This is a genomic window from Haloarcula sp. Atlit-47R (assembly GCF_003665985.1).
GTDB classification, from domain to species: Archaea; Halobacteriota; Halobacteria; order Halobacteriales; family Haloarculaceae; genus Haloarcula; species Haloarcula taiwanensis.
This window is the reverse complement of record NZ_QPLQ01000003.1, coordinates 401297-456175: the sequence shown is the minus strand read 5'-3', so window position 1 is coordinate 456175 and position 54879 is coordinate 401297. Positions and strand designations below refer to the sequence as shown.

Sequence of the window (54879 nt, the reverse complement as noted above, 5' to 3'; positions counted from 1 at the left end):
ATATCAACACAGCGGTAGATCTGCCGTCCATGTCCGAAGCTGCCCACACGCAACCGACTGCCGACGTTCTTTCCGGACTCGACAGCGAGTCTGCCGGGCTATCGGCGTCGGAAGCCCGCTCTCGGCGCGACAGACACGGCGAGAACGAAATCACGCAGGGCAGCAAACGGACACCACTCGATATCGCTGTTGCACAGTTCGATAGCGGCCTTATCTGGGTTCTCGTTGCGGCCGCGATACTGTCCGTGTGGGCGGGACACGCTGTCGACGCAGTCCTGATAGCCGTGATTGTAGTCGGGAACGGTCTGTTCGGCTTCGTCCAGGACTACCGTGCAGAGGGAACGCTCGAATCCTTGCGAGAACTGACCGCTCCAACCGCGACAGTCAGGCGCGACGGCAAATCTGTCGAGGTCGACGCGACCGAACTCGTCCCGGGTGACGTTATCGAACTGGAGAGCGGTGACGTCGTTCCAGCCGACGGTCGGCTGATTGACTGTCAGTCCTTGGAAGTAGACGAAGCAGCGCTCACTGGTGAGAGCACGCCGGTCGCGAAGGGAACTGAGCCGGTCGGAACCGATACACCGCTTGCGGAGCGCGAACCGATGGTGTACAAGGGGACGAACGTCACGCGAGGTTCGGCTGTCGCCGTCATCACGACAACCGGGATGAACACTGAGGTCGGGTCCATCGCCCGCAAGCTCGCGGGCACGGAGGAAACCGACACACCACTCCAGACTGAACTCGACGCACTCGGGCGGACACTCGGTATCGGTGTGATAGCCCTTGCTGCGCTCGTGGTTCCACTTCTCGTTCTCCAGGGGACTGAACTGGTGCAGGCGGCACTCACCGCGATATCGCTCGCGGTGGCTGCGGTTCCGGAAGGCCTTCCAGCGGTGGTGACGCTAACGCTGGCCCTCGGTGTCCGGAAAATGGCCGACGAGAACGCGCTCGTGCGGCGCTTGCCCGCCGTCGAGGCGCTGGGCTCCGTCGATGTCATCTGTACGGACAAGACCGGAACGCTGACTGAGGGACGGATGTCAGTTAGTCGGATCTGGGTCAACAACGCCGTTGTCGACACTGACGAGATAGACGGGGAATCCTTGCCGGACCGCGTTGCCAAAGTGCTGCGTGCAGGGACACTGTGTAGCGATGCGACTCTTGAGGAGGGCGACCCGACGGAGCAGGCCATCGTCATGGCGGCTGATGAGTCCGGCATCAACGTCGAACGTCTCCGTGAAGCGAACCCGAGAACAGACGAGATACCGTTCTCCTCGGAGCGCAAGTGGATGGGCACTGTGCACGATGACACGGTCTACGTCAAAGGCGCACCCGAAGTCATCCTCTCGAAGTGCGCCCGTGTCCTCACCGACACTGGACCGGCGGACCTAACGGCCGACAGCGCCGAGCAGATCAGGGGGCAAGTCAGAGCGTTCGCTGACGACGCGCTCAGGGTGCTCGCCGTGGCGTACTCAGCGGACGCCGACGTGGTCGAACGCGATGACACAACCGGGCGGGCCGACGATATCAGCGACGACCTGATCTTCGCCGGGCTGATCGGCATGATCGACCCGGCCCGTGGAGAGGTCGCCGACGCGATTGCGGCGACTGAGCGTGCCGGCGTCGGCGTGAAGATGGTGACCGGGGACAACGTCCGGACCGCCGCGGCCATCGCCGGCAAACTCGGGATCGGCGAGCGCGTGATGGACGGCCGCGACGTCGAGGATTGCTCCGAGGCAGCGCTCCGTGAGCGTGTCGAGTCTGTGGACGTGTTCGCACGCACGTCTCCGGAGCACAAAGTACGGATTCTGCAAGCGTTACAGGCGAACGGTCACACCGTCGCAATGACTGGCGACGGGGTCAACGACGCACCGGCGCTGAAAAACGCCGATATCGGCGTCGCAATGGGCGTCCGCGGAACTGACGTGGCCAAACAGGCCAGCGATGTTATCCTGCTGGACGATAACTACGCGACAATCGAGCGGGCAATCGAGCGCGGACGGGCGATCTTCGACAACGTCTGGAAGTTCGTCGGGTACCTGCTGAGTGCCAATGTGGCAGAAGTGGCTATCGTCTTTCTCGCCTCGCTCTTTGGCTACCTCGTCTTGCCGGCGGTGCAGTTGCTGTGGATTAATCTCCTGACTGACGGACTGCCAGCGCTCGCGCTCGGGGCCGACCCGAAGAGCGATGACGTGATGCAGCGGCCGCCCAGAGACCCGGACCGGGGCATCATCGACCGCGAGATGCTCGCACTCATCGGGGGCACAGGAGTCATTTCGACAGCCGTAATGCTCGGGCTGCTACTGGTCACGCTTGCAGGCGCACCCGCAGTCACGCCTTACGCGATGACGATGGTGTTCACCGGGTTCGTCTTCCTCGAATTCGAGAAACTGCACGTGATTCGCTGGCTCCGGGAGACACCGCAACTGTCGAACCGGTGGCTGGCCTCCGCCGTTTGTGGGTCGGTACTCCTGCAGCTCGCCGTCCTGTACACTCCTCTCAACACCTACTTCGGGACGGTCCCGCTCGGCTTCGCCGACTGGGGGTTGATCGGTGGGGCTCTCTTGCTCGCCTTGCCGCTGTACCTCGCTGTCGCCAGCGGCGTGAAGCGTCTGTAACGCTCTGAGCCGTGGCCCCTAGAGGTGTCCGTTGAGCACCTTCGCGGCGACCAGCACCGGGTCCCAGACGGGGCTGAACGGCGGCGCGTACGCCAGGTCAAGTCGTTCCAGTTCGTCGACAGTCATATCAGCCTCGATGGCCGTCGCGAGCGTGTCGATACGTATCGCCGCACGGTCTTCGCCGACGATTGCACCGCCCAGCAGGCGACCGCTCTTCCGGTCTGCGACCAATGTCACGTCGGTGTCGTCGCCGCCGGGGTAGTACCCTGACCGGGAGCCGGCGGTGACTGTTTTCGATACCGGGTCGAACCCGGCAGCGCTGGCCTCTTCGTGGTCGAGGAGGCCGACGCGCCCGCATTCGAGGTCGAACGCCTTCACGACGGCTGTCCCGGCGATATCGCCGACGAGGGAGGGGTCACCAGCGACGGTCTGCCCGATTGCGCGACCGGCCCGGTTCGCAGTCAGTCCGAGCGGAACCCAGTCGGGCGCATCGGTCACGGCGTGGCGGTCCTCGGCGCAGTCCCCGGCGGCGTAGACGCCATCGACGTTCGTCGCCCCGTACTCATCGACCGCTATCGCCCCGGAACCACCCAGTTCAACCGGTGTGTCTGTGACGAGTGCGATGTTCGGCCGGATGCCGATACCGACCAGTGCGAGGCCCATATCGGTGGTGCCGCTGTCGTAAGCGACTGACGCAACACGCCCGTTTTCGTCGCCGACGAGTTCGTCTACAGCGGTGTTCAGATGCAGCGTCACGCCCTGCTCCCGGAGGTGGTCGGCAACGCGCTCGCCCACTGCTTCCCCGAACGGCGGCAGGAGGTGGCCCGACCGCTGGAAGAGGTGCGTCTCCACGTCGTGGGCGCGGAACGCCTCGGCCATCTCCACGCCGACGTAGCCGCCGCCGACGATGGCGACGCGCTCGGGTGGCTCCCAGTCGGTATACTTTTTGACGAGCGCCGTATCGACGTATTCGATACTCGTGTCGACGGCGTCGTCGTCAGGTCCGGACAGCGCGGCGCGGACTGCGGCGGCCGAGTCCAGCCCGTGCATCGTGAACGCGCCGTCGAGGTCCGCCCCTGCGATCGGTCCAGTCACGGCGTGTGCACCTGTCGCGACGAGCAGGTCGCCGTATGGCTGGTCGAACGTCTCGCCGTCGTGCGCGACGGTGACCGTCTCGGCATCGGTATCGACGCTGACGACCTCGTGGTTCCGGCGAAGGTCGATACCTCGTTCGGCCGCCTGCTCGGGCGACAGCGAGAGGAGGTCAGTCAGCCGCTCGACAGTTCCCTTCACGTAGTACGGCGTCCCGCAGTGGGCGTAGGACACCCACTCACCCTTCTCGAAGACAATCACGCCACGGTCCGGTGCCTCACGGGCGAACTTGCTCGCGGCGCTTAGCCCGGCTGCGTCGCCACCGATGACTACGAACGGGTCTGTCATACAGTCCGTTGCGTCGCTGCAGTACTTAGTGTTGAGTGAGAAATGGGTAACTGCAGAGACCACTGTGAATACTTGTGTCCGGAGCGGATTCGAATTGGCTGTCCGGTGGTTCCCGTGAAAGACACGGACGGCCTTCGATTCAGCCGCGCTGTGGGTCGATACAGCGCGATTGGACCTCTGCTGTCGGAATTAGAAGGTGATGACCTCGTAGTCGTCGTCGACGAGTGAGCGGATGCTCGGGTGGCCGTCGTGGTCGTCCAGCGTGACAAGCCCGGCGTCGTCGACGGCGTCTTCGACGCCGAACGCGCCGGAACAGTAGTCACAGACTGCAACGTCATCCTTGAGACTCTGATACAGTTCGTGGTAGTCGCTGTCCTCGTCTTCGAGTTCCGGGATCCACTGTGTTCCGGCCCCGTCGAAGATGAGTTCGAGGTCGTCTTCATCGTTCTGTGCGAACTCCGCTGCGGCTTCGAGGCCGTTTGCGAGCCGGCCGAGGTTTTCGTGTCCCTCCGTCCCTGCGAGGATGATGATGGCTGCTTTTGTCATTACGTGGCGTAATAGCGGACCCGACAATATATTACGAGTGGGTGCGTGCACCGGGGTTGAACTCGCACCAAGTATTTATAAACCAAGATCAGTCGGACAGTGAGTGAGCTGAGCCCACAGAGGGCAACCGCGTGCTGGCGGATGGCGGGCGACTCGGCTTCTCAGACTCGTCGTCGACGGTGGTCGGCCTCACGTGCTCGACTCAGTCGTCGCGATACTTTCCTTATTCGACGGTGTAGAAATGCGATTCTATTCAGTGTAGGACTCGATAAGCGCTCGGAGGTCAGCTTCGCCTTTGACGCCGACGATCTCTTCGACCTGCTCACCGTCGGCGAACAGGATGAGTGTTGGGACGCCCCGGACACCATACGACTGAGCGAGTTGCTGGTTGGCGTCGACATCAACCTTGGCTACGGTCGCATCGGTTTCCGCGGCTAGCGTCTTGACTACCGGTTCGAGCATCTGGCACGGGCCGCACCAGTCGGCATAAAAATCCACGAGGACGACATTGTGCTTGCCGATGACATCGTTGAGTTGGTCCGCTCCGTCAATGTGAAGCGGTTCGTTCGTCGCGGCCATCTCGGTGTCGGACGGAGTATCGGTTGTCATCGATATATCATAGGCGTTTGCGATAAATAAGTGTTTGCACAGAAAGCACAATACTATGAATTATTGAATGCCGGACAGACACCGTAAAAATATACGTCGCCACAGGTACAAATCGACGCGGCGCGGGAGCCAGGGTACGATAGAGGGGCGTCGTTAGCTTTCGACAGTAGGGGCCGTGGACTCAGCCTGTTCGTACTTGTTTTCGAACTCCTGAATCAGTTGCCCCATCTTTGCGTACCAGTCGTTGAGCATCCGCTGCATCTCGTCTGCGATCTGTGACGGGTCTGTCGGCGAGTAGACGTGGTAGTAGCCGCCTTGATCGTAGTTGATCTGGTCTTTCTCGATGAAGCCCGTCTGGAGGAGCCGCTGGACGGCGCGATACGCGGTCGAGCGCTCTCGGTCGACTGCTTCGGCGAGCTCGTCGACGGTCAGCGGTTCGTCAGCCTCGACGAGCGCTCGAAAGCACTCTTTATCGAGTTCCTTGAGGCCGTGGAAACATTCCAATAGCCCCTCGCACTGCATGTCCTGTCGGAGTTGTTCAGACATCGAATCTGGCATTGTTATCACGTCTTCGTAGCCGCTACGCGGTTAAAAGACTTGTGTACAGTTCGCACAAATGCACGCAAAAGCTGCTAGCTAACGAGTGGGTGGGAGCACAGTCATACAAGTGACACGACTTTTACCGTCAAGGCAGTCTTCCCCGTCGCGGTGTCGTGCCAGTTTCACTCCCCGGCCTCGACACACCCGGTGCTGCTTACTCAACCGCTCATGTCGTCTTTGTGGCGGAGAACGATTGAGTCGTACCCGTGGCTGAACCTTTGATACCACTGTATTTGTGGTATTGCTGCCCACTTTTCACACGACCGGTTCTTCCTGAGAGCGTTGGCGCGGGATTCCAAGGACAGACCCAGCGCGGTAGCTCGGTAGCACTCGCTCACGGCGCAGTTTCCGTGCCACTCTACATCTACATCACTCCTGAGTGGCTGGACGATACCTATATTCAGCCCACAGATGACAGTCACACCCTCAATATGTAGCGACCGATTCGTCTGATTCAAGATCTGCGAGAACGGCTCACGCCGCTGACGTGCACCCGAAGAGATTTTGTTCTGTAGCCACAATACAATACACGAATGACGCTCCCAATCGACCCGAGTCAGATCGACCCTGAAGACATCGGTGAACAACAGGCGACGCTCGAAATGAGCCACGAGGACGCTATCGAACACGTCCGGGACGTGTTTACCGACGCTGGATTCGGGGTCCCCGTCGAATTCTCGCCGTCTGAGATGCTCAACGAGAAGATTGACGCGGACCGTGACCCATACTACGTGCTGGGTGCCTGCAATCCCGAGGTCGCTGACCGTGCTCTCGACGCGACGGACAACAAACTCGGCGCACTCATGGCCTGCAACGTCGTCATCTGGGAGGAAGAACCCGAACAACAGCGCGTCTATCACGTTTCGATTATGCGTATTGCTCGCCTCGTTGGAATGGCCCCCCACAACGAGGAGATGGCAGACATCGTGGCTGACACCGGCGAAATCGTTGACGAGGCGTTCCAGAACCTCTAACATGGGGTATCACACGTTCGACGCCGACCGGGCCGACAAGCTCGAAGACGCACAGCAACGGTACCGATTTCTCTCCGCGGAAGAGCTCCGCTGGGCGTTGTCGACCAATCGGGACGACACGGTCGCGGACCTCGGGAGTGGGACTGGTTTCTACACCGACGATGTTGCATCGGCCGTTGACCACGTGTACGCCGTGGATATCCAGGAGGCGATGCACGACTACTACCGGGAGAAAGGTGTCCCCGACAACGTCGATCTTGTGACGAGCGCGGTCGATGACCTCCCGTTCGATACTGCCGGCCTTGATGGGGCGTTCTCGACGATGACGTACCACGAGTTCGCTAGCGACGGGGCGCTAAACGAGGTTGCACGAGTGCTCAAATCTGGCGGAACGTTCGCTGTCGCCGATTGGGCGGCTTCCGGCAGTGGTCACAGTGGGCCGCCCGTCGATGAACGATTTTCGGCTGACGAGGCGACGGACGCGCTCCGACAGCACGAGTTCACGGTTGAGTTCGCAGCTGTGCGGCCGGAGACATTTCTGCTCGTCGCGAGTGCTGAATAACGGGCCAGCCCTGACACCCGAACTCCCCCGGTTTCTTCTTTCCTCTGAGAGCCTGTCCGGGAACAGTACTGGCCGACCTGTTGCGCTCGAACGTCTGGCCGTCAACTGGCGAACAGCCGGCGCTCTGCCCGTTCATGATCGGCGGCCAGTACGTCTACGAGGGGGGCAAACGGAGCCATCTCGTCCAGCCCCCGGTCCGCGCTTTCCTCGACTGCGGCCGTCATCACCGGCTGTAGCTCGTTCAGGATTCGCTGGGCATCCGTGTGACCCAGCGAGAGGAGTCGCTGGGCCGCGCCCAGCAGCCCGGTGACGAAGCCGTGACAGCACAGCAGGCAGGCCTCGCGGACGGCGACGCCGGCCAGTCCCGTCGCAACGCCGAGCACGACGGCGTAGTTCCCGGGCGCGTCGTCGGCGTCGACGCGCTCCGCGTAGCGGTCCAGCATGGCCTCGTCGCGCAGTTCCGTCTGGAGTGAGAGCAGTCGGTCGCCGGACTGCTGTGCGCTCTCGCGGAACTCCGCGGCCAGCGTCACGGCCGAAAGCCGCCGGTCGGCCCGGCAGACCTCATCGAGGTCACCGCCGCTGGCGGCAGCGTGTGCGGCCCGTAACGCGACGAGTTCGGCGGGGCCGACCTGCCGGCGGAGGTACGTCGACAGGAGCGCTTCGAGGTCGGTCGCGTCCTCGACCCGGTCGTCTTGAATGAACTGTTCCAGCCCGTAGGAGACAGTGTAGGTCCCGACCGGCAAGAACGAATCCGCCAGCCGGAACGATTCGAGCGTTGCAGCGTCGGTCATCGCTCGCCCCCGTCGATAGTGCGGACGCCGTGGTCGTGGGCGTGGCCGCCGTGACTGTGGCCTCCGTGGCCCTCGTCGCCGTGGGTGTGGTCGACCCCGTCGTCGTCGAACGTCGTCGGCGGCACGTGCTCGTACCGCGTCGGCACGTCCCCGGGGAGCAGGTCGGCGACCGCGGCTTCCATCCGCGACTTCGACTCGGTCACCGGGAACAGGGCCTCCTCGCCGCGGACCGCGAGGTTCCAGTGTCTGTTCCCGACCGCGTGACCGAGTTCCAGCGCCGCGGTCGGTGACACGTCGCTGGCGGCGAAATCGAGCACCAGGGCCTCGACCGCGGCGAGTTCGACGACGACGAGGGTGCCGCCGTCGGCTTCCAACACGTCGCCGTCCGCGAGGTCGCGGGCGACCACGATACCGAGGTCCCGGCCGGCCGTCGTTTCGGTGCGCACCCGCGAGCGCCGCCGTTCGGTGTCCGAGAGCACGACCGTCGCGTGGTCCGACCCGTCGACCGCCTCGGCGACGGCCTCGTCGTCGCGGTGGCCGAGGTAGGTGTCCGCGACCAGCATCAGTACTTCCTCCCGGACGGCGCGGGCGCGTCTAGCAACTCCCGTCGGGCGTGGTCCCAGGCCGCGTGCAGCGTCGACTGCACGGTCTCGGCCCGGTCGCCGAGGGCACGGACCGCGACGCCGGCACCGTTCGGGAGCGCCGTCGCGCCGGCGCGGGCCCTGCCGTCGGCGACGACCGCGTGCAAGGCGTCGCTGAGTTCGCCCTCGTCGCGGTCGGGCGCGAGGACGAACGCCGTCCCGTAGACGGTGAACTCGCCGAGGACGCCGGGGGCCGTCGGGTCGCCGTCGGCCGGCGTCAGGTGCGTCGCGTCCTCGAACAGGAGGCCGTCCGGCCCGTCTGCACGCACGCGGGAGAGGTACCGCTCGAACTCGAAGCGCTCGCCGCGGGCGAGTCGTCCGGGGACGACGACGTCGCTGACGACGGCGGTCGCGCCGGGGGCCAGCTCGACCGACAGCTCCTGCAGGTACCGCGAGTCGGCGTGGAGAATCGTCGGCTCGGGCACGTAGTCCAGGTGGGCGTCGGCACCGACGCTGAGGGTCGTCTCGGCGGCGGCGTAGTTACACGTCATCGTCTGGACCTTCGTCGAACTCTGGGTCGAGACGTGGGCGACGGCGTCCTCGCCGACCTCGATAGTCACGTCGTGGCGGTCGCCCTGTGCGACGCCGCCGGTCGGCGACTGGACGAAGACGGTGTCGGCCTCGGGGAGGGGGTCGTGGCCCAGCGTCCCCGAGATGTGGAACGGGACCGTCGCGTAGTCGTGGACCAGGGTCGTCCCGTCGCCGGTCCGCTCGAAGGTCAGTTCGAGGACGCCGTCTTTCCCGGGCGACCCCACGGCGGCCTGCGGGACGGCCTCGGTCGCGTACCCCTCGAACGCCGGATGGGGCGCGTCGGCGGCCATCAGGCGAACAGCACCCCCTCCCGGACGTGTGACAGCACCTCGTCGACGTTCGTCTCGTCCTTGCAGTTGGTGAAGACGACGGGGCCGTCCCGGACCTCGTCGGCGTCCCGCTCCATCACGTCGAGGTCGACGCCGACGTGGGGCGCGAGGTCGGTCTTGTTGACGACGAGCAGGTCACAGTCGACGACCCCCGGCCCGCGCTTGCGGGGGATGTCCTCGCCCTCGGCGACGGAGATGACGTACAGCGAGTAGTCGGCGAGTTCGGGGTTGAACGTCGCCGCGAGGTTGTCGCCGCCGCTCTCGACCAACACGAGGTCCAGTTCCGGGTGCTCGGCGAGGAAGGCGTCTATCTGCTGGAGGTTCATCGACGGGTCCTCGCGGATGCCCGTGTGCGGGCACGCGCCGGTCTCGACGCCGGCCACGAGGTCCTCGGGGACGACCCCGGCGAACCGCTCGCGGAGCACGTCGGCGTCCTCCTGGGTCAGGATGTCGTTGGCGATGACGCCCACGTCCAGGCCCTGATCGCGCAGTTTCGGGACGAGCGCGGTCAACAGCGACGTCTTCCCGGAGCCGACCGGGCCGCCGATGCCGACCGTCGCCACGTCCCGATGTGTGAGACTCATTCGTCTGTCCTCGCTGAGTCTCCGCCATCGGTCGCCGCATCCTCGCTCTCGCTGTCGGCCGCCCCGACACTGTCGGAGCGAATCGGGTCGTGAACCGTGACGAGTTTCGTCCCGTCGGGGAACACCGGTTCGACCTGAATCATGTCGATCATCTCCGGGACGCCGTCCATCACGTCCTCGCGGCCGAGCAGTTTCGACGCGCCCGACCGGATTTCGGCGACGGACTGACCGTCGCGGCCGCGCTCGATGCACCAGTCGCTGATGTAGGCGACGGCTTCGGGGTGGTTCAGCGGGACGCCGCGTTCCTTGCGGCGTCGCGCGACCTCTGCGGCGGTAAAGACCGTGAGTCGCTCCTGTTCTTTGGCTGTGAGTTTCATAGCAGGTACCGCTGTGCGAGTGGTAGTTCGGAGGACGGTTCGCAGGTGACGTGTTCGCCGTCGACCCGGACCTCGAACGTCTCGGGGTCGACCTCGATGTCGTCGGGGCAGTAGTCGTTGTACACCATGTCGTCCTTGCCGGGCGTTCGCGCGCCCTCTATCGGCACGACGCGGGAGTCGAGCCCGTACTCCTCGCCGACGCCGGCCTCGGCGGCCGCCGGGGAGACGAACGACAGCGAGAGGGCGTGTCTGGCCTTGCCGACCGCGCCGGCCCGCTCGCGCTGGATGATGGGCTCGCAGGTCATCAGCGAGCCGTTGGCCTCGCCCATCTCGGAGTGGACCGGGAAGCCGCCCTTGAACGTCATCGCCGGCTTGACGCCGAAGAAGGCGGGGTCCCAGAGGCAGATGTCGGCCAGTTTCCCCGGTTCCAGCGTCCCGACGTACTCGTCGATGCCCGCAGAGATGGCGGGGTTGATGGTGTACTTCGAGATGTAGCGCTTGATGCGGTGGTTGTCCGCGCCGGTCCCCTCGTCCTCGGGGAGCGGCCCGCGCTGGGACTTCATCTTCGAGGCGGTCTGCCAGGTGCGCGGGATGACCTCGGCCATCCGCCCCATCGCCTGTGAGTCGGAGGTCATCATCGAGATGGCCCCCATGTCGTGCAAGACGTCCTCGGCGGCGATGGTCTCCGCCCGCACCCGCGACTCTGCGAAGGCCACGTCCTCTGGCACGTCGGGGTTGAGGTGGTGACACACCATCACCATGTCGAGGTGCTCGTCGAACGTGTTGTCGGTGTAGGGCATCGACGGATTGGTCGACGACGGGAGCATGTTCGGCTCGCCGACCATCTCCATGATGTCCGGCGCGTGGCCGCCGCCCGCACCCTCGATGTGGAACAGGTGCATGGTCCGGCCGTCGACGGCCCCGAAGGTGTTCTCCAAGAAGCCCGCCTCGTTCAGCGTGTCCGTGTGCATACAGACCTGCACGTCCTCGTCCTCGGCGACTTCGAGGCAGGTATCGATGGTCTCGGGCGTCGACCCCCAGTCCTCGTGGAGTTTCAGCCCGCAAGCCCCGGCCGCGACCTGCTCGCGGAGCGGTCCCGGTTCCGAAGCGTTGCCCTTCCCGTAGAAGCCGACGTTGACCGGCCACGCCTCGGCTGCCTGCAGGAAGCGCTTGATGTTCTCCGGGCCGGTCGTGGTCGTCGTCGCGCCGCCCCCGTACCCGCCGCCGAGCATCGTCGTGATACCGCCCGACAGCGCGTGTTCGTGGAGCTGTGCGGAGTTAAAGTGGATGTGGATGTCCAGGCCCCCGGCGGTCGCGATCTTCCCCTCGGCCGGGTACACGTCCGTCGACGGGCCGACGACCATGTCGACGCCGTCCATCGTGTCGGGGTTGCCGGCCTTCCCGATGCCGGCGATTTCGCCGTTCCGGATGCCGATGTCGGCGGCGACGATGCCCAGCACGGGGTCGATAATCGTCGCGTTCGTCAGCACCCAGTCGAGCGCGCCCTCCGCCTGCGTGACGCCGGGTGCCATGCCCAGCCCGTCACGGAGGGTCTTGCCGCCGCCGAACACCGCCTCGTCGCCGTGGGTCCGCAGGTCCTCCTCGACCTCGGCGAACAGCTCCGTGTCGCCGAGCCGAACTTTGTCGCCTTCCGTCGGCCCGTACAGTTCGGCGTAGTTCTCGCGGTCGATGTCGCGTGTCACTCCGCTCCCTCCTCGTCGCTGTCGGCCCCGGTGTCTCCGAATCCGGCCGCGCGCATGCGCTCGACCGCGTCGCTCGTGTCCCCGTCGACGCTCCCGTTCACGAGGCCGTTCATCCCGTGGGCGCGGCGCTTCCCGCCGATTTCGACGAGTTCGACGGTCTGCTCGTCGCCGGGTTCGAACCGGACGGCCGTCCCGGCGGGGATGTTCAGCCGCATCCCCATGGCCGCTTCGCGGTCGAACTCCAGGGCTGCATTAGCCTCGAAGAAGTGGAAGTGGGACCCGACCTGCGAGGGTCTGTCGCCCGTGTTCCCGACGGTCACCTCGGTCGTTTCCCGGCCCTTGTTCAGCGTCACTGTCCCTTCGTCCGGGATGACCTCGCCGGGAACGAGTCCGTCACTCATCGCGCCACCGCCCCGCGCATTTCTGACTGTTTGTCTATCATCTGTCCCTTTCTTTGAATACGCATACTAAAATGATTGCTCTCTGCGCAAGTGACGCCCCTATGTCGAGAACTGGATTAAATAATAAAGTTCCGGACCCAGATAAAGGGGTTCGACTATCGAACTGTCCTACTTCCGGGAGTCAACACGACTCACGTCCAGTCTGTCGTCTGTACCGACAGCGATGGCTCCAGTGACGCGGGCGAGGATATGACGGGTGATCTGCGGACTGAGAGCGCAAAACTGCCTGACAGCGGCGAGATAATTCGCTGTGAAAAAATAACGCTTTGACTTCTACTTTTTCCGCATCGAATAATTGGGAGATGAAATTATGAAACAATCCAAACTTAAACTCTAATATTGATGGGTACGGCGACTATTCGTCATATCCTTTGACGACCTTATACTATCAAGAGTGTGTGGTGGACAATATAAGATAAGAGTGGTAAACCTTATTTGCTACCTCCCAGACGGCAACACTGTGAACGATATCATGGACGAACGTTCGGATATCCTGAGTAAAGAACGAGAGATGACCAAAGATAATGGAAGTAACAATCCTAACAAAAACCTAGTCTCGGATGTGAAAGCATGAGCCGGTCCCCTCTCAGTCGCCGCCAGTTCCTCGGCGCGAGCGGGGCCGCACTCGTCACCGGCCTCGCCGGCTGTTCCGCCGGTGAAGGTGGGACTTCTACGGACACCGCAAGCAGTACTGATACGCTCAAAATCGGCGTGCTGGAGGACCAGTCCGGGAACTTCGCCCTCGTCGGCGACCCGAAGGCCAAGGCGTCGATGCTCGCCATCGAGGAAATCAACGCCAACGGCGGCATCGACGGCAAGCAGATAGAGACGTTCCAGCGCGACCCTCAGTCGGACAACCAGCGCTACCAGGAACTGACTCGCACGGCGATAAACGAGGAGAACGTCGACGCGCTGTGGGCCGGCTACTCTTCGGCGACTCGGGAGGCCATCCGCCCGATTATCGACCGCAACGAACAGCTGTACTTCTACACCACCCAGTACGAGGGCGGCGTCTGCGACGAGTTCACCTTCGCGGTCGGCCCGACCGCCCGCCAGCAACTCGGCATCGTCCTCCCGTACCTGGTCGAGGAGTTCGGCCCGGACATCTACACCATCGCGGCCGACTACAACTTCGGCCAGCTCTCTGCGGACTGGGTGAAGGTGCTTGCCAACGAAAACGACGCGAACGTCCTCGGTGAGGAGTTCATCCCTCTCAGCGAGTCCTCGTTCGGCTCGACGATCAACCGGATTCAGGAGGCGGACCCGGATTTCGTCATGTCGATGCTTGTCGGGGCGAACCACACGTCGTTCTACGAACAGAAGGCCTCGGCCGGCCTCGACATTCCTATCGGCACGTCAACGGCGATGGCACAGGGGTACGAGCACCGTCGGCTCGACCCGCCCGCGATGGCAAACATCTACGCCGGCGTCAACTACATGGAGGAGGTGCCGACCGAGAGCAATACTGGTGACGGCGGCTTCGTCGACCGGTACTTCGAGATGTACCCCGACGCACCCTACCTCAACGAAGAGGCCGAGACCAACTACTTCTCGACGTACATGTACAAGAAGGCCGTCGAGCAGGCCGGGACCACCGAACAGCCGGAAGTCATCGACGCCCTGGAATCGGGCATCGAACTCGGCACCGAGGAGGCCCCCGAAGCGCCCGAGAGCGAGACTATCAGGCTCGACGGCGCGACCCACCACGTCGACCACCACATGTGGATTATGCGCGCCGACGAGGAGCACAACATCGAGGCCGTCGAGAACCGCCAGATTCCCGAGACGTTCCTCTCGGAGACGGCCGGCTGTAACCTCCCCGAGAACCCGGAGCAGACCCAGTACACCCCGGTCGACTACTACGAGGAGGCCGAGTAGGGATGGTAAACGGGATCAACCTCGCGTTACAGTTCCTCGATAGCTTCGCGTTCATCGTACTCGCCGCGGCGGGGTTGGCCATCATCTTCGGCATCATGGGCGTCATCAACCTGGCACACGGGGAGTTCATTCTTATCGGGGCCTACACTGCGACGCTGGCCGTGACGCAACTCGGACTCCCGCTCGTCGTGGCGATGCTTGTCGGCGGTCTGGTCACCGGCCTCTTCGGGATTCTGACTGAGCGGGTGATAATCTCCGGAGCGTGGCCCAACTATGTCAGCCAGCGGACGCTCGGCCGTGACATCATCGAGCCGCTGTACGACCGACTGGCCGATTCCATGGTCGCCACCTTCGGGCTTAGCCTGATACTGACACAAGGCGCTCGGATACGCTTCGGGAACTCCATCGACCAGATTGCCACGCCGTTCGGTGCGATATCGTACGGGGAGTTCTCGTACTCGTCGTACCGAATCGTCCTGGCCGGCGTCAGCATCGGGCTGCTCCTGGTCACCTACTACCTGTTCACTCGGACGGACTTCGGGATGCGTGCCCGGGCGACGATACAGGACAAGCAAACGGCACAGGCCATGGGCGTCAACACCGACCGGATGTACATGCTGACGTTCGGAATCGGCTCCTCGCTGGCGGGACTGACCGGCGCGCTGTTCGCGCCGGTCATCTCGATGCAGCCGACGCTGGGCGACCAGTTTCTGGTTGAGGCGTTCGTCGCCGTCGTCGTCGGGGGGCCGAGCGTCGTCCTCGGGACCGCGCTGTCGGGGGGTGTCCTCGGGGCGATTCTGGCCACGTTCTCGAATCTCTACGGGACGTTCATCGGCCGTATCGCGCTGCTCGTTGCTGCGCTGATCGCCCTACGGTTCCTCCCTAACGGCATCACCGGCTTCATCGACCAACTGCGGAAACGGAGACAGGAGAGCGACTAGATGGCGAGAAACAGTGCAAACGGCGAGGCGAACAGGTCGCTTCCGGGTCGGCTCCGCAGTCGGTTCGAGGGGCCAAACACCATCGGGGAATCCCGCGGGTTCTGGGGTGGCTTCGCCGCCGCTGTAGCGGCGCTCGCCGTCTACCCAGCCTTCGGTGACAGCTCCCAGCTGTCGCTGTTCATGGTGCTGGCTCTTTTGGGGCTTTCCCTGTCAGTCGTCTGGGGCTACTCTGGCGTGCTGAGCTTCGGGCAGGTCGTCTTCTTCGGCATCGGAGCCTACACGTTCGGCGTCGTCTCGATCAACTTTGCGACCCCGGGTGGGATTACGGCCGCCGTCGTCGCCGGTATCGTCGGCGGTGGCCTCAGCGCAGCGATACTGGGCTACTTCATGTTCTACGGCGGGGTGCGTGACGTCTACGTGACCATCATCACCCTCGTCTCGACAATCGTGATGCACACGTTCATGGCTCAGACTGCCGGGTCAGAGTGGGCCATCGGCGAGGCGGCGCTCGGCGGGTTCAACGGGATGCCGGACATCCCGCTGTTGACTCTCGGTGTCGGTGGGCTGTCGTACCAGTTCATTTACAACCCGTTCCCGATGCGGGTAATCGGCATCGGAGCGTTTGAGATCAGTCCGTTCTACTACCTCGTCCTAGTGTTGTTGGTCGGGACGTACCTCGCATTGCGAGCCCTCGTCAATTCTGACTACGGTCGCGTGATGGTCGCCGTCCGCGAGGACGAGGACCGAACCGAAATGTTCGGCTACAACGTGACCCGCGTCAAGTTCGTCGTGTTCACGCTCGGCGGCGCGCTGGCGGGCCTGTCCGGCGTGCTGTACGCCGCACGAAACGTCTACATCGACCCGACCGTGTTCTCGCTGCTGTTCGCGACGCTGCCGGTCATCTGGGTGAGTATCGGCGGCCGAAAGAGCTTGCTCGGGGCCGTTGTCGCAACGCTTGCCATCGAATACCTCCGCATCTCGATGGCGGGTGAGCTGGCGCTGGTCCTGCTTGGCACTCTGTTGCTAGTGACGATTCTGGTTCTTCCGAGCGGTCTCGTTCCGTGGCTCCACGAGCAGATCGTCGCAACTCGACTCGGACCGGGCGAAGCCGGTGGAGCCGACACACCCGATGCGCCGAGTGAGGTGAGTGACTAATGAGTGATACTGAAACCGAATCCGACATCGACCCGCTTGGACCGAACGTCCGGCAGACCGCTGCGGAACTGGCAACGGGCGACAGAACCGAGACACTGCTGCAGACCGACGGGCTCGTCAAACAGTTCGGCGGGTTCACCGCTACTGACGACGTGGACTTCTCGGTCGCCGAAGGGGAGCTACGGTGTCTCATCGGTCCAAACGGCGCTGGCAAGTCAACATTACTGAACCTGATTACCGGTACCTACGAGGCGAGTGACGGCAGTATCTACTACAACGGCCACGATATCACCGACCTCGAACCACACGAGCGGGTGTCACGCGGCATCAGTATGAAGTTCCAGGTCCCGTCCGTGTACGGTGACCTGAGCGTTAGAGAGAACGTCAGACTCCCCGTCCAGCAGTTCGCCGACGGGGAGGAACGACGGCGGCTTGTCGCCGAGGCCATCGGGGCTGCTGGTCTCACCGGCTACGAGGACGTCGAAGCCGGCCAGCTCTCACACGGCCAGCAACAGCAACTCGAAATCGGGATGGCTGCCGCGCTCGAACCCGACCTCCTCCTCTTGGACGAGCCGGTCGCCGGCCTCGACGTGGCCGAGCGCGAAGCTATCGCCGAGCGGATCAGACGGCTCAACGAGGAGAAAGGGATTGCCTTCATCGTCATCGAACACGACACCGACTTCGTCGCGAGCATCGCCGAGGAAGTGACCGTCCTGCACAACGGCGAGGTGTTCCGCGAGGGAGCGATTGCGGAAATCGAATCCGACCCGGAGGTCCAGCGGATCTATCTGGGTGGTGAGTCGTGATGCTCGAACTCGACGACGTTTCCGCTGCCTACGACACGACGCCGATACTGCGGGACGTGGACCTCTCTGTCGAGGAGGGGGAAATCGTCGGCGTGATGGGAAAAAACGGCGTCGGCAAGACGACGCTCCTGAAGACGGTGATGGGTTTACTGGAGTCCAGCGAGGGGACTATCCGCTACGACGGCGTGGATGTGACCCACGCGAGCGCCGACGAGCGCGCCCGGGCCGGAATCGGCTATATCCCGCAGGGCCGGGACGTGTTCCCAAAGCTAACCGTCGAACAGAACATCAAAATGGGTGAGACCATTCGGTCTGACAGCGATGAAACGCTGTACGACCAGATATACGACTACTTCCCCGTACTCGAAGAGCGGGCCAGCCAGGAGGCCGGCACGCTCTCGGGCGGGCAACAGCAGATGCTCGCCATCGGCCGCGCACTGGTCTCGAACCCCGACCTGCTCCTGCTCGACGAGCCCAGCGAGGGCATCCAGCCCTCTATTGTCGATCAGATCAGCCAGGATATGCAGACCATCAACGCCGACCTCGGGACGACGATTCTGTTCGTCGAGCAAAACCTCGGCGTCATCCGTGAGATGGCCGACCGCTGTTACGCGATGGAGCGTGGGACGGTCGTCGACGAACTCGGCCCGTCGACGATTGCCGACGAGGACGCGATTGCGGAGTACCTCGCGGTCTGAGACGGGCTGTTGGCGCTGGTCTGGACCGCTGGCACCGACCTTCTGGCGGTCGCCTACGGAGCGACCCATGGCGGTTCGGACGCGCTGTCATATTGAGTTTCTAACTACTTCCTGATTACACGCAAGCAACCGAATCAACAGGAACTTGAGTACCCATCGTACAGACGTGTACACGAATGTCCGATCGTGATTCTTGGATCTCGAACCTCGGTTTCGTGCTTGCCGCTGTCGGCGGTGCAGCGGGCCTCGGGAACATCTGGCGGTTCCCGTGGCTGACCGCCGGGAACGGCGGCAGCGCGTTCCTCATCGTCTATCTGCTCGTCGTCGTCGGCATCGGCGTTCCGGGACTGCTCGCTGAGTTCGTCCTCGGACGCTGTGGGCGGCAGACGCCAACCGCGGCGTTGCGCTCACTCACCGGCTCCCGCTGGGGGTCATGGCTGGGCGCGTTCAACGTCCTCACAACGCTCGTTATCCTCTCGTTCTACTCTGTCGTCGGCGGGTGGATCCTCCGCTACACGCTCGTCTCGCCGGTCGGAGCCTACTTCGGGCAGCCCCAGCAGTACTTCGGGGCGATGAGCTTCGGGCTCGACGCGGTCGCCTTTCACCTGCTGTTCCTCGGTATCGTCGCTGCTATCGTCTTTTTCGGCGTGAGCCACGGTATCGAACGCGTCTCGAAGGTGATGCTCCCCGGCGTCGTGATTATTCTCCTCGGCCTCGCAGTGTGGACGGCCACCCAGCCGGGTACGGCCGCCGGCTACGCGTTCTATCTCAGCTTCGACGCTGAATACCTCGCCGCGAACTTCCTGAGCGTCATCGGGCCGGCGGCGGGCCAGGCGCTGTTCACCCTCTCGCTCGGCGCTGGAGTCATGCTGACCTACGCCTCGTATCTCGACGATAACGCATCGCTTCCACGGGATACGCTCGTTATCGCAGTCTCAAACACGTTCATCGGAGTCCTCGCCGGACTGGTCGTCATCCCGCTGCTTTTCTCACAGGGCGTCGACCCCGGACAGGGCGGTCCCGGTGCGCTGTTCGTGGCGCTCGCGACGGCGTTTGCGACGCTTCCGGGCGGCGAACTCGTTGCAACCGCGTTCTTTGCGACTGTGCTGATGGCCGCGGTGACCAGCGGCATCAGCCTGCTTGAGACGCCGGTGGCAACGCTCGTCGACAGCTTCGGCGTCCCGCGACGCCGGGCGACGGTGCTGGTATCGGTCCTGCTCGCCGCCACCGGGAGCGGACTGTCGCTCACAAGCTCGGTGTTCCAGTTCGTCTCCGGCACGCTCGCCGACCTCCTCTTGACTGTCGGGCTGTTCGCGTTCACTGTCATCGTCGGCTGGCTGCTGCGCGTGGAAGCGCTGGCCGAGTTCCGCGCCGGAACCGACCGTTTCGAATGGGTAGCCAAGCCGTGGCTTCTAACCGTTAGCTGGGTGCTCCCTGTTGTCGTGCTGTTCCTGTTGACGAACACCCTCGCGTCGCTCGCTGGGATGTCGCTGGGACTCGGCGGCCGAGCGCTCATTGCTGTCGTCGGTACCGTCGCCCTGGCTATCGTCGTTCGAAACGGAAGCCGAAGTGACCTGTTGAGTTCGCAGTAAGACGGCTGTTTTGACTTGTCCCGGCTCTGGAATCCGGCGCTAACACTCCTCACAACCGCAGTAGCGCTCGCAGACTGGGTTCGCACAGTCGGGAGTACGCGCCGAGCAGAACTCTCGGCCGTGGGTAATAAGCAGGACGTGCAGCGGGTAGGTCAACTCGTCAGGAATGAGGGCGTCTAGCTCGTCGTGGGCGCGCTTGTTAGTCGCCGACTCGGGCACTAGCCCGAACCGCTTGGAGACCCGCTCGACGTGGGTATCGACAGCCATTGTTGGCTTCCCGAAGTGGAAGTTCAGGACGACGCTGGCGGTCTTTGGACCGACGCCCTTGATATCGGTGAGCCAGCCTTTCGCCTCGTCGGTGGGCATGGCGTCGAGGAAGGCAAGAGAGTAGGCACCGCCGGTTTCCTCGCGGATGGCCCCAAGCGCCCGCTGAATACGGGCCGCCTTCTGGTCGGGGAGCCCTGCGACGCGGATGGTGTCGGCCAGCGTATCGTGGTCTGCCCCTTCAATGGCTGCGAAGTCGTCGTACGCCGCAAACAGCGCCTCGGAGGCTCGGCGCGTGTTCTTGTCGGCCACGTTCTGTGAGAGAATCGTCGTCACCAGCTGTCGAACCCCTTCGCCAGGGTCGGCGTCGGCGTCGGCACCGTGGTTGCTCGTACGTTCGACGGGGCCATGCAGCGAGACGAGATCCTCGTGGAGGGCACGAACAGCGGCGGCATCCCACTTCTCAATCGTCGACATATTCCGAGACACGGACTGAACGGACTTCAACACACTGACCCGCTGTTCGGTTTCGATCCACAACGCCCCTAAACCATGGCAGAAGCGACTTTCGACAGAGCCATACCACTCACCGCGTGACTGCCAGCAGGCAGCAGCAAGATCGGAGTCGGGGCAGTCTACCGGGGCAAGACCCTCTCAGTATCAGCCATGGTGTTTTGCGATGGGGGAGATTAATCACAGACGGCCTCGCCCGGGTATGACGAGACATAGTTGTCACTGATTGTGAATACCTTCTTAGCTATGCAAAGTAAATAGCCGTGCATGGGGATGCGCTGTGAACTATTCGGACACGACTTCGGAGCCTCGAAGATAGAGGAGTCGTACGATGAAGGCGAGCGCGGCACTGTTCTAACCGTTCGTGAATACCGGTCTTGCCAGCGATGTGGCTATATCCGCAATATCTCTGAGAACCACGGCTTGATATCCACTATCGAAGAATCTGACGCAAATGACGGCCTGCCGGACAAGGCCGAATACAGCGCCGAGACTCGGCAGCCAGTGGAACGGCAAGAGAACGCAGCAGACGAGACCGAAGCGACAGACAGGGCGCAGGCGGCGGAACCGGACCCGACCGAGTCGCCCGAATCAGCGCCGACTGCGCCGGACACGGTCGGGGATCAACCCTCGGATACGGAAGTGAGTGATGCGTCTACGACGGAGACTCCATCGACACCACCAGAACGGACTGACGATGCTGTGATCCTGTCTGAGTCAGAACCACAGGAGCCAGCCGACGCCGGCACCACGCCGCTGAACAGCGACGATGCAGTCATCATCGATGCTGCTACAGATACTCCACACTCACCGTCTGAAACATCCGAAGGGCCAGATAGTAGAAACGACCGGGACCGGAGCACGCCCACAGCGGACGACGGAGAGAATACTACAACCGACTCGGATCCCACATATACGTGCCCAAGGTGTGCGTTCGAACTCCCTGTGAGTGAGTCGTCGTTCTTTGCCGGTGATGTCTGTCCGCAGTGTCGAGTCGGCTACCTCGAGGACACAGTAGACAGCGAGTCGTGAGCCGTCGACGAAACGTGGCTCCATCAGAGCGTGTCGGGGGGAGATCGTCGTTTCCCGGTGCGTGTCCGTTCAGTAGTTTTGGAACAGCAGTTTTCGCACGTCGTCTTTTGTCCGCGCGCTCACTGTCGACCCATCGGGGAGTGTGACTTCGTATGGTTCGTCGTTTTCGTCCGACCGAGTCCACTTTTCATCATGTTCGGTCAGTAAACGGTTCGCGACCGAAAGGGCATCTCCCGGACTGTTGTTGGCTGCCTCGGTTGGTTCGGCTGCGTCATCGGTTTCGACGGCAGCGGATGCTGGACCAGTCTGGGCACCGCCGTGTGCTCCACCGTGCCCGTCGCTCGACGTCTCTCCAGGTCTATCTGGACTAGTTTCCCCCTCTTCAGTACCTTTGCTCGCGCTCGTGTCGGGTTCGATGTCTGCAAGGCGCGTCGCGAGTTCACCCGTCCCAAGCGCCGAGAGCAGTTTCCCTCGCATCTCGTCGGCTTCAATACCGCTTCCGGGAACCTCTGGCACATCGGATGCGATGCGCTGGAGTTCCGGATACTCAGCTTCGGCGATTCGCTCGTAGTCGGGACGACTCAGGCCTTGCTCGTCTTCGAGCCGGTCCGGCGGTGTGTACGTATCGAGGAGGTAGGCAACAACATCTTGCGTACGAATATGACCGTACGTCTCGATGAACGCGTCTTCGAGATCCTCCTGCACCGATGTTAAATCCGCCTGTTGTGTGTCCGTAATCTCGATTTCCGGCATCGCTTCTACCATTGGCCGCCCATCTCATAACTCGTTCCCTGGACGGCGAAAACTGACGGAACCATTGTATAGCAGAGACACGCATACTCTGGTATGTGGTGTCCCCGCTGCGATTCAGACCTCAGCACATATACGCTTGCGACCGCTGATCAAACAGCTATCGTCTGTGAATCGTGCGGCTTCGCAGGCATCTCTGCGTCACATCACACCGAGGCCACCCCTCCAGAGTCCTGGGAATTCGCATTTACCCGGTTCAACCAACATCCCGACTCTAACTTCGGCAAGCCGGAAAATACTGACAGAATACCCAGCGTCCCGATTCCGGAACGTGACGAGCCCACAGACCAACCGGAGTTCTCGCTTGAACAGGCTGGTGTTTCAGTCGGCATCTCTCTGGGATCTGATGCGAACACGTTCCAACAGGACGCTGCTGACGAATTGAACCGCGTTATTGACGAGAGTGAACGCGAACTGAGTGGCGAACCCACAGCCAAATATGATGAGAGCGATGGGAACAATCAAAACACAGACACTGATGCCGTCGAAAACGGGGAGGAAACTGAGTAACGCCCACTGTCGGGTGTATCGCCTGGAGCGGGGAGCAGGTCCCAACTGACGCAGGCGAGCAGTAGTGCGATCGGTGAATACCCGCTACTCGGCGGTGGTGTCCGGCTCTTCGGCCTGCTCGGCTTGCTCGGCTTGCCCTTCCCGCTCTTCTTCCGACCGCGCTGCGACGAGCGCTCCCTGTGCAACGCTATACAGTGGGTTCTCAGCCTGACGGACATCGCTAATCGAGAACGGAATCTCAGAGTCGTTGATCCGTTCGGCGAACAGCTCTTCAAAGCCGTCAGGACTCGATGTCCCGCCAGTTACGACAACCGGGACATCCAGTCCCTCCTCGACATCCTCTTCATCAACCTCACTGATGATGTTCTCGATGACGTAGTCGAGGAGATTATCGTAATAAATGCTCAGCGCACCCTCAATCCCACCGACATCCGTCTCGAAGTTTAGCGCGAAGTCTTCCTCTTTTACCGAGGTAACCTTATCGACGGGCGTGCCAGTCGCCTGTGCAGCTTGCTCGTCGATCCAGTCACCCCCGCGTGCGATAGAGAACTTCATGACGGGGACTGCATAGTACGACAGACAGACGTTGGTCATCCCTGCGCCGAAGCTGATACCGAGGCCGGTGAACTCACGATTTGCTAGCTCGGAGTAGATAACAGCCATCCCCTCATTGATCGGCTCCGGGCTGTATCCCATATCAGTAAGCAGTGACTCAATCGTCTTTTGATGATACAGCGTCGAGACATCGGCGTCGATAGGGTCCGCAGGAACCGAGAAAAACAGCCGCTCGTTCGGATACTCCGGTTGTCCGACTACCTGTTCAGTAATGAGCTTAATCATCGGAATGGCTGATTGCTCGTCGCTTGAGAGAATCCCAGCCTGCATCGGTCGCCGTGTCTCCTCACTGAAGATGTTCGCGAAATTCAGGGCGTCATCACCAACGATATAGACCCGATCATCTTTGCGGATGTGGAGAACGTCACTTCGCGACAGCATTTGTTCGGCCATGTCGCTGTAGTCAATTTCAACAAAGGAGTTCCGCTGCTGCACGAACACTGTCTCGTTACCGTCTTGACGTGCAGACAGGAGGTTCATCGTACCAACATCGAGACCTTGGGGCATACAGTTGTATTCCTCCCACCAAGTTGAAAAAACTAGCCTATAATATAGAACCAATTACAACTTACGTACCAACACTACAGCGACGGTGCGTAGGAGTCTACTAACACGGTAAAACCTACGCTCCGAGACTGACGCCGTAGATGTCATGTGGCTCAGTCAGACGGATTAATCGAATAATAATGACCGAAGACGTCTCATAAGTCCCTTCTGCTCCTCGACACCAGTTTCCACATCATCGCCTTCACTCTGTTCATTCCGGAACTCGGTAAGCGCGTTGACCTGCTCTTCGGTTCCAGTACCTCGGTCCGTCTTTGATTGGCCTCCCTGCAGTTGCCTGAGTCCGTCTACTGCGTCGTCAACGTCGTTGCTGTCGGCCCGTGTCGTGGTCGCCTCGGAGTTCTCGATGGCCGTCCGGTCGAGGTCCGAGTCTGTGTCCGGCATATCCAGATTCAGCCGCTTCGTCTTTGGCTGTTGTTCGACGCCACCCCACGATAGCTCCGCCCCCTCCAGAGCCTGCTGTATGTCGTTGTCGACATCGGCTTTGCTGACCGACTCTGATTCACTCTCGGCTGACTCAAGCGATTCGGTCGATTCGCTTGGGGCTGTCGCCTGCTCAAGATAATGCGCGACCAGTGCCGCTCCTGTCGAAGCTGCAAGCGTAACTAGGCCAGTAGCGTAGACGCTAATCGTCCAGACGCTCCCATTGATACCCTCACTGGTTGTCCATCCGTACGGGAAGACATCAACCAGAATTACAGTTGCAGCGAGACAGAAGACCGCGCCAGCGGCACTGACAAGCCGGGTCTTGAAACCCACCGGGAGGAGCACGACGACGCTCAATAGCACGGAGGGAAGCCCGATGAACCCGACGACGAGTGCGACCTCTCGGATCTGCCAGTACAGCGTACTCCCGGATTCAAGCACGTTACTGTACAAAAAGAGGCAGAATCCGACAACGGCAAGCGTGACCCCAGCGAAGAAGAGGCCAAACCCGATATAGATGTCTCGCTCTTTCGCCGGTTCGCCGATATAATCGTGATAGGCCGACCTGAGCGTGTCGCGATAGCCCGACACAGGATCGGAAGATTCGGGGGACCTGTTCGATGTAGATGCAGGGCTCATTCAATTTGTCATTTTGTTCGGATGGGTGTTAAAGATGAGCTTACTCAATTCTCCCGGCGATAGTTCGAGATCATAATTCCACGATTCACGGCGTAAATAGTGCTGATAAGCGGGGTTTCACTTCATTCCTGTACCACCGCTGGCTGATGGCCGGTGCCACGGTCGAACTTGGCCCTGTACTGCCGGGAGACGTACCAGACGGCAGTGGTACCGACGGCGACGAGAGTCAACCATATTACCGGCAGGAGACCAACCGAGACGTCTCTCACATTTGTCGAAATGAACGCGGTGATAGTCGCGATATACGCTCCACCCATGCGCTGGATGTGCTCGAAAAACCACGTGCGGGGTTCGAGGTCAGTGGCGCGAAACTGGCGGATATCGCTCACAGTCGCGGTGAGCGCGATACCACAGAAGACGAGCATGATGATTCCGAACTGGTTCCCGTCGCTGAGGAACCACGTACCCATGGCGGCAAGGCGACGCCAGACACACCGAAGAGTCCGGTGGCCACCCAGTCGACGATGCTATGGGTGTTGATAGTTCGTTTCCGGGAGAGGACACGATAGCCGGAGAACGCGACGTAGAAGCTGAACACGGCGACGAAGCCAAGGAACACCCGGAGCATCGTTTGGCCGACCACGAGCAGTCCGAGTACCGTGACCGAGACGACTGCCATCGCGTACACGTACGTGCGGCCGAGCCGTCGCTGCCGGGAGCACCTTTTTTGGTGAGGAGCGCGCCAGCACCGGCCGTGAGTGCGACGAAGCCAAAGAGGACGTGAACGCCGAGGGTGGTGTCTTCAAGTAATGTTATGATACCGACACTTCTGAAAATCATATAAACAGGCCTGTGACACGGTGAAGCGATCATTTCCATCGGTGGACAAATACGTCAGTGTCACTGACTGTGCCCGACTCGTGCCCTGTATTCAGCACAGCCACTGCAGACTCCCAGTGAGCAGGGATTTCAACAGAGTCGGCTGATCTAGCTCCGGACACCTGTCGGGACTACTTCCGACGCTCGACCGAAGACCTATACAACTCGTTGTAGCCGCTGTAGAGCGAGTTATTTCCTCATAGCAGCGATTGAAAAAACCCAGCGAGGATGCGAATTGACTGCGGTGAATTCAGTTGCTCAGGGAGAAGGTGTGAGTATCGTCCGAGAAATAGGGTGGCTAATCGGTGCAGCGTGTGGCGAAAACGTGACGATTACAGGGGCGTCTCCGTCGGCGCAGCCAATAGATATGCCAGCTATCCACAGCGTGACTTTATGTGTCGCCTACAGCTACAGTCTGCCACTTGACGAACGATGAGTGCTGACCAATCGCTCGAAATTCTTGTGGTGGCCATTCTCTACATGTACATATTTGTGATGGTCATCGGACCGGCTCTTGAGTCGGTTACCGGCCTGCAAGCGCTCTCAGCGGACGGTGTGAGAGGCATTGAACGCACATGGGCGTTAGTCTCAAACCCACAGGGCTGGTTACTCTGTCTCGGCTACGTCCCCGTCCATTACACGTACCTGTTCGTCCGCGCACGACTCGCTGGTGAACCGATTGATGTCTACTGGGAGTAGTCCAGTGCTCGCAGAACGGTATACAGGTGAATACAATGGGACTCTGTGTTGTCTTGCAGTGGTGATTTCACGGCTGCGCTCGAAGCGCGGGAGAGTGCGATGCTGTCCAACACGATGTCGTGTCCAACCGAGACACCGACACCGGGAACCATATCATCCAGGGCATTCCCGAACCACGCCCCCTCTATGACTACCACCATCCCGGTTAACCCTGAGCGAGCGCACGGCATCGACACCACCGGTGCCGATTCGGCGATGAGCAGTAACCGCCGCGGTCACTGGTTGACCTTGCAACGCACCCGGAGGACTGAGAAGGTCAAATGGCCGTCTACCGGCGGTGTACTTGTCCCAAATACCGCTCACGTCATGCGTGAGTGTCCGAGTGATCGCCTCCACGGAAAGACAGGGTGAGCAATTTCATGGGAGGTTGTGAATTCATCGACGCTCTTGCTCCCACTCACGGAGGTGCGGGTTCTCCGGTGTGAACCAGCCTGCAAGCCCGTCCGCATCGGTTCGGATGCCGACGGCCCGCCGTGACCAGTCGACCACGGCTTTCCCCGCTGAGAAAACGACCACAGGAGCGAAAACCGATAGATCGAGTCCGGACGCACCACCCGCAGCGTCAGGAATAACGAGCCCACCGAAAACCAGATCGAGTATGAGTCCGAGCACCAACAGGCCGATAATAGTCACAGGAACCACGACAATCGCCAGCATAATATAAAAGGCAACGACCCGCTGTGCCGCCTCAACTGTCATATATGCCGACCAGTCTTCGTACGTCCTCGGTACGAAATACTCCCGTCGGAGTTCAGCGAGTTGCGACGTACAGACTAGCAGTGATCCGAGTATGACAGTCGGTGACCGAAGGGCAGTCACCGGATTCGACAGGGTGTTAGTTAGATAGCCCCACAGTATGGCGAGAAACAGCACGACGGCCAGCGACCGTCCGACAACAGGGAAGTTCCGCCGATACATCGGGGGGAGGCGCGACTCGACTGCATCCGGAAACACGCTTTTGAGCCTGTCCATCGGTTCGGGCTCGCCGCTCCAGTTGTCCTCGTTGATCTCCTCGCGTCTCCCGTAGCCAACGATATAGAATTCGCGGTCTTTTAGGACGACTGGCTGTTTCGCGAACAGTGCTGCCACGCTGTAGGCAGCCACCATTACGACGACCTCGATCCAGTAGAGGACCAGTATTTCGGCTGCACGCCATCCCAGAACCACGACTCCTGCTACCGGAAGTGAATTCGAGACAAGAACAAGAGTCAGTGTGAGCCACTGCCGGTCAGCAGGTCGCTGGAGGGCCGCTGAAGACATCCAGAAGGGGTGTCAGTGCGGCTGAGATAATTGTGTTTCTATTTTGATGGTCTCGTCCACCATCGAAGCAAGTAGACGATTGCGGACATCCAGAATGCAGCAAGGAAGACATACATCGCATCGCCTTGCGGGTATATGGACTGTGTGAATTCCAGTGAAACTGCATAGCCGATAGCAGCGACAAGGATAGGAATGCCGACGTGTGCGAGAAGGTATGGCTGCTGAGTGGTCTCTCGGAGCCAATCTCCCCGGCTATGAAGATACATTGCGACCCCTGTTAGCGGGGTCAAAACCAGTATCAGTCCGACAAGTCCGAAAGCAGAAAGAATCGACACGAGATCAGTTGTTGAAGCAAAGAAAACGGCCCAGATGACGAGTGGTGATAGGACGACATACCCGAATATAACAAGCGGCCATCCTCCGGGGAGATCGATACGTGATTCAAGCTGCTCAACGAGAGCTAACGAAAACGGATACCGCCATGCTGTCCCGAAGATGGCTTTTACCATCGCAATGAGTCCGACGGCGAATGTCCAAACCGTGACACCGAACCAAAGGGCAAAAAGTCCGGAGATAGCGATACCGGCAATCGTCGACACGGACGACGGAAGAACAGAAACATCGGTGATGCCCTGTCCAGTAAGTTCGGCATAAGTGAGGAAAGAGCCGAGCGTGATGGCTGTTATCAGCAACACGGTGAGGTGCCAGTCAAGTGCATTACGGGCGTTTCGCTTTGTGAATTCGTCAGTGGCGAGGAGGTACAGGAGTCCAGCTCCGACGACACCGGTTGGAATCGCGAAGAAATGGATGAGGATTCCACTGAGTGAGCGGTCATCGAGCAGTTTGGGTCCGGGCGTGGGTGGTGTGGAGGACATGGGTTGCGTGGCAGGCTTTGAACTGTGGTACTGATCTCTGATTCACTTTGCTTAGGTCGACGGCAGGACGTTCAGTGGGCCGTATCTGTCACGAACCCACCGAACAGTCCGTTCGGTGACGAGCAACAGTATGCTCACGAATACTAGATCAAACGCGGTGCCCCAGAGAACGATGTCACTTTGGGTCCCGCGCACGTCAGTCCCAGCGACCGTGAGGACGCCACCGAGTGCGAACATGACAAGGCTCAACTGGAACCCAGCGAGCACAAGTGTGCGGATTCCGGCCGTGTCCGAGAAGGTAAGGAATCCGCGAGTGGAGAGCCGATCCAGCGGGGTGTTTGCGTTCAGCGCATGTTTGCCCTCGGGCGATACCGGCCAGTCCGACTCTGGATGGTTGATGTAGTACAGGCTGATCGAGTCAGGATACGTCTCAGTTGCGACAACGTCGATCTCCTGTAGTTCCTGAAGCCGGTTCCGAACCGTGGCCCGACTAACCTCAGGCTTGATGCGCGCATGCAGCTGACGGATCGAAAAGAACGGTCGATCGGACGCAAGCATCGTCTCGACGACGTGTTCCTGTGTGAGTGTGTTGTCGAGGTTCCGGTCAATCCGTTCATCGATCCAGGTTGGAATCGCGGACACGGTACCGTCGGATAGTTGACGGGGATAATTAAAATCAGACGAGGATTTCATCCCCTTGAACTGCAATTTGACGGCCGTGAAACGGAGAGCGCCTATCTTCAGTAGCTGAGAAACCACCATACGACACCGAGTTGGGATGCAGCCTCTGAAAAAACAAACTGACGGAGGTTCGGAGCCGCGGACTCCCAACAGGATGTGGAACCACGAATAGTGAGCGCTCTCAACGGGAGCGGCTGTGTTGAGACGACTACCAAAGCCGAGAGCAGTTCGTGCTGGTCTGGATCGCCAACAAAGCGACGAAACGGTTCCCCCCTGTCGATGACACACCTTTCGCGTTGGAGACAGACCGACATCCTCCCCGCGCTAAAGCACGGGGCTTTCTCCTCGACTCTCGGTAATCGTAGACTTCGAGTATTGCTTCAGGAATCGGCCTTAGAGTTCGTACTCGATTGCCCAGTGGTGGAGGTGCGCAAACACGGGAAACAGCGATTCCGCCCTTGCAGTCGGTGTGTACTCCATGCGGGGTGGAACTTCGTTGTAGGCTTTACGGCCGAGTAACCCTGCTTCGTTCAACTCTTTCAGCCGCGTCGAGAGCGTGCTCGGCGCGACATCGAGGTGGGTCTCAAGATCGCTAAACCGGAGCGGCTCCTCGGCGAACGCGAACGCGCTAAGAACCGCCAGTGTATGGGCCTTCCCGATGAGGTATACTTTCCGCGATGAACGACCACGGCGTCACGCGACTCGTGACGTTGATTGGTGCAGGTGTCCGCGAGGACGGTGAATCCGTCACCCATATCAACTGCATCGTTTACTCACTACTCTCTGTCGTATCGAGACTGCAAGATGTGAGCGATAGGTAGGCTGAATGTGACCAGCAGCTTGAACATACTTGACAGTATTTCGGCGTGTGCGGGATGTTACTCGATTTCCAACTGACTACTTCCGCCGCCGTCCTCAGCATCGCTCTCGTCCCACTCGAGTTCGAACTCGACACTCAGCTCGGTCATGTTACCTGCCGGCCCTTCACGTTCAGCTTTGACTTCGAAGGTCGGTCGAGCAGGGGGAGACAGTGTTACGGTCTCAGAGCCTGCTTTCAGAGTGATATCAGCCCCGCTGTCGAGATTGTCCGCGACTGTCCGGAGGTACGATGCAATCTCTTCTCGACTCTGGTCACGTTCCGATTTGAACAGCACTTCTTCTGGCATACGGGAAGTAGTACACAGGCTGTCCAAATAAACCCGCCCTCCAGACGACTACATCACGAACAGGCTTCGGTCTCTTCTCTCGAAAAAATCTTGTTCTATTCCCAGCGCGGGACAGTTATCGTATCGCTGGGTGTACTAAATCCGATATGCAAACGATGACAGACCACCATTCTGTGGACGTAGCATCGTTCGAAGCGAGCGATGATCACATCGCCACTCTCGAAGAGTGGAGAAACAGGCGGTAGATCGGTCTGTTTTCCATAACGGTTCAGCGCCGATAAAGTATGTCAGCAATCCAGTCTTCGAGGAATGGATTAGCTGGTGGCTATATCCGGAATTATTACTTTGTTGATGTTTGCCTCGAACAGCACTGTACCGATTAACGGGCTGTCGATAATATGTTCACACGGTCGATGACGACTGACTCTCTTCCCGGAGCGCAGTGATGCTGCTGTAGACGACAGCACCGCTGACCAGCAGTGCGGAACCAAGGATGAGCGCCAGACTGACCGTATTCAGGGCGTCGATACTGTAGACGTTGCCGATTTCACGGACTGCGACGGCGAGAGCCCCACCGAGCAACATGAGCCCGAAGTACACCTTGATCTCATCCTCGTCGACGATGCTCGTCGCAGCGGACCCTACGCGGGCCCCAAAGGCGCTTCCCGCCAGCAGTGGGAGCACGATACCGAGGTCGACACCGCCGTCCAGCGCGTACAGGAAGCTCCCGAGTCCGCCGGAGAAGACAATCTCGAAGAGGTCAGTCCCGACAGCGATGGGGACGGGAACTCCGATGAGATAGAACAGCGCGGGCATACGGATGAATCCGCCGCCGACACCGAGGAAGCCCGAAAGCAAGCCGGTGACGAACGCGACACCAAGTATCATCCAGAGGGAGACGCTGACGCCGCCACGGAGCGATATCATCGGCGGGATGCGGTACGATTGAATCGTTTTAGCTATCTCCGGGATGTCGTCGGCGTCGATGTCGCCCGCCGCGGCATCGTGGTCAATCCCCTCGCCGCTATCGCCACCTCGAAGTGCCTCGTAGGTGACGAACGCGCCGATACCGCCCAGGAGGACGACGTACGTGACGCTGATGATACTGCCAGCCAGCCCGAGCGCCTCCAGATGGAGGACAATCTCTTTCCCGGCTTCGATGCCGGCAGTCGTCCCGGCGATCATCAGCACTCCCAGTTTGTAATCGACCTGTCCCATGTCTCTGTGCTTCAGTGTGGCAATGACCGATGTACCGAACACAAACGCGAGCCCACTTCCGACGGCGACTCGGGTGGGATACCCCATCACTAGGAGCGCCGGGGTGACAAGGAACGATCCACCCATCCCGAAGAAGCCAAAGAGAACGCCGATGAGCAGGCCGAACCCGACAAACAACACCACCATCGCCAGGCTGAGTCCAAGTATCTCCATCGGTCACTCCCCTCGCAACCGCTCGACGACACGCTGTCCGAATACCTCTTCCACTGCTCCGTACCCGACGTAGAGGATGGCCGCCTCCAGGAGTACCGCGCCGATGAGCATCGCCGCGTCGATGCCGCCTGCGCCCATCGATGTGAAGGCCGCGAGGTCTACCATGGAAGTTCGCCTCCGAAGTTGTGCTGTCGTGCATATATCATACTTTTCTACTCGACCTATCCTAGACGAAGGGTACTGATAACGGTTTTGGGACTGGTGGACAATATTATTGACAAGTATCACACCGCTATCCCACGGGGATATCTGTATAGGTTATGTGGATATTGACCACGTCCGGCCCCGCTTCAAAAGCCTATATTTTGCCCGTAATAAAGTTGAGCGCGCTCCTCCGTTGCGTTGCTCGAAGTGCAGACCAGTGCGGCGTAGTTCCCGAAACCGACCGGATGTCAGGTGAGACTGCAGCCCTGATTCCCAACACGCACTCAGATGTATTGTGCAATCAAAACAATATTAGTAACCGGTCGCGTATCGTCAAGTATGAGAGCCATCTATGCGACAGACCTCTCGGCGGCGAGTGAAGCGGCGATACAGAACGAGACGTGTCTCGAGTGCCTCGGACGCATCGGTGTCGATACGATCTACCTTGTCACCGTCATCCCATCGAACGTCCACGCAGGGATGCCGGGGATGAACTTCAGCAAGCGGCGCGAGCAAGGCCTCACGCGGTACCAGAACGTGATGGAAGACGCTGGGTTCGAGACCGAGACCCACGTCGTGCGTGGGACACCCCATCGCCGTATCAATGGTATCGCAGAGGCAGAGAAAGCCGACATGACAATAATCGGGTCCAGAGGGCAGAGTCCACTGGACAACCGCGTCATCGGCTCCACGGCCCGGAACCTCGCGCGAACCACGGTGGTGCCGCTGCTGGTCAACCGCATCGAACGCAGTACCGACGAGCCGGACGTACTCAGGGAGCACCTGTTCCAGCGGGTGCTCTATGCAACTGACTTCTCCGAGAACGCGGCGCGTGCCTTTGACGCGTTTCAGTATCTCCGTCACGCGACGCAGGAAGCGACGCTCGTCCACGTCGAATCACCGAAAGATGCGCCAACCGAAAAAGAGCCGTCCGAGCGTCTTGACTCACTCGCGGACACACTGGCGCAGTGGGACATCGAAACGACCGTCGAGATCCGCCGTGGCGACCCCGCCGAGGCGATTCTCGATGTCGAAGCGTCCGTGACGCCAACGACGACGCTCGTCGGCTCTCGTGGCCGGAGCCGGATGCGTCGGCTCTTGCTCGGTAGCGTCTCCGAAGATATTGTCGCGCGGGCGAACGGAAACGTCTACCTCGTCCCGCCCCCGCGAACCGCCTGAAACCGGCGTTCAAAACGCATTCATTGCGGTCATAGACCCGAAGCCGACGGCCAGCGCAAGCGTGAACGACCCGGCCCACGCACCCACGGTGACCAGAATCTTCCGTGGGTCAACCGCCTCGCTGCCGCCGACTGCGGCACCGCTTCCGATGATCGCACTGACGATAATCTCGTTGAACGACACCGGCACACCGAGGAAGACGGCGAGTTGCGCGATGAGGAACGAGGGGATGAGCGCGGCGATAGAGCGCCGTGGGCCCAGCGAAGAATAGTCCTGTGCGAGCGATTTTATCATCCGTGGTGCACCGGTCCACGATCCGACCAGAATTCCGAGGCCGCCCCCCAGCAGGACGGCCGCTGGCGAGAGTACACCGACATCGTCCAGCAGTGGGAGCAACGGACCGACCGCCAGACCGACCTGACTCCCCCCGGCTGAAAAGGCGACCAGTGACCCGAGCGCCAGCAGGACGCGTCTGAGTCCGCCCGCCTCGTCGTGGCGGATGTCTCGGTACACCGCGGCCCACACCACGGCTGCAACAGTGCCGGAGAGGGCGACTGTTGCCACGACGCCGTCGATGTCGAGCAGTCGCGGGCCGAGGCTCGTCAGCGAGCCGGGACCGCCGTCGGGCCCGAGAAACGCGAACTCGACGTTGGCCAGTACGACGCCGACCAGCGCCGCGAGCGTTGGAACCGTGGCCGCCTCCGGGACATCAGGCCGCGGCAGCACACTCGCGATGGCGTAGGCGAACCCGCCGCCGACAACCGGTGTCAGGACCCAGACGGCACCGATTTGCTGGTACTTCCCCCAGACAGGGGTGCCACCGAGAGCCATCCCGACACCGATGATTGCGCCGGTCACAGTAAACGCCGTTGCAATGGGGTAGCCGGTGTAGATGCCGACGGCCATCAGCCCAGCGCCGGCCAGCAGCGCAACGATGACCCCCGTAGCGGGGAGGGTGACGCCGCCGACGAGGCCGCGTCCGACCGCTTCAGAGACGTTCGCCCCTTGTGTCACCGCACCCGCGAGCCCGAAGATGCCGACGACAAACGCCGCCCGCATCGTCGAGATGGCGTTGGCACCGACAGCGGGCGCGAAGGGTGTTGCGCCGCTGGAGCCGGCTCCGATGACCCACGACATGAACAGGCTCGCGAGACCGGCAATCAAGAAGAGCGCGAGAAGCTGGAGTTCCATTCTAAAACCCGTAGGTGAAAGTCAGTCCGCTCCCGTGGGGGACGGGTCGACGCCATCGGTCGCCCGGCTTCGCCACCAGCCCTGCAGGTACGCACCGATAAACATCCCCGCGAGCGCCCACAGGATGGTCACGTTGCCGATGCCGAGGCTGGCGTATGCGGCACCCGGACAGATTCCGGAGAGCCCCCAGCCGACGCCGAATATTGCGCCACCGATAAGCACGTTCCGGTCGAAAGACTTCAGCCGCCGTTCGAACGGGTCGCCGGTCAGCGGTGCCCGGTCCAGCACGCGCGGCATGACGAAGAACACGATTCCCGTCACGGCCGCGCCACCGAACATCACGAACAACAGACCGAAGTCCTCGAACTGGAGGAAGTTCAGCACAACCTCGGGGCGGGCCATGTGGCTGTAGCCGAGGCCGAAGCCGAAGATGAGCCCGCCGACCAGCACGAGCGGGATGAACAACGGGTGTCGGTCCGTCGATGTCGCCATTACGGTGTCACCCCCAGCGCGGCGACCACCTGTGCAGTCAGTATCGCGACCAGCAGGAAGGCGAGGACGCCCGCCAGTGACGTTTTCGAGGCCGACCCCACGCCACAGACGCCGTGGCCCGAGGTGCAGCCTTTCCCGACGCGGGTTCCGACACCGACGAAGAGCCCACCAAGCAACAGCCGCCACCAGGCGACATCTGTCGTCCACGCGCCGCCCTGATAGACGACCGCGTACACGGCCGCGCCGAGGATGATGCCGAGCGTGAACACGAGTCGCCAGTCTCGAGAGGCGACGTACTTCTGGAAGCGCGACTGACTGGAGACGTACGACAGCGTCGATTCGAGGAACGTGCTTGCGCCGGCGCTGATGCCGGTGCCCACGTAAATAACCGCCGCGCCGAGACCAACGAAGAGGCCGCCGATGGCGTACCGGCTGATACCGTTGGGGAACAGCTCGGCGGCCAGTTGCAGCGGGACAGGATCAGCTACCATCGACGGTTAGTCACCCGCGAGCGATTCCTGGCTCGCCGCGCAGTTGTTCGGTCCGAGTTCCAGCGTGAACGCCTCCTCGTCGTCGACGGTGTTCTGGCCGAGGTTCGTCGCGATGATGTCCTCGTAGTTCGCCGGTCGCGGTGGCATATCGGCCAGAATCGTCTCGACGAAGTCGTCCTCGTCCATACTGAGTGCGTCCATCTCTTCGACGAGCTGGCCGATGGGTGCGGTGTAGGAGCCGTCGGAGGCCGGCTCGGCCGCGTCGCTGAAGTGCGCGCCACCGATGAGCGTATCATCAGGCAGTGTCAGCACGCGCTCCTGCAGTGACTCATAGAGCATTCGGGCCGCGTCGGGCGCACCCTCGTCGCCCTCTTCGAGGTCCGGCCGGGCGACACTCTCGATGAAGAGCCCGTCACCGGTGGCGAGCAGGCTCTCGTCGATGAGATACGAAGTCATCCCGGTCGTGTGGCCGGGCGTCGCGACAGTCTCGATGGTGACGTTGCCGACCTCGAAGGTGTCGCCGTCCTCGGCAGTCGTCAGGTCGTCGGCGTAGGTGACCCCGCGGTCCACAGCAGCTGCGGGGATGACGCCTTCAACACCCGCCGCATCGAGTTCCCGGACCCCCGAAATGTGGTCTGCGTGGATGTGCGTGTCGAGCGCATACTTCAGGTCGACGCCCAGCTCGTCAGCATCGTCGAAGTATCGGTCGGCAAAGGCCCGCAGCGGGTCGATGACGGCGGCTTCGCCGCCGTCGTAGACCAGATACCCGAGACAGCCAGAGGACGGGCGCTGGTACTGCAACAGTGTGCCAGCCCCGTCGTAGTCGGTGACTTCGACGGTCTCGTAGATGCGCGCCCAGCCGTTCATTCCGTCTTCGAGGTGGTGCACGTCGTAGCCGCGTTCCGCAAGCGTGCCAGCGACGTACTCGCTGGCACCCCCTTTGGCACAGAGAACCGTGACCTCGCGGTCATCCGGAACGTCCGCGATGATGTCCGCATCCAGCTCGTCTTCCAGGAAATGGAAGTACGGGACGTTGATGGACTCGACGTTCTCCCCGTCGATGTGCCACTCCTCGTAGTCCCCAGACATACGCGCGTCGAGGATCGTGACCGACTCTCCGTCGTCGATGCGCGATTTCAGCGTCTCAGGCGTGACCGATTCGACGTCTGCGTCCGGCGTCGGGAAGTCTTCAGCGTTCATGTAGTACACTCATTGCTACAGGGTTGAGGCATAAAAGGGTTTGTATAGAAATCCCTAAAACATACAATACTAATGCAGCAACCACTCGGAAGTATATAGAGGATAGTGGTTTTAGGTGTTCTGTAGTGTCTTATCGCATCGATCAGCCAGTACTTGTCGTGCCAGAATTGTGCAATAATCGAAAACACTTTAACTGTCGAACTGATATTGTGCAGTAGCTCCAATACAGTAGATGGAGTCCTTCCAACAATGAGTGAAGCATTCGATATCGCGGAGACGCTCGACGTGAAAGGTGCATCGTGCCCAATGCCGGTCGTCAAGACGAAACAGGCGATAGACGACCTTGCAGAGGGCTCAGTACTGGAGGTCATCGCGACCGACAGCGGCAGTATGAGTGACATCAAAGGATGGGCCGACGGAACGAACGGCGTGGCGCTGCTCGAACAGGTCGACGAGGGCGACGTGTACAAACACTACGTCGAGAAGACGGCCTAAAATGAGCACGGACACACCATCGGCGGGTGACGACGATTCGATGACCGAGGCGGAGCTACAGGCTCGCATCGAAGAACTCGAAGAGACCGTCGCCGACCTGGAAGCCGACGACGAGCAAAAGAAGATGACCATCATCGCGACGCAGGGGACCTTCGATATGGCGTATCCGCCCCTTATCCTTGCCAGCACCGCGGCCGCGTTCGGCTGGGACGTCGTCGTGTTCCACACGTTCTGGGGACTGGATATCCTCCACGAGGAGAAATCCGGGGACCTCCAGCTGTCGGCTGTCGGTAACCCGAACATGCCGATGCCGAACGCGCTCGCGGCGTTGCCTGGCATGGACCGCATGGCGACGCGGATGATGGAAAAGCGCATCGACGACAACGGGACGGCGACGATCGACGAACTCATCGAGCTGTCGCTGGACCAGGGCGTCGAACTGCAGGCGTGTCAGATGACTATCGAGCTGATGGACTACGACGAGGACGACTTCCACGATGACGTCACTGTCGGCGTCGGCGCGGCCACCGCGCTCCAGCACATGGCCGAGTCCGACATCCAACTGCTCGTCTGAGCGACGAAAGCCACTGAGCGGCTTCTGACGGACCCTACTAATGAACCAGACACTCGCAATCGTTGATGCATCAGTCGGTGAGACACCCGCAGAACGAAACCTGACCCGGTCGCTCAACGCCGACACGGCGGTGTACAAAATCAGCGATGGTCATCTCCCACCGGTGCCCGCGGGCGGCGACTGGCGGTACGACGGCGTAGTCATCAGCGGGTCACAGACATCGGTGTACGACGACCACGGCTGGATTCACGACCTCACGTCGTGGGTCCGGGCTGTACACCGCGCGGACGTCCCGGCTCTGGGGATCTGCTGGGGCCACCAGTTCCTCGCTCAGTCTCTCGGCGGGCGCGTGGTCGACATGGGCGAACACGAACTCGGTTACCGAACAGTCAATCGTCGAGGCGAGGACCCGTTGTTTGCAGACATGTCGTCGTCGTTCACCGCGTTCCAGACACACTCCGACCGGGTCGCCGAACTGCCTGCGGGCGCGGTGGAACTGGCACGAAACGAGTACGGCATACAGGCGTTTCGACTCGGCACGCGCTACGGCGTCCAGTTCCACCCCGAGTACGACCGCGAGACGGCCGAGTGGGTCATCGGCAACAAGGACCTCACCGACGACCGGCGAGCGGCAGTTACGTCAACGATTACCGATGAGTCGGTCGCGGCCGCTCAGGAGGCGAGGACGGTGTTCGAGAACTTCCTCGGACTGGTCGCCACCCATCAGCGGCGGTCGGGTCGGTTCGACTGACTCGGTACGTCAGAATTCCGCCGTCAGTGCCGTCGCGTCGCCGATCTTCTTGTAGTCGACGTAATCGGCCCCACGAAAATCCTCAAGCAGGTCCATCGCTGCCCGAGCGCCCTCTCCGACTGACGTGGAAATTTGTTGCTGACCACCGGTCACGTCGCTGGCCGCGTATACTCGGTCGGCTGCCGTCGACTGGTCGGGTGCGGTCTCGAGTTCCCCGCCCTCGACCGGGCTACCGAGTGCCTCCGCGATGTCGGTGCCACCAGCGGTGCCCAGGGCGACGAACAGACCATCAACAGCGATTCGTCCGCCCGCTTTAGTGCGGATGGCTTCCAGTCCATCCTCGCCGACTAGCCTGTCGAGTGCTGGCATGGTCTGTTGTCGTGTGCCAACCACAGATATATGCTGGTTTCGCGTGTCGGCTGTGACATGACAGAGACACAGTCGCAGTCGACCGGTGGACGAGTCGCCTCGCTGGCCACGCTCGAGCGAGCAGTCGTCGTTCTCGTAGTCATTACTGCTATAACGCATATCTACCCCGGCATCGTTGAGGGTGCACCGCCGCTCGTGCTCGCTGGCTTGGGCTTTCTCGGCGGCGCAGCGTTATACGTCCGCGGCATCCGCAGGCGCACGCTTGCCATCGCGGCGATACCGTACACTGCCGTCCAGATCCCGCTGTGGCTGGTAATAAAAGCGGGCAACTACACGCTTGTCGGCTACGTTGACAAGGCGGTTCAGGTGGTACTAGTTGTGGCGCTGCTAGTCCTCGTCCTCACTCGATACCGCGACTGACAGCCTCCCCCAGTGGTCGAGGCTTCTCTCCGAATCTTCGGTAAACCGGTGTGTCACCGCCAGACGTGGGTGCGCATGAGCGAACGGTATTTTCTCACAGTCTTGGAATCAACGCACATTATTAAATGCATAGCTAGCCTACGTCCAGACGAGAAAGCATGACCACCAATCAAAGTCACACTGAGTCTGACACGACTGTCGACGCTCGGGGCGCGACCTGTCCGGGTCCGCTGATGGACCTCATTTCGGAGGTTCGGGCCGTCGACACCGGTTCCGTTATCGCCCTGTTGAGCGACGCCGAGAAGTCGCCGACGGAGGTGCAGGAGTGGGCCGACGAGTCCGGCAACGAAGTCCTCGCGATTGTCGATGAGGACGACCACTACAGGATTCACGTGAAGAAACTATGACTGAACACATCGCAATCGTCGGTGGCGGCACCGGTGGCACCGTACTGGCGAACACCCTCGCGGAGAAACTCGACGCAGAGCTAGCCGCCGGCGAGGTCGAAATCACGCTGTTCAACGACAGTGAAGACCACGTCTACAAACCGGTGTGGCTCTACGTCGCGTTCGGACAGCGCGAACCCGCGGACGGCCGGCGGCCTCTTCGAGAGGTCGTCGACGACCGCGTTACCATCCGGCAGGACTACGTCGTCGATGTGGACTACGAGCGAAAAGAACTCGAACTTGTTGACGCCATCGACCCCGCGCCGTACGACAAACTCGTCGTCGCGACGGGGGCACAGCTCGAACCGGAGCGGGTTCCGGGCCTCGCTGAAGCCGGGCACCACTTCTACGGGGAGGAGGGTGCGCAAGCTCTCCGTGACGAACTCTTGGAAATGGACGGCGGCCACATCGTCCTGAGCGTTGTCGGGACGCCACATATGTGTCCGGCCGCGCCGCTTGAGTTCACGTTCATGGTCGACGACTGGCTCCGAGAACGCGGCCGTCGAGAGGCGTTCAATATCACGTACACCTACCCCATCATGCGGGTCCACGGGAACGAACACATCGCGGAATGGGCCGACCCGCGCCTCCGGGAGCGCGACATCGGCATCGAGACGATGTTCAACGCCGAGGCGGTCGACCCCGAGGCACAGACGATCACGTCGATGGAAGGGACAGAGCTGGACTATGACCTCCTCGTCGCTATCCCGCCACACACCGGTAGCGATTTCGTTGAGTCGGCTGGGCTCGGCGAGGGAGGGTGGGTGGATGTCGACAAGCACACGCTCGAGGCGACCGGCTTCGACGACGTGTACGCAATCGGCGATGCCGCCCAGACCGGGGTCCCAAAGGCCGGGAGCGCGGCGCACTATCAGGCTAATGTCGTCGCTCAACGGCTTGCAAGCGATCTTCGAGGCCAGCCAGCGACGGCGGTCTACGGCGGTAAGACCATCTGCTTCATCGAGACCGGGATGGACGACGCCACGTTCGTCGAGTTCGACTACGAACGCCCGCCGGAACCGAGTGAGCCGACCCGGGCCATGCACTGGTCGAAGCTTGCCTACAACGAGTCGTACTGGCTCACAGCGCGGGGGCTGCTCTGAGGTGACCACTTATGAGTGAACAACAACCATCAGCCGACGACTTGACCGAGGAACTGACCACCGCCATCGAAGAGAACCCTGAGGCGTTCGCCACGTTCGTCCGCAACCTGGATACTGTCAACGAACTGGTCGAAGTAGCCGAACTCGGGACTGCTGCGATGGACGACGAGATGATCACATCCCTCGCCGGGACCGGGGCCTCGCTTGGTGAACTTGCGGATACGGCCGCCAGCGACGACACACGGGGCGCGCTACAGACCGTCCTCGGCGCACTCGGCGACGCGAACTCCAGCGGACCAGTTGACCTGCACGACGTCTGGGATGGGATTCGAAGCGGCGAGTTTCTCACCGGCGTCCGATACTTGCTCGCGGTCGTTCGGTCTCTCGGACGCGCCGCGCAAAACCAGTGAAAGCGGATTTTTTGTCGTCACGCGCGCGAACAAGCGGAAACCGGCTCCCATCTACCTTCTGAAGAATCAGTTGTCGGCTACTGTGAAACCGGTAGGTCCAGACTGTTCACCGTGTGTCGACAGAACAGGTGTCGATACCCAAGAGTCCGTACAGCCCGCAAAAGCCGGTGACCCCAGTGGCGAGCAGCAACACCGAGGCAAACCCGAGCACAGGCGCGAGTATCGCCGGCAGCGGAACGGCGGTGGCGAGGATACCGAGCGATAGCAACCCTGCGAGGGCACCGATGAGAATTCTGGCAGTCTTGTCTGTCGAACCGACGTTGCGCTCCATACTACACAGTATGTCCTCCGAGGATAATAGCGTTTTGATTGTGCAATATAAACAATAGCAGCCCCCGAACTCACGGGTACCAACGTTCACCAGCCATATTGTCTCACCCGCCGAACCGATTTCGGTCTCTTGCTGGCGATTGCGGCATGGATCTATCAGCCCACGCGATGTGGTTCCATTGCGGTATCGAACAGGGATGACACAGCCGAAGAATCAGGCGTAGCTCTCGATGAGCGAGCGGAGCTGTGGCTCCTGTTGCATCCCCACCATGCGCTCGACCGGCTCCCCATCGGTGAACAGCAACAGCGTTGGCACGCTACGGACGCCGTATTTTGCTGCTAACTGCTGGTTCGCGTCGATATCGACTTTCGCCACGGTCGCGACAGTGTCAGCGGCGATGCGTCCGACGACGGGTTCGAGTTGCTTGCACGGTCCACACCAGTCAGCGTAGAAGTCTACGAGGACGACCCCATCACTGACGGTGTCCTGTAGTTCTCCTGCGCCGTGGACGTGGACGGGGTCGGCCGGCGACTCGTTGTTCCGGTTCTCAGCGGCGGTCCCTCGTTCTCCGTTTCGGAGTTCTTCGAGCTTCTTCTGTCGAATTTCTGCTAGCTCGTCGGCCATCACCGTACAGTATGTGCTCGGTGCGTTTATTTGTTTTGCAGTTTTCATACAATACTATATCCTGTGGCGGGCGGCCCGCCCCATCCAAGCCGTTCACGACACACTTGCTTATCAGGACAGCGTCTTGCTGAGGAGTCATGTCTCTGGGCGCTGCCCTGAATCCCACGCCGCCCATGGCCCCGAGCGTCGTGCCAGCGTCATCAAGACCGCACTGCTCAGATCGCGGTGGCCCTCATTTCCCGGTTCCCTCTGTCGCTCAGTCCACAACGAGACGAAGCAGTCTGTAACTCGACCCGTGTTCAGACCGGGAACGGCGGTGCCGCGGGATTCAGCGCGCCGTCAGCCACCATCGAGTAGATAGGGAATCCGTAAGCGATGACAACGAGCACGACAGCGATGACGAACCAGAGCTTGACGTTGTCGAGGACCCGCGGACTGTCGGACGGCCCGGAGATAGGTTCGGGGAGGTGGCTGTCGACGCGCAACCGACCGCGACCCCGCTCAGCCAGCCAGGTCCCGACCATCACGAGGACGAACATGAGCGCCCCGAGCGTCAGTAGCGTCCCGCCAATAGCAATCTGGAGACGCATCTCCGCCATTGACCCCAGTACCGGCGCAAAGTCGAACTGCTGGTACTGGGGTTCTGCGGTCCGCCGGGGGACACCGGCGAGTCCCGCGCGGTGCATCGCGTTCGACATCAGCCCCATCCCGATGAACCAGATGTAGGGCTGGACCTGCGCGATGCCGTAGAACTGGAGCCGTTTCCCGGTAATCTGCGGGTAGAGCCAGTAGCTTATCGCCATCATCGTCAGGGCGCTGGCCGTCCCGACGGTGAGGTGGAAGTGGCCGGGAACCCACAGTGTGTTGTGGATGAGGGAGTTGATGTTCATTCCGGCGTTGATAATGCCGGAAAAGCCGCCGGCGGCGAACATCATGCCTGCGAGCGCACAGCCGGCAAAGGCCGGCTTCCCCCACGGAAGCGCCTTCAGCCAGCCCAGATAGCCCGTCCCACCCCGCTGGCGAGCGCCGTACTCCATGCTCGCGACGACGGTGAACGCGGTGAGGAAGCTCGGCAGCAACAGGAACATCGTGTTGGTCATGGCGATGAACTTGAACCCCTCTGGCACGCCGGGGTCCGCGTACTGGTGGTGGAAGCCGACCGGGGTCGAGAGGATGAGAAAGAGGATGAACACGACGCGTGCGAGCGGGTCACTGAACAGCCGTCCGCCGGAGAGCTTCGGGAGGACGGTGTACCACGCGAAGTACGCCGGCATCAGCCAGAAGTAGACGACAGGGTGGCCGAAAAACCAGAACAGCGTCCGGGTCAACAGCGGGTCCACGCTCTCAATGAGGCCAAGTGAGAGCGGGAGGAGGAAGAACAACACTTCGACGGCGACGCCGAGCGTGGCAATGTACCACATCAGCATCGTCGTCAGTATCATGAACATCTGGAGCGGAATGCGCTCACCGGGGTTGTCCTGCCGCCAGTGGTAGTATGCACGTATCCAGTCGGCTCCAGCAAGCCACGTCCCGACAAGCCAGGCCGCCAACCCGGCATAAAACAGCGGATGGGCTTGCAGCGGCGCGTAGAACGTGTACAGCACGTCCGCGGAAAACGGGATCTGGCCGACCAGCCCGCCGAAGATGGCTGTTGCCGTCATCACCGCACCAGAGAGCATGAGCAGGAACCACGCCAGGGAAAACCGCGGGGAGGGGAGTTCCCTGCCGAGGCTTCGGCTCGTGCCCCACGTGAAGATGCCTGTCAGGAAGAAGATGGTGAAAAACAGCGCGAGCAAGACGCCGTGGCCTGTCAACACGGAGTAGTAATCGGCAGAACTGATCACGCCCCGGAAGACATTTGTTCGGTGGAGGGCCTGGACGATACCTAGGAGCGCACCGATTGTCAGTGCGGTAAACGAAACCCCCATCGAGAGACGAGTGATGCGCGCAGCGCTGGGGAACTTGTCGACAAAGGCGAGGCGGTCGGATAGTTGTGCCGTGTCGCTTTCGTAGGCCTGGGGCTGCTCTGACTTGTGTGGATGTGCCATCTCAGTTCACCTCGGTCTGAGTAAACTGCGCGGCCGGAACGACGTGCAACGACCCTTCCATCGTGTGATGGCCGCTTCCGCAGTACTCGTTACAGACAAGTCCGTACTCGTCCGGTTCATCGAATTCGACAGTGACCGTCGCTACCTGTCCAGGGACGGCCATCGTGTTGATGTTCGTGCCGACGACCTCGAAGCCGTGGATCACGTCCGTGCTTGTCACGTGGAACGTGACGGTGCTGTTAGCCGGGACACGGACTGGCTCGCTTGTCCCGGGGACGAACAGGAACTGCTTCGCTTCGATATACACGTCGTAGTGGCCCGGTTCACTGCCGTTGTACACACCTGGCTCTCGGAAGTTCTCGCTGGCCGTCGCATCTGTGGGGTCGACCTGGCCGCCAGTGTCATCGACCATCCCGTAGCCAGCGCCGACAGCGCCGTATGTCACAGTGCCAATGAACAGGACAATCATCGCGAGCGCGGCCACCAGCCACAGCCGTTCGAATCTGTGGACGTGCATTTTATCCCACCACCGACGGCCCGTTCCCGAGAAATTCGACGAAGTACATGAACAGCCACATCAGCGAGATGACCACGAAGTACAGCACGAGCAGTAGTCCGGTCCCGACCGGGTCGAACGCGTCGTGGTCGACCGACTCCGTCTCGCGTTGTGGGACTTCGGACTCGAACATCTGTCCACTGTGTGGAGTGGCGACTCGTTCAGTGGTGGTCGTCGCGGGAGAAAACGACGGCTCCGGTCTATCTCGCCAACTCAGTAGATATACCGCACCGATACTGAGTCCAGTAAGTCCCAGTGCCACTACCGTGACGACGAGCCCGGACCCGCTACCTCCGCTCGCGGTGCCAGCGCCTGCTTCCTGTGCACTTGCAGCGCCGACGGACACGAGTGCAGCCACTGACGACGCCGCTCGGAAGACCACTCTACGGATGCGTCGACAGCTATGCAGTCGGTCGCGGCCGGCTTGCGGCCTCACGGTGCCTGATCGGTCCTCTGTAGTACCCATACTGTTTCGTCTTCTGCGACCCGATGGAATTGTAACCTCCCTTGTCGCAGGACAAGTCCGCAACACCTGACGGCTCCCCTCGACGCTGGGCTATCGTCGGAACGACGGTGCTAGTGCACTGATCGCGGCGATCAACTCCTTCGGCGGGTTAGCCCAGTGGCTGGTAGATGGGAACCGATGGATGTGGAACCGTCAGACCGAAAATCATCAGTCCATGCGACAGCGGAAGATACCCCAGAACGAGGAACACTACTCCGAGCGCGCGATGCAGTCGGGACTGAAACCGCGGTGAAACCGAGTTGAACGCGACACCGTACCCGAACACTGCAGGGACGGTTCCGAGTCCAAGCACGGACAGTGCAAGCGCGCCATAGGCCGGTGACCCGATAGCGAATGCGTACAGAAACGCCGGATAAAGGAGCGGGCACGGGAGAATACCGTGTACTGCACCCAGCGCGATGATACGCGGACCGCCGACCCACTGGTCGACGTGCTTGTGTAATCGCGTGCTAAAACGCCACAGCAGTGACCCAGACCCGACCCTGGCAATAGCGCCCGTCGCCGTCCCTGTCCGGAGGTACAGTCCCCCGGTCACCATTATGAATCCCCCAACAACGATTCCGGCGACTGCCCGAAAACTATCTGCCAGCGCAACGACGGCTGCCGTGTCATAGACGATGGTTCCGAGCAGCCCCATGAGCGCGCCGAGAAGCGCGTAGCTCACCGTTCGTCCGAAGTTGAACAGGAGGTGCTGGCGGATTTCTGCCCAGGCGACAGGGCTGTCGTCACCTAACTGGTCGGCGTACAGGGTAACGAGCGGTCCACACATCCCCAGGCAGTGTGCACCGCCGAGGAGCCCAATCAGGGCGAAGACTACAAGGCCGACATCGCCACTCACCACCCCTGTACCGTGGCCACCGGACATCATCGCCGTCGGCTCACCGCACGCTTGATAGTGGTGATATCATCCGCGCCGAACATGACCCGAACGGCGACGACGATGAGGGCCGTATTGATGACTGCCAGGAACGCAACTGGTTCGAGTGCGACTACGAACGCGACTACGAACGGAATTGCGAGCAGTCCGATGAGGGGCAACCGCGAGACAGGTATCGAAAGCATACCAGGCAGTCCCACCGTCCGTGAGTTAGTCTTCCGTTTGGCCTGTGACAACTCGGAGAGCAACAGGGGTGTCATGTACTCCCGCTATGGTCGGCCAGTCGCCACGGGAACAGCAACGAGGTTCCCCCACTCAGTCCACGCCCCGTCGTAGTTTCTGACCGAGGAATAACCAAGAAGTTCAGACAGCACAAACCACGTTAACGACGATCGTTCGCCGATCCGGCAGTAGACAATTATGTCGCGGTCGCTGTCGATATCATACTCGCAGTAGAGCCGACGGAGTGCTTCGAGAGATTTGAATCGACCGTCAGAGCGGAGATTCTCGGACCAGACGATGTTCACTGCGCCGGGAATATGCCCGCCTCGCTGCGCGGATTCCGTCATCCCCGGCGGTGCGAGGATAGTCCCGTCGTACTCTTCGGGAAGCCGGACATCGACAAGCGCGGTCGGCTTGGACAGTGCTCGGTGCACGTCGTGTCGATACGCTCTCACATGCTCGTACGGGCCACCCGGCCGATACGACCGTGGCGTGTACGACGGGACGCTCTCGCTCGTCGGTCGCCCCGACTCAAGCCAGTGTCTCCGGCCCCCATCGAGGAGATAGATGTCTTCGTGGCCGTAGTAGGTGAGCATCCAGTACAGGTGCGCCGCAAACCAGTTCGAGCTGTCTCCGTAGAGAACAAGCGTCGATTGGTCCGTGATGCCACGTGTGCCAAGGAGGTCTGCGAGCGCCGCTTTCGATGGGATATCGCGTCGCGTTTCGTGCTGGAGGTGTCGTCGCCAGTCGATCGAAACCGCACCGGGGATGTGCGCTTCAGCATAGAAATCGGTGTTAAGATCGACTTCGACGAGTCGCAGGTCCGGCGAATCAGACGCGACAGTCTCGAGCCGATGCTCAAGCCATTCTGGCGTGACCAGCGCGTTCTTGATCCGCTGTGGCTGATTCCGGTGGGCACTCATTGTCCAGTTCGGTCGGTCGTAGTGCTGTCGTGTCTGCTGATACTTAAAATAAATACATAGTTCTACGTTCGCCGACTGACAACTGTGCGAAAATTCCAGTGGCCGGCGAGACGGTTTCAGACCGGAACCGACAGATACCGCTACCAAGCTGCGGCGAACGTTAGCAGATCGATACCGATTATAAAGAGGATTATCAACAGCGCTATTGCAATAACGACTTTGACGAACCACGGGAGGGAGTCATCAGCGGCAGTGTTGCTCATATAGCTATGTTATGTCCCTGAACGCCTGTATCTTGTCTTGTCCTGCGACAAGCGCGCGAGGGGATGCTGTCAGCAGAGACGCGATCTGGTTGCCGCTCAAAAAACGAACAACCAGAACCGAAATTGACTGTACTGTCCACACGCAAAACAGAACAGATGCGGGAGTTTGTCTTCGAGATCCGGTACAACGACGGCGTCGACGAGCTAATGGATCTGTTCATCGAGACACCGGAAGCCCGTTCGACGACGTTCCTCTGTTCGATGGGGAACGCGCAACTCTGGCGGCTGGACCGAATAACGGGCCCCACTTCTGTCGTGGAAGACGCGACGGCGCTGTTGACGGGGTCGGCGTACAATCAACTGAGTATCAGTGACCGCCCCTGCGGCGGCCGCCACTACAGTGACGTGCTCGAAAACGGCTCCCAGCGCAGTCTCGTCTACAGCTACTTCGAGGATCTCGTCCACTGCGACTCGGTGCCAACGATCACGAACCGGTATATCAACGGCGCACTCCTCTTCGAGATAACCCGGCAGGAGAACACCGAGCGCTGGCGCATCCTCATGGAGGACGATAAGAAAGTCGGGATGCTGTACGATACACTGGGGGGCGTCCTTCAGGACGGACTCTCTTTTCACTTCGACCACGTAGGCGACGCGGCCGGCCCGTTGCTTACCCTGTTTGACTCAGTTTCTGTTCGGCCGGAACAGAGCCGGGTGCTCGAACTGGCTGCCGAGAAGGGCTATTACGAGACGCCACGCGAGACGACCCTCGACGATATCGCAGCGGAACTCGACTGGCCGCGTTCGACGGTCTCGTACAGGCTGCGTCAGGCCGAGGCGGCACTCGTCGAAGCGTACATGTCGACGATGTGACGGCATGAGTGATACGCCGGTGCCGCTTCTATTCCGACCTGCATACCGCGAGGTAGCTTGGCGATATTTATGTTCGCCGGACAGTTCGGGCACGCACAGACCAACTTCCACTACGCACACTCCTGTCGTCTGACCCAGACGGCCTCGTATTCCTTTACCGATTCTCACACGCAAGCGCCGAGGACTTCGAGTCCAGCGTTGAGCATATACGAGACGACCCTGTCGGGAGCCAGCTAACCGCTGTCGACGCGAACCGGCTCTACCGCGGCGGCACCGAGTACCAAGGCCCGGTCATCAACCTCTTTCAGACGGAGGCCGCCGCAAAGCAACTGTACCCCGGCCAGTTCGGTGCGTGGAATGGTCTCGGAGATCCCGTATCCGAAGCGGAGCGCCTGTTCAATTACCAGCGCGTTGCGGATGTTATCAACGATCAGATCTGTGACGAGTGCTCGTCCTGTGTCGGGACCCGAGCCGCTTCCCGAGACAGCGATACTAGGAGCAGCATCTCTGTGCGCTTGTTTCCGACGGACTGTGTTCACTCTCGGTCTGTCGGGTCTTCTACGCTAGCCATCATGTAATCGACGATGACTCTGATAGTTCTCTGTCTAACAGCGGAACCGGTGGGGTGGCTAACAGCGGAACCAGTGGGGTGGGGGTGTGGAGCAATTCCACCTGCAGATGTTGGGACCACGCTTTACTATCTCACTTTACTCAGATCGTGACCGGGGCGTGTGAACCGGGACAACAATGGCTCCACGACGGTAGATATTTGCCACTGGGACAAGAGGTTGCTAAGAACATCAACAATCCAACTGAGGGCAGGTAATGTCGAGCCACTACATCACGTCAGCGGACCATCTTCCAGAGGAAGAACAGACCGAAACCACACTGCAGATTACGGATGCCCAGACGAAACGCATTTTCGAAGCGCGCGTTCGGATTGCCAGGGACCCTGCTGAACTCACTGACCCGGACCCTCTAACAATCGTCGCCGGACCACACGAGAGTGTCAGTGAGACCAGATACGTCGAATTGCTCGACGAGACTGACGAGACCGGTATTGATCACGAGCTAGTCGCTCATCTGGCGGCTGAACAGGAGACGGCGTCGAATATCCTCAATACTCGCTCTGACGACCTGAAAATACTCCTGCAGTATCTCGTTGAGACCGGCGAGTACGAGTCAACGTCCGATGCGCTTCGGGAAATCGCGTTCGACCACCTCGCCACGGAACGACCGGCACTCCTTGACGCTTACGCGGAAGTCCGTCGCGAATTTGATGACGACCCACTCAGGCGGGTCCTCGAAGAACAGGAGTGATAGATGGCGGTCAATTCCCTCCGTGAGTACCTCGATTTGCTCGACACGACCGGCTGGCTCTGTCCGTTCGACCAGCCAGTGTCGTGGGACCTTGAAGCGAGTGCAGCCACGATGCTTGCCAATATCCGTGACGGACCGATTCCTGTTTTCGAGTCCGTCACAGGGATTGAGACGGAGTCGAAACTGGTTGGGGACCCGTACCGCGGCCCGCAGACTCGCCCCTGGAATCACTTCGCACAAGCGCTGGGGCTCCCAGACGGTCTTTCGGGCCGTACGTACTACGACCGAGTGATTGAGCGCCTCAACGCGCCGAAAGCGCCTCGAACTGTCGCAAATCACCAAGCCCCTTGTAAAGAAACAGTGCGGACAGGGAACGAGGTTGACCTCCTGTCGTTCCCGTGGCCGTACATCCACGAGGGTGACGGGGGACGGTACTCGAATCACCACACCATCGTCGCACCGGACCCCGACACGGAGTGGGGGACTTGGTCGAGCCATCGCATGATGATCCACGACAGCTCCCGGGCCAGTCTGCTGTTACTGGCCGGTGAGCAGGTTCCTAACCGCTACTACTACGACTACGAGCCGCGTGGCGAACCGATGCCAGTCGCGGTCGTCATCGGTTCGGAACCCACCGTCGAGAGTACTGCAGATATGTGGATCCCGACTGGACGGAGTGAAGCGGCCTTCGCGGGCGGCCTGAAAGACGCGCCTGTCGACCTCGTCCAGTGCGAAACCAATGACCTGTACGTCCCGGCGACGGCCGAGCTAGTTCTCGAAGGGCACGTTCGACCCGACGACCGACTCGACGAGGGCCCGTTCGGAGACTATTTCGGCTACATGAACGGTCCGCGTCGCTCTATGCCGGTGTTCGAGGTCGATGCAATCACCCACCGGGACGAACCGCACATCCCGTTTTGCGTCGAGGGGAGCGGCGTCGGATACGGGCAGAACTCGACCAGCACGCTGCGACTCGTCGCAGCCGGACCCGACGCGACTGTCGGGCTCCGAGCCGCCGGATTCGATGTTTCGATGGCGGTCCCGTGGCGATTCACGTCCCGCACCGTCTGGGTCATCGCGACGGACCGACCGTATCCGGGGTATCTCCACGAACTGGCGAACTTTATTTTCACGACGTGGGGGATGCTTCACATCGACTTTTTCGTCTTTGTCGACGCTGCTGTCGACCCACTTGACCCACGGGCAGTCTTGACAGCTATCGCACTTGAGGCAGACCCCGATGCCGACTTCCACCAGTTCGGCGTCGAGCGGATGCCGAAAGTCCCGCTCAACATCTACCAGACGCCCGACGAGAAGGGCAGTGCGGATGTGGGGACTTCGAAGGCGAAGACGGCCAAAGCCTACATCGACGCGACGACTGACGGTGACGCGACGGACACGACGGCGACCACAGAAACTCGTAAGCGAGCCCAGGTACGGCTGGTCGAAGCGGGACTGGACGCTGCGCGGTTCGACCGACTTGATGAACGGGAGGAGCAATCACAGTGATACCGTTCACACAGTACGTTCGTGGACTGGCTGGCGACGACGACCTCGTCCGACTCGACGGCCCATTCGAAATCCCGGTTGACGCGCTTGCGGCGGAGGCGCTCCGAGCGAGTGGGCCGGCGCTTCGGTTCCAGCGGTCTACGGGTATCGACTTGGTTAGCGGTGTGTTCAGCGGTCCGGACCAGACACAGCACCGCGAGGCGCGGCCGTGGTCGCGGCTGTCGCTCGGCCTCGGACTTGACCCGGAGGCCGCGCTCGTTGACCTGCTAGAGACTATCGGCGATCTCGGCCCGGCCGGGGAAAATCCGGAGCCGACATACACAGGTCAGGCGGCCTCGGGGACAGATATCGACGGACAGGACCTGCAATTCCCGCAGGGAGAAACTGAGACGTGGCCAACAGTGACGCTCGGTGTCGCATCGATCTCGACCGCTGACGGCACACACTGGGCACCGGTCCACGGCTCGGTTGTGAGTGGGGATACGCTCAGAGTGCGCGTTCCGGACGCGCTGTCGTCGCTTGTTGCTGACGGGGCGACGATGACGATAGCGCTTGGCGTGCCGCCAGCGGCGATCACGACGGCATACCTGCTTGCTGTCACCGAGCAAACTGCCACGCCAATCCAGTCCTGTGGGGTAACCGGAACTGTCCCGCTCGTCCCGACCAACGGCGGACTCGTCCCGAGTGCGACGGAAGTCGTCATCGAGACGACAGTTGCGGACCGCCAGCCTGACTTCCGCTCTGACCGTCGAGAAGGCTGGGAGTACGTCGTTGCGAGCGGGCCGCTCTCGTTGTCGGTCGAGAGTGTCCGCGCTACTGAAAACCCTGTCATTCCTATCTCTCCGGTCGGTTGCCCGCTCGCGGATGATAGCCAGCTCACAGGGCTTGTGACCGCCGCAACGCTCTATCACCGGGTCAACAACTACTGGGGTATCTCGCCAGTGGAATGGGTTATGTTACCGGCAGAGGCCGAACTCGGCATCTGCTTCGTGGCCAGTGACATACTGTACGGCGGGTTCGAGTGGCAACTCGCGAACATCCTCTTTTCGTTCTCGTCGCTTTTCGACACGGTGGTTATCGTCGACGAAGACGTTCCGCCACAGGACTTCGGCCGCGTTCTGGCCGATGTCTGGCTGAAATCTCATCCGGCTCGCGACTGGACGTTCAGCGAGTCGGATGCGCCGGCGGCGACACGGCCGCACTATCGACAGAACAACGAAACCGGTTCGCGTCTGTACGTGAATGCGGCGTGGGACCCACGCTGGAAAGAAACGTACATCGCGCCGCGAGTCACGTTCGAGAACTCGTTCCCAAGCAGCGTCCGCGACATGGCTCGTGTCCTGTGGGACGACTCAGATATCGCTTCCGGAGTGAGGACTGAAAACGAATCGTCCCACTGAACGTGTTTCCCGAGTGTGTATACATTTAAATATGTAGTAATCAGTTCTGTTTACGCAATACAGCAAGCGTATACTTCCTTTGTGGGAGTGAAAGTAAAATATATTCAACATATTATCTGTAAAAACTAACCGGTACAGTTATACCAGATACCGGTATCCCGAGCGGTGTATGGCGACCAGCCACAACCTCCCCGACTACGACACAGCACGGCAAGAGTTCACGTGGGACGATATCTACGCAGAAGCGGACTGGGACGCACCGGATAGCTTGAACATCGGGCACGAAGTCGCTGACCGACACGCGACAGACCGAGGCCAGGTCGCACTCTATCAGGTCGGGACCGACGGAGAGCTGTCGACAATGACGTTCTGGGAGCTTGCTGACCGCTCAAGCCAGTTTGCCAACGTCCTCGACGACCTCGGGGTTGCGCAGGGTGACCGGGTCTTCTCGTACATGCCCCGGATCCCGGAGCACTACGTGGCGCTGGTCGGCACGCTCAAACACGGCGCTGTCTGGGGAAGCGTCAACGAGCGGTTCGGTCCCGAGGGTATCTCGTACCGTCTGGACGACTGTGACGCGACGGTCGTCGTCACCACGACTGACAACCGGGACACGGTTGAAGACGCACTGGACGATGCGCCCGCAGTCGAACACGTCATTACCGTTGACCGCGGGAGTGGGGCACCTGCTGATGACGTGGTTTTCAATACTGCGCTGGACGGCGCGAGTACGGCCTACGAGGTCGCAGAGACCAGCGGGGAGGACGACGCACTGCTGTACTACACCTCAGGGACGACCGGGCTGGCCAAGGGTGTCCTCCACAAACAGCGCTGGATCGCCGGTGTCGCGGCGACACAGAAGTACGCCGTAGACCTCCAGGACGGTGACCTGTACTGGTCGACCGGCGACCTCGGCTGGCTAACGGGCGCGATCAACACGCTCGGTGCCTGGTTCTGGGGTGCGTCGCTGTTCACGTACGAGGGCGAGTTCGACACCGACGAGTGGGCAGACCTACTCGACGAATATCCGATTAGCGTTCTGTTCTCGGTCCCGACGGCGTACCGAATGCTCCGGGAGAACGAGGAAGCCCTCGCTGACGCCGACCTCGATTTACGTCACGCGCTCTCTATCGGCGAACCACTCAGTGCCGGCGTCGTCGAGTGGGGGGAAGACGAACTCGGCGTCACGATTCTGGATACGTATGGCCAGACCGAGACCGGGAACATGATTATCAACAACTACCCGACGATGGAACTCCGGCCCGGGTCGATGGGAAAACCACTCCCCGGAATCGAAGCCGATATCGTCGACCCGCAGAGCGGTGAAGTTCTGGCCCCCGGCGAGACGGGTGAGATAGCACAGCGGGGCGATTACCCGTGTTTCTTCGCCGAGTTCTGGAACAAGCCCGAGAAGACCCAGCGGGCGTTCATCGACGGTCCAGACGGGACGTGGTATCTCTCGGGCGATCTGGCGCACAAAGACGAGGACGGCTACTTCTGGTTCGAGGGGCGTGCAGACGACGTGATCCTTTCCTCCGGTTACCGGATCGGGCCATTCGAAGTCGAAAGTTCGCTGGGCGAACACGAAGCGGTCGCTGAGGCGGCTGTCGTCCCCAAACCACACGAAGCGCGGGGGAACATCGTCAAGGCCTACGTCGTGCCAAGCGAGGACGCTGAGCCGTCCGACCCCCTCAAAGAAGACATTCAGAGCTACGTGAAAGAAGAGCTCTCAGCACACGAATACCCGCGCGAAATCGAGTTTCGCGAGGAACTGCCCAAGACCGTGACCGGAAAGATTCGCCGAACCGAACTTCACGACGACGCT

At 60.9% G+C, this 54879-nt stretch carries 62 protein-coding genes (1 of these 62 running past the window's edge); 25 read left to right on the top strand and 37 right to left on the bottom strand.

Features of this window, described 5'->3' with window-relative positions; all coding sequences use genetic code 11:
- Positions 1-29: 29 nt before the first annotated feature.
- Complete coding sequence (locus DVK00_RS14385; RefSeq protein WP_121577911.1) at positions 30-2615, top strand: calcium-translocating P-type ATPase, PMCA-type; 2586 nt, start codon at positions 30-32, stop codon at positions 2613-2615.
- Between the two features lie 18 nt (positions 2616-2633).
- Here the strand turns inward: DVK00_RS14385 and DVK00_RS14380 are convergent, their stop codons facing one another.
- From DVK00_RS14380 to DVK00_RS14365, 4 genes are all read right to left on the bottom strand, one after another.
- Entirely contained in the window at positions 2634-4055 is a 1422-nt protein-coding gene (locus tag DVK00_RS14380; RefSeq protein WP_121577910.1) for an FAD-dependent oxidoreductase, read from the bottom strand.
- 189 nt (positions 4056-4244) lie between these two features.
- Positions 4245-4601 (bottom strand): DsrE family protein, encoded by a 357-nt coding sequence (locus DVK00_RS14375; RefSeq protein ID WP_101351584.1) that lies wholly within the window; start codon positions 4599-4601, stop codon positions 4245-4247.
- Positions 4602-4850: 249 nt separating this feature from the next.
- The gene (gene trxA / locus DVK00_RS14370) at positions 4851-5210 is read right to left on the bottom strand and encodes a thioredoxin (RefSeq protein ID WP_121537217.1); all 360 of its coding nucleotides are present in this window, start codon (positions 5208-5210) and stop codon (positions 4851-4853) included.
- 153 nt (positions 5211-5363) lie between these two features.
- Positions 5364-5768 (bottom strand): helix-turn-helix domain-containing protein, encoded by a 405-nt coding sequence (locus tag DVK00_RS14365; RefSeq protein ID WP_101351582.1) that lies wholly within the window; start codon positions 5766-5768, stop codon positions 5364-5366.
- Positions 5769-6343: 575 nt separating this feature from the next.
- Between DVK00_RS14365 and DVK00_RS14360 the strand changes: the two genes are divergently transcribed.
- Together DVK00_RS14360 and DVK00_RS14355 are read left to right on the top strand one after the other, a co-directional pair.
- Positions 6344-6784 carry a DUF302 domain-containing protein gene (locus tag DVK00_RS14360; protein WP_101351581.1) on the top strand — a complete coding sequence of 147 codons (441 nt, stop codon included), beginning with the start codon at positions 6344-6346 and terminating at the stop codon, positions 6782-6784.
- Position 6785: 1 nt separating this feature from the next.
- A complete protein-coding gene (locus tag DVK00_RS14355; protein WP_121577909.1) occupies positions 6786-7346 on the top strand; it encodes a class I SAM-dependent methyltransferase in 561 nt (186 codons plus the stop codon).
- 101 nt (positions 7347-7447) lie between these two features.
- Here DVK00_RS14355 and DVK00_RS14350 read toward each other — a convergent pair whose 3' ends face one another.
- From DVK00_RS14350 to DVK00_RS14320, 7 genes are read right to left on the bottom strand one after another with little or no spacing between them, the layout of a single operon-like run.
- A complete protein-coding gene (locus DVK00_RS14350; RefSeq protein ID WP_121577908.1) occupies positions 7448-8137 on the bottom strand; it encodes an urease accessory protein UreF in 690 nt (229 codons plus the stop codon).
- Positions 8134-8700: an urease accessory protein UreE gene (locus DVK00_RS14345; protein WP_121577907.1), complete on the bottom strand. Its 567-nt coding sequence runs from the start codon at positions 8698-8700 to the stop codon at positions 8134-8136. Before DVK00_RS14345 ends, DVK00_RS14350 begins: the two co-directional genes overlap by 4 nt.
- On the bottom strand, positions 8700-9599 hold the full coding sequence (locus DVK00_RS14340) for an urease accessory protein UreD (protein WP_121577906.1): 900 nt from the start codon (positions 9597-9599) through the stop codon (positions 8700-8702). Before DVK00_RS14340 ends, DVK00_RS14345 begins: the two co-directional genes overlap by 1 nt.
- Positions 9599-10222, bottom strand: a complete 624-nt coding sequence (ureG, locus tag DVK00_RS14335) for an urease accessory protein UreG (protein ID WP_121513144.1) — start codon at positions 10220-10222, stop codon at positions 9599-9601. The genes DVK00_RS14340 and ureG overlap by 1 nt, the downstream gene beginning before the upstream one ends.
- On the bottom strand, positions 10219-10599 hold the full coding sequence (locus DVK00_RS14330; protein ID WP_121577905.1) for an urease subunit gamma: 381 nt from the start codon (positions 10597-10599) through the stop codon (positions 10219-10221). Before DVK00_RS14330 ends, ureG begins: the two co-directional genes overlap by 4 nt.
- On the bottom strand, positions 10596-12302 hold the full coding sequence (gene ureC / locus DVK00_RS14325) for an urease subunit alpha (protein WP_121537209.1): 1707 nt from the start codon (positions 12300-12302) through the stop codon (positions 10596-10598). Before ureC ends, DVK00_RS14330 begins: the two co-directional genes overlap by 4 nt.
- Positions 12299-12703, bottom strand: coding sequence for an urease subunit beta (locus tag DVK00_RS14320; protein ID WP_121577904.1), 405 nt, complete (start codon positions 12701-12703; stop codon positions 12299-12301). Before DVK00_RS14320 ends, ureC begins: the two co-directional genes overlap by 4 nt.
- Before the next feature lie 630 nt (positions 12704-13333).
- Between DVK00_RS14320 and DVK00_RS14315 the strand changes: the two genes are divergently transcribed.
- From DVK00_RS14315 to DVK00_RS14290, 6 genes are all read left to right on the top strand, one after another.
- On the top strand, positions 13334-14641 hold the full coding sequence (locus DVK00_RS14315) for an urea ABC transporter substrate-binding protein (protein WP_121577903.1): 1308 nt from the start codon (positions 13334-13336) through the stop codon (positions 14639-14641).
- A gap of 2 nt (positions 14642-14643) precedes the next feature.
- On the top strand, positions 14644-15582 hold the full coding sequence (gene urtB / locus DVK00_RS14310) for an urea ABC transporter, permease protein UrtB (RefSeq protein ID WP_101351571.1): 939 nt from the start codon (positions 14644-14646) through the stop codon (positions 15580-15582).
- A complete protein-coding gene (urtC, locus tag DVK00_RS14305; RefSeq protein WP_121577902.1) occupies positions 15583-16737 on the top strand; it encodes an urea ABC transporter, permease protein UrtC in 1155 nt (384 codons plus the stop codon).
- The gene (locus tag DVK00_RS14300) at positions 16737-17543 is read left to right on the top strand and encodes an ABC transporter ATP-binding protein (RefSeq protein WP_121513137.1); all 807 of its coding nucleotides are present in this window, start codon (positions 16737-16739) and stop codon (positions 17541-17543) included. Before urtC ends, DVK00_RS14300 begins: the two co-directional genes overlap by 1 nt.
- Positions 17543-18241 carry an ABC transporter ATP-binding protein gene (locus DVK00_RS14295; protein WP_101351568.1) on the top strand — a complete coding sequence of 233 codons (699 nt, stop codon included), beginning with the start codon at positions 17543-17545 and terminating at the stop codon, positions 18239-18241. The genes DVK00_RS14300 and DVK00_RS14295 overlap by 1 nt, the downstream gene beginning before the upstream one ends.
- A 176-nt stretch (positions 18242-18417) precedes the next feature.
- A complete protein-coding gene (locus DVK00_RS14290; protein WP_101351567.1) occupies positions 18418-19833 on the top strand; it encodes a sodium-dependent transporter in 1416 nt (471 codons plus the stop codon).
- Positions 19834-19872: 39 nt separating this feature from the next.
- Here DVK00_RS14290 and nth read toward each other — a convergent pair whose 3' ends face one another.
- Positions 19873-20574: an endonuclease III gene (nth, locus tag DVK00_RS14285; protein WP_121577901.1), complete on the bottom strand. Its 702-nt coding sequence runs from the start codon at positions 20572-20574 to the stop codon at positions 19873-19875.
- Positions 20575-20877: 303 nt separating this feature from the next.
- Here nth and DVK00_RS14280 point away from each other — a divergent pair, with 303 nt between their 5' ends.
- Positions 20878-21642 carry a hypothetical protein gene (locus DVK00_RS14280; RefSeq protein WP_121577900.1) on the top strand — a complete coding sequence of 255 codons (765 nt, stop codon included), beginning with the start codon at positions 20878-20880 and terminating at the stop codon, positions 21640-21642.
- 69 nt (positions 21643-21711) lie between these two features.
- Here the strand turns inward: DVK00_RS14280 and DVK00_RS14275 are convergent, their stop codons facing one another.
- Positions 21712-22407 (bottom strand): hypothetical protein, encoded by a 696-nt coding sequence (locus DVK00_RS14275; RefSeq protein ID WP_121577899.1) that lies wholly within the window; start codon positions 22405-22407, stop codon positions 21712-21714.
- Between the two features lie 81 nt (positions 22408-22488).
- Here DVK00_RS14275 and DVK00_RS14270 point away from each other — a divergent pair, with 81 nt between their 5' ends.
- Positions 22489-22962 (top strand): hypothetical protein, encoded by a 474-nt coding sequence (locus DVK00_RS14270; protein ID WP_121577898.1) that lies wholly within the window; start codon positions 22489-22491, stop codon positions 22960-22962.
- Positions 22963-23046: 84 nt separating this feature from the next.
- Here DVK00_RS14270 and DVK00_RS14265 read toward each other — a convergent pair whose 3' ends face one another.
- From DVK00_RS14265 to DVK00_RS21795, 3 genes are all read right to left on the bottom strand, one after another.
- A complete protein-coding gene (locus DVK00_RS14265; protein WP_101351562.1) occupies positions 23047-24084 on the bottom strand; it encodes a hypothetical protein in 1038 nt (345 codons plus the stop codon).
- Between the two features lie 165 nt (positions 24085-24249).
- Entirely contained in the window at positions 24250-25158 is a 909-nt protein-coding gene (locus DVK00_RS14260) for a permease (protein ID WP_121577897.1), read from the bottom strand.
- A 170-nt stretch (positions 25159-25328) separates the two neighbouring features.
- Positions 25329-25676, bottom strand: coding sequence for a hypothetical protein (locus DVK00_RS21795; protein ID WP_199722469.1), 348 nt, complete (start codon positions 25674-25676; stop codon positions 25329-25331).
- Between the two features lie 904 nt (positions 25677-26580).
- Here DVK00_RS21795 and DVK00_RS14250 point away from each other — a divergent pair.
- Complete coding sequence (locus DVK00_RS14250) at positions 26581-26784, top strand: hypothetical protein (RefSeq protein ID WP_199722468.1); 204 nt, start codon at positions 26581-26583, stop codon at positions 26782-26784.
- Positions 26785-27219: 435 nt separating this feature from the next.
- Here the strand turns inward: DVK00_RS14250 and DVK00_RS14240 are convergent, their stop codons facing one another.
- The 7 genes from DVK00_RS14240 to DVK00_RS21790 all read right to left on the bottom strand — a co-directional run bounded on the left by DVK00_RS14240 (position 27220) and on the right by DVK00_RS21790 (position 32422).
- Positions 27220-28104 carry a DUF6498-containing protein gene (locus tag DVK00_RS14240; RefSeq protein WP_121537201.1) on the bottom strand — a complete coding sequence of 295 codons (885 nt, stop codon included), beginning with the start codon at positions 28102-28104 and terminating at the stop codon, positions 27220-27222.
- Between the two features lie 38 nt (positions 28105-28142).
- On the bottom strand, positions 28143-28979 hold the full coding sequence (locus tag DVK00_RS14235) for a DUF4870 domain-containing protein (RefSeq protein WP_101351557.1): 837 nt from the start codon (positions 28977-28979) through the stop codon (positions 28143-28145).
- A 51-nt stretch (positions 28980-29030) separates the two neighbouring features.
- The gene (locus tag DVK00_RS14230; protein WP_101351556.1) at positions 29031-29621 is read right to left on the bottom strand and encodes a hypothetical protein; all 591 of its coding nucleotides are present in this window, start codon (positions 29619-29621) and stop codon (positions 29031-29033) included.
- Positions 29622-30053: 432 nt separating this feature from the next.
- Positions 30054-30320, bottom strand: coding sequence for a helix-turn-helix domain-containing protein (locus tag DVK00_RS14225; protein ID WP_121577896.1), 267 nt, complete (start codon positions 30318-30320; stop codon positions 30054-30056).
- 218 nt (positions 30321-30538) lie between these two features.
- Positions 30539-30826, bottom strand: a complete 288-nt coding sequence (locus DVK00_RS14220) for an amphi-Trp domain-containing protein (RefSeq protein ID WP_101351554.1) — start codon at positions 30824-30826, stop codon at positions 30539-30541.
- 402 nt (positions 30827-31228) lie between these two features.
- Complete coding sequence (locus DVK00_RS14215; protein WP_101351553.1) at positions 31229-32257, bottom strand: sulfite exporter TauE/SafE family protein; 1029 nt, start codon at positions 32255-32257, stop codon at positions 31229-31231.
- Between the two features lie 3 nt (positions 32258-32260).
- A complete protein-coding gene (locus tag DVK00_RS21790) occupies positions 32261-32422 on the bottom strand; it encodes a hypothetical protein (protein WP_170084266.1) in 162 nt (53 codons plus the stop codon).
- A gap of 378 nt (positions 32423-32800) precedes the next feature.
- Between DVK00_RS21790 and DVK00_RS14210 the strand changes: the two genes are divergently transcribed.
- Positions 32801-33640: a universal stress protein gene (locus DVK00_RS14210; protein ID WP_121537195.1), complete on the top strand. Its 840-nt coding sequence runs from the start codon at positions 32801-32803 to the stop codon at positions 33638-33640.
- Positions 33641-33649: 9 nt separating this feature from the next.
- Here the strand turns inward: DVK00_RS14210 and DVK00_RS14205 are convergent, their stop codons facing one another.
- From DVK00_RS14205 to DVK00_RS14190, 4 genes are read right to left on the bottom strand one after another with little or no spacing between them, the layout of a single operon-like run.
- A complete protein-coding gene (locus DVK00_RS14205; RefSeq protein ID WP_121537193.1) occupies positions 33650-34831 on the bottom strand; it encodes an inorganic phosphate transporter in 1182 nt (393 codons plus the stop codon).
- A gap of 21 nt (positions 34832-34852) precedes the next feature.
- Complete coding sequence (locus DVK00_RS14200; protein WP_101351550.1) at positions 34853-35323, bottom strand: YeeE/YedE family protein; 471 nt, start codon at positions 35321-35323, stop codon at positions 34853-34855.
- The gene (locus tag DVK00_RS14195; RefSeq protein WP_121577895.1) at positions 35323-35814 is read right to left on the bottom strand and encodes a YeeE/YedE family protein; all 492 of its coding nucleotides are present in this window, start codon (positions 35812-35814) and stop codon (positions 35323-35325) included. The genes DVK00_RS14200 and DVK00_RS14195 overlap by 1 nt, the downstream gene beginning before the upstream one ends.
- Before the next feature lie 6 nt (positions 35815-35820).
- Positions 35821-37014 (bottom strand): MBL fold metallo-hydrolase, encoded by a 1194-nt coding sequence (locus DVK00_RS14190; RefSeq protein ID WP_121577894.1) that lies wholly within the window; start codon positions 37012-37014, stop codon positions 35821-35823.
- A 249-nt stretch (positions 37015-37263) separates the two neighbouring features.
- Between DVK00_RS14190 and DVK00_RS14185 the strand changes: the two genes are divergently transcribed.
- Genes DVK00_RS14185 through DVK00_RS14175 form a run of 3 tightly spaced genes read left to right on the top strand, consistent with a single transcriptional unit; the run spans position 37264 to position 38834 of the window.
- On the top strand, positions 37264-37509 hold the full coding sequence (locus tag DVK00_RS14185) for a sulfurtransferase TusA family protein (RefSeq protein ID WP_101351547.1): 246 nt from the start codon (positions 37264-37266) through the stop codon (positions 37507-37509).
- Position 37510: 1 nt separating this feature from the next.
- Positions 37511-38083 (top strand): DsrE/DsrF/DrsH-like family protein, encoded by a 573-nt coding sequence (locus tag DVK00_RS14180; protein ID WP_101351546.1) that lies wholly within the window; start codon positions 37511-37513, stop codon positions 38081-38083.
- 40 nt (positions 38084-38123) lie between these two features.
- Positions 38124-38834, top strand: a complete 711-nt coding sequence (locus DVK00_RS14175) for a type 1 glutamine amidotransferase (protein WP_121537187.1) — start codon at positions 38124-38126, stop codon at positions 38832-38834.
- 9 nt (positions 38835-38843) lie between these two features.
- Here the strand turns inward: DVK00_RS14175 and DVK00_RS14170 are convergent, their stop codons facing one another.
- On the bottom strand, positions 38844-39203 hold the full coding sequence (locus DVK00_RS14170; RefSeq protein WP_199722351.1) for an FAD-dependent oxidoreductase: 360 nt from the start codon (positions 39201-39203) through the stop codon (positions 38844-38846).
- Positions 39204-39260: 57 nt separating this feature from the next.
- Here DVK00_RS14170 and DVK00_RS21785 point away from each other — a divergent pair, with 57 nt between their 5' ends.
- From DVK00_RS21785 to DVK00_RS14150, 4 genes are all read left to right on the top strand, one after another.
- On the top strand, positions 39261-39623 hold the full coding sequence (locus tag DVK00_RS21785; protein ID WP_199722349.1) for a hypothetical protein: 363 nt from the start codon (positions 39261-39263) through the stop codon (positions 39621-39623).
- Between the two features lie 158 nt (positions 39624-39781).
- The gene (locus DVK00_RS14160) at positions 39782-40030 is read left to right on the top strand and encodes a sulfurtransferase TusA family protein (RefSeq protein WP_121513121.1); all 249 of its coding nucleotides are present in this window, start codon (positions 39782-39784) and stop codon (positions 40028-40030) included.
- Complete coding sequence (locus tag DVK00_RS14155; RefSeq protein WP_101351543.1) at positions 40027-41172, top strand: NAD(P)/FAD-dependent oxidoreductase; 1146 nt, start codon at positions 40027-40029, stop codon at positions 41170-41172. Before DVK00_RS14160 ends, DVK00_RS14155 begins: the two co-directional genes overlap by 4 nt.
- 11 nt (positions 41173-41183) lie before the next feature.
- Positions 41184-41582: a hypothetical protein gene (locus tag DVK00_RS14150; RefSeq protein ID WP_115804010.1), complete on the top strand. Its 399-nt coding sequence runs from the start codon at positions 41184-41186 to the stop codon at positions 41580-41582.
- Positions 41583-41688: 106 nt separating this feature from the next.
- Here the strand turns inward: DVK00_RS14150 and DVK00_RS14145 are convergent, their stop codons facing one another.
- From DVK00_RS14145 to DVK00_RS22290, 9 genes are all read right to left on the bottom strand, one after another.
- Positions 41689-41913, bottom strand: a complete 225-nt coding sequence (locus DVK00_RS14145) for a DUF2892 domain-containing protein (RefSeq protein ID WP_101351541.1) — start codon at positions 41911-41913, stop codon at positions 41689-41691.
- A gap of 213 nt (positions 41914-42126) precedes the next feature.
- The gene (gene trxA / locus DVK00_RS14140; RefSeq protein ID WP_121577893.1) at positions 42127-42537 is read right to left on the bottom strand and encodes a thioredoxin; all 411 of its coding nucleotides are present in this window, start codon (positions 42535-42537) and stop codon (positions 42127-42129) included.
- Between the two features lie 299 nt (positions 42538-42836).
- The gene (locus DVK00_RS14135) at positions 42837-44465 is read right to left on the bottom strand and encodes a b(o/a)3-type cytochrome-c oxidase subunit 1 (RefSeq protein WP_233560812.1); all 1629 of its coding nucleotides are present in this window, start codon (positions 44463-44465) and stop codon (positions 42837-42839) included.
- Positions 44466-44586: 121 nt separating this feature from the next.
- Positions 44587-45102: a cytochrome c oxidase subunit II gene (locus DVK00_RS14130; RefSeq protein ID WP_101351538.1), complete on the bottom strand. Its 516-nt coding sequence runs from the start codon at positions 45100-45102 to the stop codon at positions 44587-44589.
- Position 45103: 1 nt separating this feature from the next.
- The gene (locus tag DVK00_RS14125; protein ID WP_101351920.1) at positions 45104-45499 is read right to left on the bottom strand and encodes a halocyanin; all 396 of its coding nucleotides are present in this window, start codon (positions 45497-45499) and stop codon (positions 45104-45106) included.
- A 256-nt stretch (positions 45500-45755) separates the two neighbouring features.
- Positions 45756-46535 (bottom strand): sulfite exporter TauE/SafE family protein, encoded by a 780-nt coding sequence (locus DVK00_RS14120; protein ID WP_121577891.1) that lies wholly within the window; start codon positions 46533-46535, stop codon positions 45756-45758.
- Positions 46532-46729, bottom strand: coding sequence for a hypothetical protein (locus tag DVK00_RS14115; RefSeq protein WP_121577890.1), 198 nt, complete (start codon positions 46727-46729; stop codon positions 46532-46534). The genes DVK00_RS14120 and DVK00_RS14115 overlap by 4 nt, the downstream gene beginning before the upstream one ends.
- Positions 46730-46813: 84 nt before the next feature.
- Positions 46814-47689, bottom strand: a complete 876-nt coding sequence (locus DVK00_RS14110; protein WP_121577889.1) for a sulfurtransferase — start codon at positions 47687-47689, stop codon at positions 46814-46816.
- 140 nt (positions 47690-47829) lie between these two features.
- A complete protein-coding gene (locus DVK00_RS22290) occupies positions 47830-47952 on the bottom strand; it encodes a hypothetical protein (RefSeq protein ID WP_255410218.1) in 123 nt (40 codons plus the stop codon).
- A gap of 156 nt (positions 47953-48108) precedes the next feature.
- Here DVK00_RS22290 and DVK00_RS14105 point away from each other — a divergent pair, with 156 nt between their 5' ends.
- The 5 genes from DVK00_RS14105 to DVK00_RS14080 form a co-directional block, all read left to right on the top strand.
- Positions 48109-48825, top strand: a complete 717-nt coding sequence (locus tag DVK00_RS14105; RefSeq protein WP_121513113.1) for a helix-turn-helix domain-containing protein — start codon at positions 48109-48111, stop codon at positions 48823-48825.
- Positions 48826-49650: 825 nt separating this feature from the next.
- On the top strand, positions 49651-50145 hold the full coding sequence (locus tag DVK00_RS14095; protein ID WP_121577888.1) for a ubiD operon protein: 495 nt from the start codon (positions 49651-49653) through the stop codon (positions 50143-50145).
- Between the two features lie 3 nt (positions 50146-50148).
- Positions 50149-51654 (top strand): UbiD family decarboxylase, encoded by a 1506-nt coding sequence (locus DVK00_RS14090; RefSeq protein WP_121577887.1) that lies wholly within the window; start codon positions 50149-50151, stop codon positions 51652-51654.
- Positions 51651-53054 carry a UbiD family decarboxylase domain-containing protein gene (locus DVK00_RS14085; protein WP_121577886.1) on the top strand — a complete coding sequence of 468 codons (1404 nt, stop codon included), beginning with the start codon at positions 51651-51653 and terminating at the stop codon, positions 53052-53054. The genes DVK00_RS14090 and DVK00_RS14085 overlap by 4 nt, the downstream gene beginning before the upstream one ends.
- A gap of 169 nt (positions 53055-53223) precedes the next feature.
- Positions 53224-54879 carry the 5' portion of an acyl-CoA synthetase gene (locus DVK00_RS14080; protein WP_101351530.1) on the top strand. The gene runs 27 nt beyond the window's last position, so only the first 1656 of its 1683 coding nucleotides appear in the window; it begins with the start codon at positions 53224-53226; the stop codon falls past the right edge of the window.

Excerpts from the sequence above, each read along its gene's own strand:
- trxA (WP_121537217.1), bottom strand. The coding sequence starts at position 5,210 with ATGACAACCGATACTCCGTCCGACACCGAGATGGCCGCGACGAACGAA.
- DVK00_RS14290 (WP_101351567.1), top strand. The coding sequence starts at position 18,418 with ATGTCCGATCGTGATTCTTGGATCTCGAACCTCGGTTTCGTGCTTGCC.
- DVK00_RS14160 (WP_121513121.1), top strand. The coding sequence starts at position 39,782 with ATGACCACCAATCAAAGTCACACTGAGTCTGACACGACTGTCGACGCT.
- trxA (WP_121577893.1), bottom strand. The coding sequence starts at position 42,537 with ATGGCCGACGAGCTAGCAGAAATTCGACAGAAGAAGCTCGAAGAACTC.
- DVK00_RS14295 (WP_101351568.1), top strand. The coding sequence starts at position 17,543 with ATGCTCGAACTCGACGACGTTTCCGCTGCCTACGACACGACGCCGATA.
- DVK00_RS14300 (WP_121513137.1), top strand. The coding sequence starts at position 16,737 with ATGAGTGATACTGAAACCGAATCCGACATCGACCCGCTTGGACCGAAC.
- DVK00_RS14145 (WP_101351541.1), bottom strand. The coding sequence starts at position 41,913 with ATGGAGCGCAACGTCGGTTCGACAGACAAGACTGCCAGAATTCTCATC.
- DVK00_RS14365 (WP_101351582.1), bottom strand. The coding sequence starts at position 5,768 with ATGCCAGATTCGATGTCTGAACAACTCCGACAGGACATGCAGTGCGAG.
- DVK00_RS14155 (WP_101351543.1), top strand. The coding sequence starts at position 40,027 with ATGACTGAACACATCGCAATCGTCGGTGGCGGCACCGGTGGCACCGTA.
- DVK00_RS14110 (WP_121577889.1), bottom strand. The coding sequence starts at position 47,689 with ATGAGTGCCCACCGGAATCAGCCACAGCGGATCAAGAACGCGCTGGTC.
- DVK00_RS14350 (WP_121577908.1), bottom strand. The coding sequence starts at position 8,137 with ATGACCGACGCTGCAACGCTCGAATCGTTCCGGCTGGCGGATTCGTTC.
- DVK00_RS14115 (WP_121577890.1), bottom strand. The coding sequence starts at position 46,729 with ATGCTTTCGATACCTGTCTCGCGGTTGCCCCTCATCGGACTGCTCGCA.
- DVK00_RS14195 (WP_121577895.1), bottom strand. The coding sequence starts at position 35,814 with ATGGTAGCTGATCCTGTCCCGCTGCAACTGGCCGCCGAGCTGTTCCCC.
- DVK00_RS14385 (WP_121577911.1), top strand. The coding sequence starts at position 30 with ATGTCCGAAGCTGCCCACACGCAACCGACTGCCGACGTTCTTTCCGGA.
- DVK00_RS14280 (WP_121577900.1), top strand. The coding sequence starts at position 20,878 with ATGGGGATGCGCTGTGAACTATTCGGACACGACTTCGGAGCCTCGAAG.
- DVK00_RS14105 (WP_121513113.1), top strand. The coding sequence starts at position 48,109 with ATGCGGGAGTTTGTCTTCGAGATCCGGTACAACGACGGCGTCGACGAG.
- DVK00_RS14360 (WP_101351581.1), top strand. The coding sequence starts at position 6,344 with ATGACGCTCCCAATCGACCCGAGTCAGATCGACCCTGAAGACATCGGT.
- DVK00_RS14205 (WP_121537193.1), bottom strand. The coding sequence starts at position 34,831 with ATGGAACTCCAGCTTCTCGCGCTCTTCTTGATTGCCGGTCTCGCGAGC.
- DVK00_RS21785 (WP_199722349.1), top strand. The coding sequence starts at position 39,261 with ATGACAGAGACACAGTCGCAGTCGACCGGTGGACGAGTCGCCTCGCTG.
- DVK00_RS14275 (WP_121577899.1), bottom strand. The coding sequence starts at position 22,407 with ATGGTAGAAGCGATGCCGGAAATCGAGATTACGGACACACAACAGGCG.
- DVK00_RS21790 (WP_170084266.1), bottom strand. The coding sequence starts at position 32,422 with ATGGTAGACCTCGCGGCCTTCACATCGATGGGCGCAGGCGGCATCGAC.
- DVK00_RS21795 (WP_199722469.1), bottom strand. The coding sequence starts at position 25,676 with ATGGGTACGTGGTTCCTCAGCGACGGGAACCAGTTCGGAATCATCATG.
- ureG (WP_121513144.1), bottom strand. The coding sequence starts at position 10,222 with ATGAGTCTCACACATCGGGACGTGGCGACGGTCGGCATCGGCGGCCCG.
- DVK00_RS14375 (WP_101351584.1), bottom strand. The coding sequence starts at position 4,601 with ATGACAAAAGCAGCCATCATCATCCTCGCAGGGACGGAGGGACACGAA.
- DVK00_RS14190 (WP_121577894.1), bottom strand. The coding sequence starts at position 37,014 with ATGAACGCTGAAGACTTCCCGACGCCGGACGCAGACGTCGAATCGGTC.
- urtC (WP_121577902.1), top strand. The coding sequence starts at position 15,583 with ATGGCGAGAAACAGTGCAAACGGCGAGGCGAACAGGTCGCTTCCGGGT.
- DVK00_RS14265 (WP_101351562.1), bottom strand. The coding sequence starts at position 24,084 with ATGCCCCAAGGTCTCGATGTTGGTACGATGAACCTCCTGTCTGCACGT.
- DVK00_RS14235 (WP_101351557.1), bottom strand. The coding sequence starts at position 28,979 with ATGTCCTCCACACCACCCACGCCCGGACCCAAACTGCTCGATGACCGC.
- DVK00_RS14215 (WP_101351553.1), bottom strand. The coding sequence starts at position 32,257 with ATGGAGATACTTGGACTCAGCCTGGCGATGGTGGTGTTGTTTGTCGGG.
- DVK00_RS14095 (WP_121577888.1), top strand. The coding sequence starts at position 49,651 with ATGTCGAGCCACTACATCACGTCAGCGGACCATCTTCCAGAGGAAGAA.
- urtB (WP_101351571.1), top strand. The coding sequence starts at position 14,644 with ATGGTAAACGGGATCAACCTCGCGTTACAGTTCCTCGATAGCTTCGCG.
- DVK00_RS14185 (WP_101351547.1), top strand. The coding sequence starts at position 37,264 with ATGAGTGAAGCATTCGATATCGCGGAGACGCTCGACGTGAAAGGTGCA.
- DVK00_RS14120 (WP_121577891.1), bottom strand. The coding sequence starts at position 46,535 with ATGATGTCCGGTGGCCACGGTACAGGGGTGGTGAGTGGCGATGTCGGC.
- DVK00_RS14220 (WP_101351554.1), bottom strand. The coding sequence starts at position 30,826 with ATGCCAGAAGAAGTGCTGTTCAAATCGGAACGTGACCAGAGTCGAGAA.
- DVK00_RS14130 (WP_101351538.1), bottom strand. The coding sequence starts at position 45,102 with ATGCACGTCCACAGATTCGAACGGCTGTGGCTGGTGGCCGCGCTCGCG.
- DVK00_RS14240 (WP_121537201.1), bottom strand. The coding sequence starts at position 28,104 with ATGTCTTCAGCGGCCCTCCAGCGACCTGCTGACCGGCAGTGGCTCACA.
- DVK00_RS14250 (WP_199722468.1), top strand. The coding sequence starts at position 26,581 with ATGGTCATCGGACCGGCTCTTGAGTCGGTTACCGGCCTGCAAGCGCTC.
- DVK00_RS14380 (WP_121577910.1), bottom strand. The coding sequence starts at position 4,055 with ATGACAGACCCGTTCGTAGTCATCGGTGGCGACGCAGCCGGGCTAAGC.
- DVK00_RS14135 (WP_233560812.1), bottom strand. The coding sequence starts at position 44,465 with ATGGGGGTTTCGTTTACCGCACTGACAATCGGTGCGCTCCTAGGTATC.
- DVK00_RS14150 (WP_115804010.1), top strand. The coding sequence starts at position 41,184 with ATGAGTGAACAACAACCATCAGCCGACGACTTGACCGAGGAACTGACC.
- nth (WP_121577901.1), bottom strand. The coding sequence starts at position 20,574 with ATGTCGACGATTGAGAAGTGGGATGCCGCCGCTGTTCGTGCCCTCCAC.
- DVK00_RS14355 (WP_121577909.1), top strand. The coding sequence starts at position 6,786 with ATGGGGTATCACACGTTCGACGCCGACCGGGCCGACAAGCTCGAAGAC.
- DVK00_RS14090 (WP_121577887.1), top strand. The coding sequence starts at position 50,149 with ATGGCGGTCAATTCCCTCCGTGAGTACCTCGATTTGCTCGACACGACC.
- DVK00_RS14345 (WP_121577907.1), bottom strand. The coding sequence starts at position 8,700 with ATGCTGGTCGCGGACACCTACCTCGGCCACCGCGACGACGAGGCCGTC.
- DVK00_RS14315 (WP_121577903.1), top strand. The coding sequence starts at position 13,334 with ATGAGCCGGTCCCCTCTCAGTCGCCGCCAGTTCCTCGGCGCGAGCGGG.
- DVK00_RS14200 (WP_101351550.1), bottom strand. The coding sequence starts at position 35,323 with ATGGCGACATCGACGGACCGACACCCGTTGTTCATCCCGCTCGTGCTG.
- DVK00_RS14270 (WP_121577898.1), top strand. The coding sequence starts at position 22,489 with ATGTGGTGTCCCCGCTGCGATTCAGACCTCAGCACATATACGCTTGCG.
- DVK00_RS14340 (WP_121577906.1), bottom strand. The coding sequence starts at position 9,599 with ATGGCCGCCGACGCGCCCCATCCGGCGTTCGAGGGGTACGCGACCGAG.
- DVK00_RS14170 (WP_199722351.1), bottom strand. The coding sequence starts at position 39,203 with ATGCCAGCACTCGACAGGCTAGTCGGCGAGGATGGACTGGAAGCCATC.
- DVK00_RS14320 (WP_121577904.1), bottom strand. The coding sequence starts at position 12,703 with ATGAGTGACGGACTCGTTCCCGGCGAGGTCATCCCGGACGAAGGGACA.
- DVK00_RS14180 (WP_101351546.1), top strand. The coding sequence starts at position 37,511 with ATGAGCACGGACACACCATCGGCGGGTGACGACGATTCGATGACCGAG.
- DVK00_RS14210 (WP_121537195.1), top strand. The coding sequence starts at position 32,801 with ATGAGAGCCATCTATGCGACAGACCTCTCGGCGGCGAGTGAAGCGGCG.
- DVK00_RS14330 (WP_121577905.1), bottom strand. The coding sequence starts at position 10,599 with ATGAAACTCACAGCCAAAGAACAGGAGCGACTCACGGTCTTTACCGCC.
- DVK00_RS22290 (WP_255410218.1), bottom strand. The coding sequence starts at position 47,952 with ATGAGCAACACTGCCGCTGATGACTCCCTCCCGTGGTTCGTCAAAGTC.
- DVK00_RS14175 (WP_121537187.1), top strand. The coding sequence starts at position 38,124 with ATGAACCAGACACTCGCAATCGTTGATGCATCAGTCGGTGAGACACCC.